The following is a 57,671-nucleotide window of genomic DNA, read 5'->3' on the forward strand; positions in this document are numbered from 1 at the left end:
GCAGAAGGGATGACTGGTTTGACTTTCTGAGCAAGTGGTAACCAAGGTGCGAAATGGGGTACGTCGTTGTTGATTTCTACATTTTCAATTCTAGTGAGTTTGAAGATGTTTCTTAACTTTTGAGTTGAAATGGACATAATTAAAGCCTGCGGTGAGGCTTAGGAGGGCAACTAAGGAGTGCCGAGATGCGAGTTCGGAAAAGAAAAGAAGTCCCCACTAAGCGGTAGGGATAACAACCAAGGTAACACACTCACCAGACTTTTGTTGGTTATTATTAATACGCTTTCTAAGTCTATCACTTTCAGGCTTCACCCATACTAACGTGACTGATTAGAGATCTAAGACTCATTGTTCAACGTCGCCGTAGCAACCTCTCAGCTTTAAGGTTTCAAGATACTTTTTCTAATATCAGTTAAGTGAATTAGAGTTTTGAGTTTAACGCGTTTTTGTCCAAGAATGAGTTACGATACCAACAAGTCGGCTTGTACGAGCTAGTCGTGACTAACCAGCGTGTGTGTAAGATCTAGTATGAGTTACTACAATTTGGGTCTTAGGTGCTAGAAATATACAATCTACAGATTTGAATTGACCTTGTTCGCACTTTACTCATCCAGAAACGTAATGATCGTGGCTTTATATTGGACTAAGTAAAATTCTAATTTTGAGGGATTAAAGTCATTAGATAGTTTTGATGGGTTATTTTACACCTTGCTTCGCTGGCGTGGAGGTATGGTCGAATGCTTTTGATGTCAGGAAAACAGAGGATTGTTTTACAACACTCCCCACTCTTCCCCATTAACTCCTTGGCAGTCGATATCAATAAATATTGAATTTACTGGACGTTTTATTGGTGAGCCTCTTATGGGTCTAAAGTTAAATGGCTATTTTTTATGTGATGAAAATCACAACGTTAATCATTCAACTTCATGAACCTGAAACCTCTGTTTTGGTTGGTTTTTATACTTCTAAATAGCTACTTATGAAGTTAAAGTATGTTCATGAACCAAACCTAACATGAGTTTCTCGTGTAAATCATTGAAAATAAGGGTTTATATTTCCCATTCGAGTTATGAACATAGCCTTAACCCAGAATAGTTAAATGGATTTTGATGTTTATAAGGCAGGTATCTTTGTGTGATGCCCTGCCTTTGTATTGTGCCGATATTCTCTAATTTATACTGTGTATTTAACCAAACTGGCTATTTACCATAAAATACCTAATAACCAGTGATAATAATCTTCGATTTTAACCCTGGTATTAGTTAGAGATTAACCGCCAGCAAATTTAACTTTGTAGCCTTTCTTTTCAAGGTGCGCTTTGATCTTGTCGCGCGCGTCACCTTGAATTTCGATGTTGCCATCTTTTACTGAGCCACCGCAGCCGCAAACTTTCTTGAGTTCTGCTGCCATTAGTTTTAATGGTGCGTCATCTAGGTCTAAGCCAGTTACGACAGAAACGCCTTTGCCTTTACGGCCTTTGGTTTCTTTTTGGATTCGAACGATACCATCGCCTTTAGGACGTTGGACTTTCTCTTCTTCAGGCTTAATGCGACCTGTTTCTGTTGAATATACTAGGCTCATAATTTACTTCTTTTGTTGCTCTGCTTTTTGTTTTGCGAGTAAGTAAGCTTCTATATGGCGTTGGATTGCAACCTTGCCGCCTTTGATTAAGCGACCGTTAAACATGCAATACCACGCATTAGGCTCACCGGTGTCATTCTTGATTTGGTAGCCGTTGAAGTTTTCAGTCGAGCCACCAGTTCCTCTCGACTTATTTAATGACATGAATTCTTTTGGATCAATAATAGATGCGGTATCAATCCACCAATCAATACTCTTTTTCACGGCAGCTAGGTTGCCCTGAATAACGTTGTTTTTTAACTTAGCACGCCAAACTGTGTTGTTAGCATCTATCGATTGAAGATGGACGCTTCGGTAAATTGAATTAGCCATATCTATTAATCATCTTTCTGTTTTCACTGCATTAATCATAAGTATACTAATAATGATATCAAGCATAATATGGTAAAAACACCTGTCGAGGTATGGTAATTTGAGAAAAAAAGTCCCTATTTTAACTGACTCTGTGATAATTAATTCATTTGTTGAAAAATTAAACAGCAACGCGACAATAGAAATTATAGATGAGTTGACAGGATTTCAATACTCTCGCAATTCACTGTTGGGCATTTACAGTGATTGGAATCGCTATCATGCGTTCTGTACCAAACATCGTATTAACACACTTCCCGCATCTATAACCGCTGTTCGTCGTTTTCTTGAAACGGAGTCTAACGATAGAAAATACGCATCGCTAAAACGTTACACTGCAACGCTTAGCATGTTACATACTGTGTTGAGCTTTGCTAACCCGATCAAGCACAGGCAAGTTCGCTTTACCCTACTCCACTTACAATCTCAAATGGCCGGTGACGCTAAACAAACCAATGCTATGACATCTGTGCATCTCACTGATTTGAATACGTTACTCTCCCATGAGAAAGCAAACCTGAAAGAGATCAGAGACATTGCTATTTATAACGTGATGTTCGAGTGTGCTTTAAAGCGCTCAGAGCTTAAGTTGTTATCGATGAGTGATGTTGAGTACGTTGAAGATCATTACCAAGTAACAGTCAAAGATTCGGCTTATCAGTTGTCACAAATAGCCAGTGTTGCACTTCAACGTTGGCTTTCGTTTACTGGTATACAAGATGACTTGCCAGTATTTCGTGCGATAGACAAGCATGAGAATATTGGTTTGCAGCCTTTAGATGATTCGTCCATCTATAGGATATTGAGAAGAGCTAGCGACTTACTTCAACTGCCAGAAAATCACCATTTCTCTGGAAATTCGATTCGTGTTGGTGCTGCACAAGAGTTGTCGAAACAAGGTCTTAAGGTGAGAGAGATTCAGGACTTTGGTCGTTGGCTTAGCCCGGCAATGCCAGCTCAATATGTCGGTTTCACGGGAACGGCTGATAGTGAGAAGATGAAGTTTAAGGCGTTAATACCTTGGCAATGACGGGTCGCAGATTACTTGGATATTACTATTTTGATATAAGTTATGGTTAAAACGATATTTGTAAAAACGGTTAGCGTTAAAAACAAAAAGCGCCTTGGCGAAAGCTCAAGGCACTTGTTGGTTCAGCTCTAAGTGAACGAAAACGAGTTAGAAACCTAAGAAAGGCTTGTTCTCACGCAGTTTTCTAAGAACTGGCTGAATTTGTGGCCGTCATGCTCAACCATTTTAGGGAACATGGAGATTGGCGTCATACCTGGGAAGGTGTTGACTTCGTTCAGGTAGATCTCGTTGTCTTGCGTTAAAAAGAAGTCGATACGAGACAAGTGACGAAGCTTCATCTGGGTGAAGACTTTTCGTGCGCTGTCTGCAATCAATTCACGCTGTTCGTCAGTTAAATTACTTGCTTCAACTTCAGTGATCGAGTGGCTGTCTGCACTGTACTTCTCTTCGTAAGAGTAAAATGCGCCATTCGGTGCAATCACCTCACCCGGCTTGCTGATGTGTAGCTCGCCATCGATTTCATAAGCAGCAATTTCTAGCTCTCTAGGCACCACTGATTTCTCAACCAATACTTGGTCCGAGAAAGTGAACGCCTTGTTGATAGCCTCGCTTAAATCTTCTACTTGGTTAACTTGGTAACAACCTACAGAAGAACCTTGACGAGCCGCTTTCACAAACACTTTACCCCACTTTTCAAATGCTTGAGTTGCTTGTGAGTGAGCTTGATCATTGTTGTCTGATAAGAACAGGTACGGCGTGTTTGGAATACCAAGTGCGTCGTACCAAAGCTTTGACGTGATTTTGTTAAAGCTGTTGTTGCTTGCTTCTGGACCACAACCTAGGTATGGAATTTTAGCCATTTCAAACAGTGATTGAATGTCACCTGTTTCACCTGGGAAACCGTGTATGCAAGGCACAATGAAATCGACTTTAGATGCTAAATTGTCACCGCGTAAGGTTTGGTCGTTAATATCAAGATAAACCAATTCACCTGAATCAAGACACCAGCCTTCGTTCTTAATTTCAACTCTTACAACGTTAAAATCTGCAACGCTATTAAGTTGTTCAAAAAGGTAATTGGCTGAAACTAAAGATACTTCATGCTCTGAAGATCCACCGCCGCAAAGTAGAAGGATGTTTGTGGTGTTCATGGGTAAATTCGGTCCTTGAAACTAGGAGTACTGACTTCAATGATAAACAAAAGTCGAGATAGGTACAGTGTTTTGATTGTTAAAATTGCGCTCGAAAGATCGAGCGATTAACTATTAAACAAAACAGCGAGTCTTAAAACAAAAGAAGGAGCATTTGCCCCTTCTTTATGAATCAAAACTTAGTTCAACTTGTTAAGCGTTGGGTATTCAGAGTTCTTGATGTCATCAATGCTCTTAACGAACGGCTTCAAGTTTTGGAAAGTGTTCGGCAGTGTTGAGATTGCCTTTTTAGCTTCTAAGCGTGTTGCGTAGTCACCATAAAGTACCGTGAACCACTTAGTGCCGTTAACCATTTTGTAGTTTTCCCAAACTGGTTGAGAAGTCGTAGGTAGCATTTTCACGAAAGAATCGACTTTACTTTGGCTGCCAACAGCAACAACTTGAACTGTGTAACCAAAACGTTGGTTCATGTCTTGTTGTTTCTTGGTTGGGCCTGTCACTACTGCAACTGGCTTAGCTTTAGTCGTTTGAGCGACTTTCTGTTCAACAGGTTCGGTTCTGATAACGTTGACAACATTTTCTTCAACAACGCTTGTTTGCTCAGATTGAGATACAACTGGAGCTTCAACTTTTGCCGTTTTGTACTCTTCTTGATAACTATCTGAAGTGACATTGGTAACGTAGTCGTCAGATACACACGCAGCCAAGAGCAGTGGCAAAGTCACAATTGCAAATTTTTTCATGGAAAGCTCTATATCCTTAATAATAATTACTATAAATCATGCCGATACGTCGGTTTAGAATCAAGTTAACTTTGGGATTATACACCATTAGTGGGTGACCTATTTCACAAACTTTATGCAGTGTTTGCTTATTCATCTGAATTCGGTGAATTTGCCATCAACCCGTGAGTGCAAAGTAAGTTACGATGAACTTACGTGCATTGCTAGGATATGTCTATGAATCATCTTGATCCCCTACTTAAACCCCGTTCAATCGCTGTTGTTGGTGCTTCTCAACGAGAAACACGCGCAGGATATATTGTTATGAACAATTTGTTGCATGGGGATTTTAAAGGTGCGGTGATGCCGGTTACGCCGAAATATGATTCAGTGGCCGGTGTGCTTTCTTACAAGAACATTTTGTCGTTACCGATTGTTCCTGACCTCGCAATCTTGTGTACCAATGCGACCCGTAATGTCGCTATTTTTGAAGAACTGGCTGAGAAAGGTATAGCCTCTGTCATTGTGCTTTCTTCAGACATGCAGCAAGAAAGCGATAATGGTGAGACGTATGATGAACGATGCCTAGCGATTGCCAAAAAGCACAACATTCGAGTGTTGGGTTCCAATAGTTTGGGGGTGATTGTCCCTTGGTTAAATTTGAACGCCTCATTCTCTCCAGTGACAGCATTACCCGGTAAGATCGCCTTTGTTTCTCAGTCGGCAGCTGTGTGTACCACTATTCTCGATTGGGCTAATGACAAAGAGATCGGTTTTTCGGCGTTTATCTCTATAGGCAATGGTAGCGATATCGAATTCTCGGAGTTATTGGATTATCTCAGTACCGACTCTCACACCGAAGCGATATTGCTTTATGTAGACAGCATTACTGATGCGAGGCGCTTTATTTCTGCAGCGCGTGCGGCTTCGCGTAACCGACGAATTTTGGTGTTGAAAGGCGGTCGAACGGCGAAAGGCAGAGCCGCAGCAATGGCTCACACTGGCGGTGCCGACACATTAGATATTATTTATGATTCCGCAATCCGACGCAGCGGCATGCTACGAGTTAAGAACTTACATGAACTGTTTGCTGCGGTAGAAACACTGACTCATTCAGTACCATTGCGAGGCGAGCGCTTGGCTATTGTTACTAATGGTGGCGGCCCTGCGATTATGGCTGTGGACACCCTATTTGACCGCGGTGGTAAGCTCGCAGAGTTTTCAGAAGAGACACTTGATAAGTTGAACAAGGTTTTGCCATCGAGTTGGTCTCATAGCAATCCTATCGATATTGTCGGCGACGCTGGTGATCAACGTTATATCGACACTATAAACATCTTACTCGATGGCGATGAAGCAGACGCGATTCTTATCATGCACAGCCCTTCAGCGGTCGCACATTCCGCTAAAACGGCAGAACGAATTATTGAAGCGATTAAGAAGCACCCTCGCCACAAGCGCTTTAACATCCTGACGAATTGGTCTGGTGAGCTAACAGCAAGGCCCGCACGAAAGCTGTTTACCGAAGCGGGTTTCCCAACTTATCGGACCCCTGAAAGCTCTGTGGTCGCATTCATGCACTTAGTCGAGTACAGACGTAACCAACGTCAGTTAATGGAAACGCCGACCACTGCAGAAAAAGTACACATTGAAGATCTAGCAGATGCGAAAGGTTGGATAGAAAGAAAACTACTGGATAAAGATACAGTTAGCCTTGATACTCACCAAAACAGTCAGTTTTTCAAGAGCTTCAACCTCGATGTGTTACCAACTTGGATCGCTTCTGACCCAAGTGAAGCGGTACACATCGCTGAAACGATCGGTTATCCCGTCGCAGTAAAATTACGTTCGCCGGATATTGCACATAAGTCAGACGTACAAGGCGTGATGCTCAATTTGCGAAACAGCAGTGAAGTTGCCAATGCGGCTCAGGCAATTCTCGATCGTTCTCAATTATCCTTCCCTACAGCAAACATCCACGGCTTGTTAATTCAAGGTATGGCTAAGCTCGCGGGCGGCCAAGAGTTGCGTATTAAGGTTACAACAGACGAAACCTTCGGCCCAATCATATTACTTGGACAAGGTGGTTCGGAGTGGGATGAGTCGATTGATGCCGCAGCTGCTTTTCCACCGCTCAACATGACACTGGCGCGTTACTTGATTATTCGAGCGATAAAAAGCGGCAAGATTCGTCTACAAAAACTCCCTAACCCCATCGATATAGAAGGTTTGTCTGAGTTATTGGTACGTATATCGCAAATGGTAGTGGATTGCCCTGAAATACATGATTTGGATATCCATCCAGTACTGGCCAATGGTGACAAGTTCACGATATTAGATGCCGATATCATCTTGAAAGCGTACGAAGGCGATCCACAGGAACGTCTTGCGATTCGCCCTTATCCGGTCGAGCTTGAAGAACGTATCCAGCTAAAAGATGGAACCGAAGTGTTGTTACGCCCTATTCTTCCCGAAGATGAACCGCTTCATGCTGACTTCATTAACCGTGTGTCTAAGGAAGATCTCTATAAGCGTTTCTTTAGTGATGTCGGTGAATTCAATCATGAGGCGTTGGCGAATTTCACTCAAATTGATTTCGATAGAGAAATCGCCTTTGTGGTCGTTCGCGAGGAACAAGGCGTTCCAGCGATCATCGGCGTGTCCCGTGCGCTGATTAACCCTGAGAACACAGACGCCGAATTCGCAATATTGATTCGTTCTGACCTTAAAGGTGTTGGTCTAGGTCGCATTCTTATGACCAAGGTTATCGATTACTGCCGTGCGAAGCAGACCAAGCAGATGTCGGGTATGACGATGCCAACGAACAGAGGCATGCTAACACTAGCTCAAAAGTTGGGGTTTGAGCTAGATATTAGTTTTGAAGACGGTACTGCGGATATGGTGTTGCCGTTACTTGAGTGACCATGTCTTTTTAAGGTGCTGAATACACCATGATTTGGCGTCGCCCATTTTATTGCGTCGCCAAGCCATGACGATATCAATAGCTTGGGGTTCCGTTCCTACAATTCGCTGAAGCACACCAGATTCAATCAGTGGTTCCGCGATAACACTCGGTAAAGTGCCTATGCCTAACCCTGTTGTTAGAGCTTCTACTTTTGCTGGGAAACTCGTTACGGTTAAGCGTGGTTGTTTTTCTAATATATTAATACTTAGTGCGGGTTGATCGCGTGCGGTGTCTGCAATGGCAATAACCCTGTAACTTTCTCTCGCCTTCTGATCGAATTCACCAGAACGCTTGTGAACATAGTGGCTTGATGCTGCCACCCAAACCATTTCTATTTTACCTATTACGTCACTTTTAATGTCGTTTGGAATCGTATCAAGCTTTGGGCACACAAGTAAGTCAGCTCGGCCATCGGCCAGAGATTCCCAACATCCAGCTAAGATTTCTTCTTGTAAACGAACGCGTGTTTTACTGATTTTACCTAGTTCATCAACCAGTGAGAAAAAATTACTAATCGGAATAATGCCATCAAAGGCGATAGTTAGATCTAGCTCCCAACCATTAGCAAGAATACTCGCATCGTTAACGAGTTGTTCAGTCGCACCAAGAATTATCCTGCCTTGTTCTAGTATTAACTGCCCCGCTTCCGTGAAATTTGCACGATGCCCAGACCGATCAAAAATCATGATGTCTAGATCTTGCTCCAACTTCTGAATTTGGTAACTCAATGATGATGGCGCTCGGTCCATTTCATTCGCTGCTGCGGCGAAACTTCCACGACGATCGATAGCATCTAGTATGTGTAATGCTTCAAGTGTTATTGGGCTATGCATAGCTTTCCTACTATAAATTGAGATTTACATCACAAAAACAGAAGCATTCACAAAATGAATGGAACTGAATAAGTCTTTTTAATACAAGTGATTAAGAGCATTAATTATGAATTAGTTGATAAAGTTGAAAATTAATTAAATGCAAATAATAGTAATTATCATTTAGATCCAATATCATCTTCGCAAATCAAGATAATACTATGGAACTAAGGTAACTATCAGATGTATAAGCAATCCCTACTCTCTGCTTCAATCGTTTTAGCGCTTTCATCAACGTCAGCCTTTGCTGAAGATTATGCCCTATTTGATGAGGTTGTTGTATCCTCGACGCGCACGAATCAAACACTTATCAATACAGCGGCTTCTGTTGCAGTCATCTCCGATGAGCAAATCGAAGAGAACATGGCAAAAAATGTTAACGAAATCTTCGAATACACTCCAGGTGTAACGATGAACTCGAGCTCTCGACAAGGTGCACAAACCATCAACATTCGTGGCATGGAAGGTAAGCGCGTAAAGATTTTAGTGGATGGCTCATCGCAACCAGGTTCATTTGATGGTGGCCCTTACGCATTTATTAACTCTAGCGGTATTTCAATCGATCCCGATATGCTGAAAAGTGTCGAAATTATCAAAGGTGCGGCTTCAAGTTTACACGGAAGCGACGCTATTGGTGGTGTTGTCGCCTTTGAAACTAAAGACCCTTCTGATTTCTTAAAAGATGGAGAAGACTTTGGCGGTCAAGCGAAACTGTCTTACTCTTCAGAAGATAACTCTTTCAGTGAGCACGTTGCATTAGCTAATCGATTCGATGACCTAGAAACATTGGTAGCCTACACTCGTCGAGATGGTGAAGAGTTGCAAAACTTCCGTAACCCTAACGACTTAGAGAACTACGCTGTAGAAGGTCAAGATACTTCAGCAGATAATCTTTTGGTTAAGTTGCAATATCAGTTAAACGAAAGTCATCGTATCGAGTTTTTAGCTGAGCTAATCAAAGATACTTCAGACTCTGACATCTACCACTCAAGCTACGATAGCTATACAGGTGCTGATGACACAACGCAAAATCGATTCGCTATTAAGCACATTTGGTTCGCTGATGGCACAATTGCCGATACTGTAACGAGTAAAGTATCGTACATTTCTAAAGAAGAGAATGGTGTAACTAAGCGCTTTAAACCTGCAGGCCCAGGTATGCCACCTTGGGTACCAGCTAACAACGACAACTTACAAACAAAAGACTACGAGTACACTGAAGATAAGCTTGAAATCGAGACTCAGCTAGATAAAGAAATTAACAACCATTACCTAGTGTATGGTGCAACTTATACACATAGTGACATCAGCAACACCAATATGGAGTATAACTCTGATCCTGCTACTGATAACCAACTTTATGTATATACTCCAGATGCTAAGGAGCAAAAATTTGGCTTGTTTATTCAAGACGAAATTAGCTTAGTGAATGACAAACTTATTGTTACCCCTGGTGTACGCTTTGACTATTTCTCAACTGATCCTGGTAACAACACCACTGAGACGTTGAGTGATTTCTCAGATTCTGCGGTAACTGGTCGTTTAGGTTCAACATACAAACTTACAGATACAGGCACTATTTTTGGCCAAATTAGCCAAGGCTTTAGAGCCCCTTCTTTTGATGAACTTTACTATACATATGATAACCCTGGACATGGGTACGTAAATGATCCAAATCCAGATCTTAAATCAGAAACCAGTATTTCATACGAGCTAGGCTATCGTCACAACACTCAAGCTTCATCATCTGAAATCGCGGCCTACTACAGTGACTACGATGACTTTATCGAGACAGTGGTTACGAAAAAGGTTGGTGGAACAACGCACTATTCTAACGTTAACTTGGATTCGGCAACGATAAAGGGGATTGAATTCTCGAACACGTTACTTTGGGATGTCTTGGTTGGTGCGCCTAAGGGTATTTCAACTCACTTCGTAGCTTCATACACAGAGGGTGAGGACGGAAACGGAAATGCACTAAATAGTGTTAACCCTTGGAATGCGGTGTTAGGTCTTAACTATGATGCGCCAAACCAAAATTGGGGTACTAGCGTTAAGTTAAACTACACAGCTGACAAATCTGGTTCAGACATCAACTTCGATGACGAAAGTGGCGGTAACGCAGGCCAGGCTGAGCTTCCAAGCGCAACAGTTGTTGATTTAACAGCTTACTACAAACCAATGAAGGATCTGACGATTCGTGGTGGTGTGTTCAACTTAACTAACGAAGAGTACTACCGTTGGAATGATATTCGCGGTGATGATGAACTTTACAAAGAGAACACTCAAGCGGAAAGAAACTACGGTATTTCAGCTAAATACGAATTCTAACTCGTTAGAAAACTTAACGACAGAATCTGATACAGCAGAAACTAAAAAGCCAGCTTAATTGCTGGCTTTTAATTTATTTCACTAAAAAATTGTATAAAAAAGGTAATAAGTGAAATTACTTCTCTGCCATCTCTTTTTTAACCATTACTGCAGCAGCAACGATGAAAGTGATGATTAGGCCTAGTTCCATGATTAACTCCAAAGAAAATTAACATTAAACATATAATTCGCGAGCATAATAACACAGCGGATACAGAATGATACTTTTTAACCACTAATTTACTTTTTATTCGATTAAGATCAAAAAAGATGCCCGAAAGCATCTTTTAATTTTTGAATCATTCACGAAACCACTAGGTTAACCAGGGAATCCATTCGGGTTTGTTGACTGCCAGCGCCATGTATCTTCGGTCATTTCAGCCAATGTGCGGCTTGCATTCCAGCCCAGTTCTTTCTGAGCTTTAGCTGGATCTGCCCAACACTCTGCGATGTCACCAGGACGGCGTTCAACAAGCTTATAAGGGATATCTTTACCGCTCGCTTTCTCAAACGCTTTAACCATGTCTAATACACTTGAACCGTTACCCGTACCAAGGTTGTAGATATGAAGACCGTCTTTGCACCCTACTTTCTCAAGCGCTGCGATGTGGCCATCAGACAGATCCATTACGTGGATGTAATCGCGAACGCCAGTCCCGTCTTTTGTTGGATAATCGCTACCAAATACAGATAGGAATTCACGGCGGCCCACTGCTACTTGAGAGACAAATGGCATTAGGTTATTTGGGATACCTTGCGGGTCTTCACCTAGCTCACCACTTGGATGTGAACCTACAGGGTTAAAGTAACGCAGCAGTGTAATGCTCCAATCAGGATTGGCTTTTTGGAAATCGGTTAAACACTCTTCAACCATTAGTTTACTACGACCATATGGGTTGGTAGCGCTTGTTGGGAAGTCTTCAGTAATTGGCACACTTGCAGGATCACCGTATACCGTTGCTGAAGAGCTAAATACCAAGGTTTTTACACCCGCATCACGCATTGCATCAACAAGAACTAAAGTGCCGTTTACGTTGTTGTCGTAGTATTCAAGAGGCTTTTCCACAGACTCTCCGACGGCTTTCAGACCAGCAAAATGGATAACCGCTTCGATGTTGTGTTGCTTCATAGTTTCAGTCAAAAGCGCTTTATCACGAACGTCACCTTCAATGAAGTTGGGACGAACGCCCGAGACTTTTTCGATGCGCTCTAGAACGCTTGGTTTGCTGTTGTACAAGCTATCAAAAAGTACAGGTGTCATACCTGCGTTGATCATCTGGATACTTGTATGGCTACCAATGTAACCCATGCCACCTGTAACTAAAACATTCATGCTTAGCAGACCTTTTAATTAAAAATATTCAACCTATCACTTATGATACAACAACTTAGGGTGAGCTCACAAACACCGGTGCCTATTTACCCTCACGAGCGAACACAAACTGACCTTTTCCTTTGCGTTTCGCTTGGTACATAGCCTCATCAGCAACCTTTAGAATCACGTCAATATCACGCTCTGAGCCATCAACTAAATTGATACCTAAGCTCGCCCCAACATGAAGTGAACGCTGTTTATAATTCACTTCTTGCCCGATCAGATCCAACAATCGCTCGGCTAACTTCGCTAATAAGACTTTGTTTGTCTGTTTAATAATAAGAACAAATTCATCACCCGACAAACGTGCAACCAAATCCCCCGCTCTTACCTGAGATAATAACCGGTTTGACACTTCTTTAAGGATTTCGTCACCCGCATCGTGACCATAATTGTCATTCACTTCTTTGAAGCCATCCAAATCCAAGTAAATAACCGCAAAATGCTGATTTGAATAGTGGCTCGACGTGACAACATCATCCATAACCTTATACAGCTGCGCTCTATTCGCTAACCCGGTTAATGCATCGTGATGAGCCAAGTGTTCGAGTCTTTCCATCTCTTTAACGTTGGATAAATCAGACAGCGTTAATACCATATCAAACTCGTCTTTCTCGTTGTCTGAGGCAATTCGATTCACTTTGACAAACATTGGAACTAACGTGCCGGACGCGCTTTTCTCCCACACTTCGCCTTGCCATTGACCATAGTTGTCTAACGAACTGCGAATTGTCGGCATCAATGATGAAAATTGCTGCCACGAAAATACTTCAAATGGTGTTTTGCCCACCAGCAGATCAGAGTGATAACCGAGAAGTTGTGTGATCGCCGGGTTAACCATGGTTATCACATTGGATGAGTTGAGCACGATCAAGCCGTCTTTACTGTTTTCGAAAACACCCGCAGCAATACGTTGGCGACTCATGGCCGTTTCTATGTCGGTGACATCTTGGATTGCATAAAGAATACGACCATGTTTTGTCAAAGAACGACTGCTCACACGAAGCCAGCGTTTTGATTGAAAGAGATCGGTGGTTTCCAGCAATTCGTCATTAAGTTCAATATTGGCATCAATAACATCTTGTAAGTAACCCGTTTGCTTGGTCGCGATCAACTCTTGGATCAACAAATTCTCAAGAAAGGCTTCCGAGCATTTAAAAATATCCCGAGTAGCTGCGTTCGCATGAAGAATGAGCCCTTTTTCATCCACCACCAACAAAGAGTGCTGAACGGTTTCAATGACCTCATTTGCGAATGATTTTTCTTCTTGTAACTTGTCTAACGTAAAATTGATTTGGTTATCGCGATGTTGAAGCCTTTCTAACATGGTATTGAAAGCTCGAACCAGATCGCCGATTTCATCGCGGTTCGTTACGACTAATTTAGGCTGCTTCGAACGACGCTCAACAAAGGCTTGCATCGCCTCATTGAGGTCAAACATCGGTTCGATAATCAAGCGTTGCACCAATTTGACCACTACTCCGCCTAACATCACCAGAAACAACAGGTAGACGACCGCAACCTTGAAAATATTCGTTAAGATCGAATTAAACGTCTCTTTCGATATTGTTACTCTCAAGTTCGCGATCACTGCGCCATCCAGTGTCACTGGAACGAGCAAGAAGATGAAATGCTCAGAGATGGCAAATTGATGATCGGCGATATCGTCTAATTCTTCTGCGTTTGGCCTTGGAACCAGAGTGTTGCTCACCTGATAGCTGGCAAAAAGCTGTTCGTTGATGTCATAGAGCTTCACTCTAACAATATCTTTATCTGCGATGAAAGCTGACAATATTTCCTGAGCCGATGACTTGTCTTCAAATAAAATCGCGGCTTGCAGGTTATAAGCAACACCTTGTGCAAGCACTTTAACACGCTGGAGAAGACTCTCTTTTTCCCTTTCAAAAGTGACAGTGTAATTTACTGATTGAATCGTGACAAAAGTGACTGCGATAAAGATGATAATGGGTAATATCAGCTTGTTTTTAATCGATATCTTATTAATGAAAGACAACATTATTGGCCCTCCACTATAGCGATTCGTAACAGGCTTGAGCCAATGGCGTAGTCACCGCGCCTTGCGTTCTCTAGGTTGATCTTAGGTTTGAGCTTATTATCGATGTGCGTGAGTTCAATGATTCCACCTAAGTCCGTAAAGTTAGGCATATCACTGATTGTCACAGTATGTGGCGAGTGCTCTTGACTAAGAAATTGGTCATTTTTACGGTCAGACAAATACGTAATATCGCACTTAGAAGTAATCGACTGTTGGACTTGGATATCGAGTGAACGAATAGATTTCCCCTCGGTAATTGACGTCAGCACTTGGCTTACCTTTTCATCGCCAATCACACAAAAGTTCACAGCGTTCATTGAGCTTTCATCATTCCAACGTATAAAATTCGCAATTCTAAAAAGGTACACCGCTTTCACTTCATAAGGTTTGAAGCTAGCAGCTGAGGTGTTCAACGGCACAATAAGCATCGTTAAAGCCGCTAAGCCTAGTTTAGATAAGCCGAGCTTAATGCGGTGCTTAAGCCATTTAGAATTCATGAGAGATCCTCACATATACAGACTCTTGGTTGACACAAATCTCGGTAAGTTTTTGTGTCACTTTCGAAGCCGTTTCCATTTCGACATCTAACATAGACAACTCTTCAAGGCTCATCGACATGAGCTGGTCTAGAGAGTTTTCTTGAGCAGAGACAAAAACAGGTATCGTTAATGCTAGTCCTAAGCAAACCTGGCGGGATATCATGTGCTCACCTAATATACAGATAGATATTAATCCTTTAATCAATAGTTCAACTATATATGAAATGCCATACTGGTAAATCTACGGTGTCGAAAGTTTGAGTTAGGTCACTGTTTATTTATGGTATTTATAAGACCGTCATTACTTACCTCAACGTAAAGGATTAGCACCACGTGACAACGAAGATTTTGCTTAATTGCGACATGGGAGAAAGTTTCGGCAATTGGAAGATGGGCGATGACGAGTCGGTCATGGAATGGGTCGATATGGCAAACATCGCTTGTGGCTTCCACGCGTCTGATCCGCACGTTATGTCCAAGACGATAAAACTGGCGCAGCACTATCACACCCAAATTGGTGCTCATCCCGGTTATCAAGATCTCGTTGGTTTTGGTCGCCGTTCTATTCCACACACCATGGACGAAATCAGTGAGCTGGTTTGTTATCAAGTCGGTGCATTACAAGCCCTTTGCCGCTATCACCATACCACTGTTGGCTATGTGAAACCTCATGGCGCTCTTTATAACGATATGATGGCAAACATTGATGTGTTCAATGCGGTAGCCCAAGCCGTCGCTGAGTTTAACATCCCGTTGATGATTCTCTCTTCATCAGACAATCAACAGTATTTGGATATTGCTGACGACCATGACTTGCCTCTCTTGTTTGAAGCGTTTGCCGACCGTGCTTATTTAAATAACGGACAATTAGCGCCACGTACTCAAAAAGGCTCGGTTTACGTCAATCAAGACGATATCTATAACCAAGTTATGCAAATCATTAACTATGGCTCGGTTACGACTTTAGAGGGCGAAAGACTGCCTATTGAAGCTGATACTATCTGTGTTCATGGTGATAACCCTCAATCCATCGCATTAATTAGAAAAATCAGACAAGACCTCAACGCTTTTAATTAGTATGAAGCGTGTGATTGGTATGACGCATGGTCTAATCGCTCGTGAGATCTAATTGATTTGTATTGGCTTGGACACGGAAGTGAGACACGCCAAGTAAGCTAAAAAAGGCAAGATAACAAACGTATGGAAACGAAATGACGACGAATCAGATTGAATTCAATATAGCGCCAGTCGCGGAATGCAGCGTTTTGGTGACCTTGACGCTATCGCCTTCAAATAATCAATCTAGCGCCGAATATGCGCAATACATAGCTCACTTTTCCAATGCCATTCGCCAAAACTTAGCATCGGTGTTGATGAATGTGACACCGGCTTACCAAACAATATTGGTCGATTACCTCCCTTATCGAATATCAGAACAGCAGCTCATTGAACAGCTCAATAATTTGTTGAGTCATGCTCTGTCGTCCTTTTCTAGTGTTAGTAAAACTCGCGATACGATTGAGCTTCCTGCCTATTACTCACCAGAAACGGCGCTCGATTTAGACCGATATCAAAACAAAGGCCTGTCGCTCGACCAGATAATTCAACATCACACCTCACAGACATACAGCGTCAGTGCGATTGGGTTTACGCCTGGCTTTGCCTTTATGTCGGATGTGGTTAATGAGCTTGCTTTGCCCCGCCACTCGACACCACGCTTAAATGTGCCCAAAGGCAGCATCGCGATCGCGGATACTAAAACAGCTGTGTACCCTTCGGATTCACCGGGCGGTTGGAATATTATTGGCAATTGCCCACTTCCGTTGTTCGATCATAGCCAGTTGAAGAATGCCGATATCACGCAAAGACCACTGTCTCTGCTTAATGTTGGTGATACCGTCCGTTTCATAGCGATTTCAAAAAAAGAATTTGTAGAGTTAGGTGGAGGCATCGTAAATGGCTAAGACAAAAACTAAACCAACACTGACAGTGATTAAGCCCGGCCCGTTGAGTTTGATTCAAGACTTTGGGCGATTTGGTGTTGCTCATCTTGGATTAACGCAAGGTGGACCGGTTGATGACTACTCTTATAGCTGGGCCAACCATCTATTGGGCAACCCAGTCAACCAAGCGGCGTTGGAAATCACGCTTGGGCAATGTGCGTTACGAATCGATTTTGATTGTGAGATGGCACTATGCGGGGGTGATTTACAAGCGAAACTCGATGGTAAACCACAGGCTAACTGGAACACTTTTCAAGCTTTTAAGGGGCAAGTTCTCTCATTTGGTTTGCCTAAAAATGGTCTAAGGGCGTATTTAGCCATTAAGGGCGGTTTCGATGTTCCATCAACTCTTGATAGCTGCTCTACAGTCACTCGTGAAAAGATTGGTGGATTAACGCAAGATGGCGAGCCATGCCAGCAAGGGCAACAAATCGCTTTTACCCAACACCAACTCTCTCATCCATTTAAAGCGTTGAGTGTTACCTTCCGATACACGCCTGATTACAATCTACCCGTGAACCTACGAGTGATTGAAGGCTATCAAAGCGAGCTATTCTCCGAGTCAGCAAAAGAGACTTTGTATAACGCGCAGTATCACGTTGACCAAAACTCAAATCGGATGGGTTATCGACTCAGTGGCGAACCCGTCGACTCGCCTGACATTTCGCTATTGTCAGAAGGCATTGCCCTAGGTGCGATTCAAATTCCACAAGATGGACAGCCTATCGTGCTGCTTAATGATAGACAGACCATAGGTGGTTATCCGAAGATAGGATGTGTCGCCAGAATCGATTTACCACGCTTGGCGCAAGCAAAACCTGGACATGCGATATCGTTCAGCAAGGGCGATCGCTTGGGCTTACAAGATGTTTGGTGCCAATGGGCTCAGTTTTTCGGCTATTAGTTTTTGCGATGTGTTATGTGCTAAATGCTATGTAGCTGAGAATAATCAACTAGGAAGATGTCATTTAGATGAGGTTCGGTATCTAAGCAGATGTTGAAATGAAGATTCGGCTTACCTATTACAGTAAGCCGAATTGAAGAAATTAAACGCAGTCGATGATGATAGACTAATTATAGGCTATTAAGCGTGATCTTGACCTGACACCTTGGCAAGCGCTTCTGGGTATCCACGTTCTTGTGTCAAATCTATCGCTCTGTTTTCAATATCATTTAGATTAAGTGACATTGTCACTGAGTGTGTGTCTTCAATAGATGCCGCCTCTGATACATCAAACCATTGCTCAGCGACCTTTTGTGCCGCTTCTAATGTTGAAGAAGCTTTTACTACTTCAAGTCGAGCATAGCGATCCCCACAGAATGAAACGTCTGAAGCTCTTAAGCTTGGATCGGTTCCCGGAATCTGTTGTGCACCAAACAAAGGTTTACCACCGACCAATGCAGAACTGAAACTTGGGATGAACTGAGACATATGCGTTATTGCCGCGCGAGTTCTTAATTCAAGCTGATCTTCACTCCAACCCGATACGATTTTCTTAAGCAGCTTCGAAGGCAACTGTGGCTGTGACGAGTCTGTTGACGATGAAACAAGCCCACCCTCAAACAGAGTAATCCCTTCTGTCATGCCGTGAAGTTGGAACACACCATCAGCATACGGCGTTAATTGCGCCATGCCTTGCGGTGTGCCTCTCGGGCCATGGAAGATAACTTCTGGCCACTCTTCCTTACATTCTTGCGAATATGGCCACTCTGTAACGTATGCAGCTTTAAACTCAACAAGTCTTTGTTGCTTAGAGCCAACAAAGTCATCTACGATACCCGTTTCAAACCCACTCGCATTAATCAAGTAATCGGTCGTTAGTTGGCAGCTTTGGTTTTCGGCATCGGTATAAGTCAAAGACCAACCTTGACCTGTCGACTCAACAGATTGTAATCGGCTGTTGGTTAACACAGTACAGTTAGCTTGTTGCCCCAAAGAGAGTTGAGCGGTCGCAGAAAGTCGGAATACGCTCCAGCCATACTCTTGGACCATCGCAACAGGATACTTTAGGGTCTCTAAATCCGTATGCTTGGCGAAAGGAATACACCAATCATCAAGCGATGTTGGTTTCAGAGGCTGTGTTTTCGCAGAAAGTGCTAATAAATCTTCTTTGCTGTACAGCTTATAATACTCTTCCGGATCACCGAGCACTTGGTTGCTTTTATCTTGTTTAACAAGATCGGCATAAGCGCTTTTGATTATCTTGAGACGAGGAAGCAGATCCAACGGCTCTCCACCATCACTGTGCGGAACGGCGATGATTGTCGGACGAATATTGATCGTATGAGGAAATAAGCGGACGGTATCAATTGACTGTGTGAGCAATTGAAGACACTGCTCTACAGAAATATCTCGATACAAATTGCCGCCAGCGTGCAGGTGGCAAATTGGTGGACCATTAACCAAACTCGGCCCTTTTTCTAAGATAGTGACCTTAAAACCCAACTCACTAAAGTGAATCGCGCTCGTTGTTCCGGCAATACCACCACCAACAATGGCAATAGAAGGTTGATTTGTATCCGTTTTGTTGTGGTTCATCGTGTTCTGTAGAATAAGATTAACTGCCTCTATTCTACTTTTGTTCTGCGATGAATTAAAACACATTTTTATCAAGGTCTTAGATAGGCGGGATTTAATATCTATGTAAAAAACATAAATAATCTCTTGACTCAATAACTCCAGATAGGGTTTTAAAGGTTATTCTAACAGTCAAATTTGTCCTAAGTGACGCCACATAAAGGCTGCCTCAGTACTCTTAAAACATAGCGGTTAACTTATCCCTAAAGTTATCCACCGTTTTTGTGGATAACTGTTGATAACGTTCTTGCTAAGTTGCGCAAACCCTTTGTTTACAGGGACTAACCGCTGTTCATTAAATCGGCATTATTGGGTAATTAGTTTTAAAAAATGCTAAAAACAGTGGAATCTAAGGTGCGATATTTTTTACTTATGCTACCGGTTGGTTAAATAAAAAACGGTCTAAAGCGACGTATTATAAATAGTGCATGACTAAGTATAAATAATCTCACTTTTAGACCGTTTTAAGCGCTTGGCTAGATCTCGCTAACGACTAGCCAAAATCCTTGTTTACTGGTGCCAACAAACGTTTGATTAAGCTATTCACTACCGCGGCTAATGTGATGAACGTTAGCACCGGTAGCGCTATCCACAACATCGGGTGAAGTGAAGGTTGTAACTCAAAGCCAAAATTCATAACGCCTGCCACACTGAGCTCAGAACCGAGCGCTGCAATTGAGCCTGCGACTAACGCCATTAACCCGTACTCACACCAAATAGTATTGAGAATTCGCTTCCTACTTGCGCCTAATGTTCGATACAAGCGTATCTCTTGTTGTCTTTGAGATAAGCTCAATCGCAATAGAGTGAAGATAAGCAACAGCCCCGCCACCACACCTAACGCCGCAAGTACCGTTATCGACCAAACAATCTGTTTGAGCAGCTCTTGGATCTTGCTACCCATCTTGCGAATATCCATCAAACTCACGGTTGGATGATTTCGAGAGAGTTCGTTGAGCATCTGATTGTGTTGTTCTTCTAATCTGAAGCTCACGAGCCAAGTAGAAGGGATTGAACTCAAGACATCTGGAGTAAAAATGAAGTAGAAGTTCGGCTTCATTTCTCGCCACTCGACTTTGCGGATGCTATTCACCTTGGCAGAAACATTCTGGCTGTTGATTGTGAATGACAGCTCATCGCCAATCTTTAGATCCAGTTGCTCCGCGACATCCGATTCCACAGATACGCCATGCTCTTGTGTCCAGCTGCCTTCTAATACTTCATTGTACTTAGGTAAGCTATCTCCCCAAGTGAAGTTGATCTCACGGCTTAGTGCGTCTGTTTCTCCAGAGGTATCACTGTATTCCGATGCTTCGACACCGTTTATCGTCGTCAGTCGTCCTCGGATAATTGGAAACGCTTGAGTACGCTCTACTTCGTTTGCATCAATCGTCTCGAGATAACTGTCTTTTTCATAGCTTGCAATGTTAAGTGCAAACGCATTTGGTGCGTTCTCGGGTAAGGTTTGCTGCCAATCTGACAGTAAATCACTTCTTACCAACCAGATGATAGACAGCAACATCAGTGAAAGTGCTAAAGAGCCAAATTGAATCCCCGTTGCTAAAGGTGTGCGATTAATTCTGCTCAATGCTAAACGCATAGACGTAGATGTCGGTAACTTGCCAACCAAACGCAGAACAAGCGTACTGACGACCGCAAGCACTAAGAACAGGCAAGCGATACCCGCTAAAACTATCCATACCAATAGATTGTCGCCATACATCAGCATCATTGGAATAATCGGTACCAGTAACAACAAATATTTCTTGTAGCTTTCATTGGACTGGTGACTTGATTGGATAACGCTGATTGCCGAGGTGTTGACCAAGCCAATTAACGGGATACCAAGAGCAGGAACACCAATTAGGATGCTTGATAAAATCGCCAAGATTGCAGGTTCAATACCATAGCTAGGAAGTGGCGTTGGTAATAAGTCGCCCAGAGGTATACGAAGCAAAAACTCCAAGCCGATACCGATGGTTATTCCCAGTACTGCACCGATAACCACTAACAAAGATACCTGTACAGACAACCATTTAACGATCCACTGCTTGCTTGCACCTAAACTCTTAAGCATCGCGATGGTTTTACGACGACTCGCAACATAATGTTGGCAAGTGAGTACCAAAGTGGTCGCAGCCATGATCACTACGATAGCTACCGTTAGTGATAAGTATTGAGTGGTGCTTTCGAACATGTCGTTGGTACGACTGGCTGAGTCTTGTGTACGCCAGCGGTCACTTGGTGTCAGTTCGATACTGTCTTGTGCGGCTTTGAGTTTCGATTCATCACCATTTAAAAACAATCTAAAGCTAACGCGACTGCCCGGTTGAATCGCTCCCGTGGCATCGATATCACTTGTATGAATCAGCACAGCTGGCATTTGTTGGAATGGGTTAAAGCTTAAGCCTGGTTCTTGAGTGATTCGTCCAGTTATCGCTAAATCGGCATCACCAATAGTGACATTGTCACCAATTTCAACCTCTAACTGTGCAAATATACGCTCGTCTAGCCAAAGTTCACCCGACTCAACATGGTTACTTGATGCTTTATCAGCGCCCTCTAAGATCATTTCACCGCGTAATGGGTAATTACTTTCAACTGCTTTTACCGTCACTAACTGCATTGAGTTATCACTGAATGCCATGGTTGAAAAACGAGTCAACTGAGATCTTTCTAATTGTTCAACTTGAGTGAGGTCTAACAAGGATTGCGGAATTGGGTTTGCTGAGATAAACACGCTATCAGCAGTAAGCGCATCTTTGCCCTGTTTAACAATTACCTGCTCCATACGTTCGGCCAACGCCGACAATGCAAATACACAAGCAATAATAAGCGTTAAAGCGATTGAAACTGGCCACAACTGGCCGTGTCGAATCTCTTCGATACTCCATGAAAACAGGCGTTTATTCAGTCCGTTTGATGAATTCAATTTAGACTTCCTCTATCTGACCGACATGCATCTTGAGTGTTCTTTGGCAACGTTGTGCAAGCTTAGGATCGTGTGTCACCAAAACTAAAGTTGTGCCGTGGGATGAGTTCAATTCAAACAACAACTCAACAATTTTGGCTGCCGTTTGTTGGTCTAGGTTGCCTGTGGGTTCATCGGCAAAAAGAATTTTTGGCTTAATCATAAATGCGCGCGCCAACGCGACCCTTTGTTGTTCACCACCAGATAGCTGCGACGGTAAGTGATCAAGCCTGTCTTTCAAGCCTACTGATTCAAGCAGAGCAGTCGCGCGTTCGATGTCTTCGTCTTCTCCCTTTAACAAACAAGGTAACGTGACATTTTGCAGCGCAGAAAGACTTGGAATTAACAAGAAGCTTTGAAATACAAACCCAACCGATTCACTGCGAATCTTAGCCCTTGCCTCATCATCAAGCTGTGAAAGTGGCTGTCCTAATAAACTGATTTCGCCTTTCGTTGGTACATCAAGACCAGCAAGCAGCGTCATTAGGGTCGATTTACCCGCACCAGACGTGCCTACGATCGCGACCGTTTCGCCTTCACGAATATCGATATCAACGTGCTCTAGGATTGTTAAATGTTCTTGATTAGTAGACACTGTCTTGGAAACAGCTTCTGCTTTAATGATGGATGTATGCATGACTCGACTAATTTCCTTTTTATTTTTTATTTTATTTTCAACCGCTTCTTTAGCTCAAGGCTCTGCGTCAGCTCAAGATTCAAAGTTATTGGTACTTGGCGATAGTTTGAGTGCTGGTTACAACATGGATATCAAACAGAGTTGGCCAAGTTTGTTGCCAGACGCGCTAGCAAAACATGATAAAGCGGTTACCGTGGTTAACGGGAGTATTTCTGGTGATACAACGGGCAATGGTTTAGCCCGCCTACCACAATTGCTTGAAGAACATGCTCCAGACACCGTTCTTATCGAACTTGGTGCGAATGATGGACTTCGTGGTTTCCCACCTAAGCTGATGTCTGCAAATCTTGAGCAGATCATTGAGCAGATAAAAGCTGCGGGCGCCAAACCTATAATGATGCAGATTAAAATCCCACCAAATTACGGAAAGCGTTACAACCAGCAGTTTGAATACGTTTTTGCAGCGCTTGCTGATCAACAAAACGTGCCACTTTTGCCGTTTTTCCTAGAGCATATCATCCTCAAACCTGAGTGGATGATGAACGATGGACTGCATCCAAAACCAGAAGCTCAACCTTGGATTGCTGAATTCGTCGCCGAAGAATTATATCAGTATCTTTAAGTTTTAATGGTCTAGCTCAATAAATTTTACACAGCTTTACGTTAGCCTGAGTGCATATCACCGTTAACTGTAAGGTTATTTATGCTGATCGAACCTGTTATCAAGGGTGTGGTAGCCAAAAGCGCTCACCCTCTTGGCTGTCAAGAAGCCGTAAAGCAACAAATCAAGTTTGTTAAGAGTGCGCCGCAAATCAAAGATGGCCCTAAACGAGTACTGATTATCGGCGCTTCCTCAGGCTTTGGCCTTGCCGCTCGTATTGCCCTTACCTTTGGCGGCGCAAAAGCTGACACTATCGGCGTCTCATTCGAGCGCGGTCCAAACGAAAAATCCCTAGGTAGTGCTGGTTGGTACAACAACATCTACTTCAAAAAAGAAGCCGAACGAGAGCAACGCACTGCTATCAACATCGTTGGCGACGCATTTTCGCAAGAAACACGCTCACAAGTTGTCGAAGCCATTGAAACCTACTTCGAAGGTGAAGTGGATCTGATTATCTATAGCTTAGCTGCAGGCGTTCGTCCTAAACCAGATTCCGATGAGTTTTGGCGCTCTGCCATCAAACCTATTGGTGAAAGCGTAACTGGCGCAACCATTTCTCTGGAACACGACAACTGGGTGACCAACACGCTCGACGCTGCAACAGAAGAAGAAGCTGAAAGTACACTCAAAGTGATGGGTGGTGAAGATTGGGAAAACTGGATAGACGAACTGATCAACGCTGAGTCTATTGCTCCGGGTTGTAAGACGATCGCCTTCTCCTATGTTGGCCCTGAAGTGACGCACCCTATCTACTTAGACGGTACTTTAGGTCGCGCTAAGATCGACCTTCACCAAACCAGCCACGCTCTTAATCTAGAATTAGCTAACTTTGATGGCAACGCTTACGCGGCGGTATGTAAAGCCCTAGTCACTAAAGCGAGCGTTTTCATCCCTGGATTAAGCCCTTACTTACTTGCTTTGTATAAGGTGATGAAAGAGAAAGAGACCCACGAAGGTTGTATCCAACAAATGCAGCGTCTGTTTGGCAGTAAACTTTATGGTCAATCCAAAGTACCACTTGATGGTGAGCGATTGATCCGTATGGATGATTGGGAATTAGACCCAGAAACCCAAGCGCACGTAACTGAACTGCTAGAAAAGATGGACGAAAATAACTTCCAAACCTTAGGGGATTACCAAGGGTTTAAAGAAGAATTTCTACAATTAAATGGGTTTGCTCAACCATCGGTAGATTATAGCCAGAAACTTAATACAGAAGATTTTATAAAGTTAAAGCCTTAATCTAAAATTATCTCATTACTGAGACCCGGATTCACATTTGAAAACCTCTGCATAATTGCGGAGGTTTTTTCGTGCAACATTTCTTATACTTAGTTAACGTAAGATTCACAGTTTTCTTTGGTTCATCATAATTAACACAGGATGTGTTGATGCATTTAGCATAATTGACTCGGAGTCATATGAAGAAAATAAAAACTCTCGATTTAGATATCCCAGACGATATGGAGCACGGTTGGCAGAATATTGTCGACCTCTTAGCTCAAATTACTCAAGTGCCCGCAGCACTAATCATGCGTGTTCACGCCAATTACATTGAAGTTTTTTCAACCAGTCGTAGCGAGAACAACCCATACAACAAAGGTGATTCTGAAACGCTGGGGAATGGGCTGTACTGCGAAACAGTGATGGAAACTCAACGACAGCTTCTTGTGCCTAACGCGCTTGCCGATCCTAAGTGGGACAACAACCCAGACATCAAACTCGGCTTAGTCTCCTATTGTGGTATTCCATTACTTTGGCCTAACGGTGAACTGTTTGGCACCATTTGTATCTTGGACTCGAAAGAGAATCACTACACCCCTACTTATATCAAACTGTTAGAGAGCTTTCGGACTTCGATTGAATCTCAGCTTAAAACCCTATTCCAACACGCCAAGCTTACCCAAATGAATCGCGACCTAAAAAACCGCGTTTACAATCGCACTAAAGATCTCGCGAGCCTTAATTACTCGTTGAATCAAGAAATTGATAAACGAAAAGCGGCTGAACAGAAGATTAACTTCCAAAAGAATCACGACCTCGGCACCGGCTTTTTAAACCGAAACGCATTTGAATCTCGCTTAAACCACAAGCTACTGTCACAGAGAAGGCTGGCAGACAGCTCATTTGCAGTCGTTCATATTGGTTTTACCAACGGTAGACGCATACAAGCACGCTACGGCTATAACGCGTTAGACCAAGTGCTTGTTGAGTACCGAAAACGCATCGACTGTATTTCTGATATCGATGTATTAACTGCACGCCCTACTTCGGTTGACCTCGTATTGGCGTTTAGCGTTAAAGATTTACACCATCGCCTTGAAGAACTTTGCCAGACGCTCGTTAAAGTTGGTCATTCAGAATTCGACATCGAAAGTGACAAAGTGCATTTGCACGCGTTTATTGGGATTGCAATTACGAACGACGAAGATGACGCGGAAAGCATTCTGCAGAAATCTTCTGAAGCGATGTTAGCCTGCAAAGATTCAGGACAAAAGTTCGCTTACTACTCTCAATCCCATACCGAAGAACAAACTCACATTAATAAGATCGAAGGCTATTTGCTTCAAGCCGTTCGTAATGATGACCTTATGCTCTACTTTCAACCCAAAGTTAGCCCGTTGACGCATCGCTGGGTCGGTGCTGAAGCTTTGCTTCGTTGGCGACATCCTGTTTTGGGTGATATCTCTAACGAAACCCTGATCCACATGGCTGAACAAAACGGTTTGATTTTCGAAGTGGGCAGCTTTGTTTTACGCAATGCGATTGAAAAAGCCAAAGAGTGGTCCGAATACGTTGAAGATTTCAAGATGGCTGTGAATGTGTCTGCAATTCAACTCAAGAACGTACACTTTGCGGAACAAGTGGTTCACCTACTCGAAACCTATCATTTAGAGCCTCGTTTCTTAGAACTTGAAGTTACGGAGAGTGGACTGATAGCAGATGAAGTGGTTGCCAAGAATACCTTGGGATCTTTGCACGATATTGGCGTTACATTGTCACTAGATGACTTCGGTACGGGCTACGCCTCCTTCAGTTATCTGAAGAAGTTCCCATTCGACACCATTAAGATTGATAAGAGCTTTATCGACCAAATGCTCAACTCACACGAAGACTCGGAAATTGTTCGTTCTATTGTCCAAATTGCCAAAAAGCTCGACTTAAAAGTGACGATTGAAGGCATAGAAACGGAGGTTCAGGAGCAATTTATTATTAACGAAGGCTGCGATGTGGGCCAAGGTTACCTTTACGGAAGACCAATGCCGAGCCAAGAATTCGAACACAGCTTAATCAATCAAAACTATTTGGGGACAACTCGTTACGCTTAAAGCGAAAAAGAGCAGTTAGTTTTGGATTTAGGCCTACTTTCTCTTTACTCTAAAGGTGGTGATTTTTATAATCGCCGCCTTTCTGTTTTTATCTTTCCCCTTATATAGGCATTCCTCGTTATGGATCAGTTGACTGCAAAGCTTAAAAAGCTCGAAAAACAAAACTACCGTGCATATCAACAAATTAAAGGTCAATACGACTTTGCTGATTTTGAATTACACATCGACCACATCCAAGGTGACCCATACGCGTCAGCTTCTCGTTTTCGTGCAACGCGCGCGTGGTCTTTGACCGGGTTAGATTGGCTGAAAGAAAAATCTTACGAATACCAAGTAGCCGCTCGTGACTTTATCGCACGTAGCTTCTCTGAGTTCGCGAAACAAGAGTCGACCGTTTCTATCGCGCTGACGGGTCAAACCGTATTAGACAACACAGCTGTTGTATTCACAGACCACGGCATCGAAATTCGTTTCCGTATTAATTTACCAGCTGATGGTCGTAGCATTCTTGCTAAGAAAGCGAACAACATCATCACTTTCTACTTACCGAAGTTTATTCGTCGCGCGACGCTTGAGCGTGAGTTAAACATCGATGCAATGATCAAACATTGTGAAACGATTGAAGACCAAGAAGCGCTGCGTGCTCAATTGGATGAAAACAACCTAGCCGCTTTCGTTGCAAACGGCAGTGTGTTACCTCGTATCGCGGGTAACTGCGACCTTCCAATGAAAGACGCGGTACCTTTCGCGGCTCCAGAATCATTGAGTGTTACGTTAAATACTCCAAACCAAGGTGACGTGACCGGACTAGGCATTCCAAAAGGCATTACGCTGATCGTTGGTGGTGGTTTCCATGGTAAATCGACACTGTTGAACGCCGTTGAACGTTCTATCTACAACCATATTCCTGGTGACGGTCGCGAAGGCATTGTAACTGCGATTGATACGATGAAGATCCGCGCTGAAGATGGTCGATGTGTGCACAGCTTGAACCTGTCAAACTACATCAACCATTTACCAATGCAGAAAGACACATCTGACTTCAGCACACAAGATGCGTCAGGTTCTACGTCTCAAGCGGCTTGGTTACAAGAATCGATTGAAGCCGGCGTTCAAACTCTACTTATCGATGAAGATACGTCAGCGACTAACTTCATGATTCGTGACGAGCGTATGCAAGCGCTAGTGTCAAAAGGCGATGAGCCAATCACACCACTTGTCGACCGCATTGGTCAGCTTCGTGAAGAGATGGATATCTCTACCATTGTTGTAATGGGTGGCTCTGGTGATTACCTAGATGTCGCGAACACTGTGATTCAAATGCACGACTACCAAGCGGTAGATGTGACTGAAAAAGCAAAAGACGTGATTGCTCAGCACCCTACTCAGCGTACTAACGAATGTGAAACTGCTTTAGAAACGTTTGTACCGCGTTCATTGAACCGTGCTTCACTGATGAACATTCTGACTGACGGTAAATTCCGTGTTAATGCTAAAGGCAAAGAGTCACTGCGTTTTGGTAAAGAGTTTGCAGACCTTTCTGCGCTTGAGCAATTAGAATCACCGTCTGAAGTGAATGCGATCGGTTGGGCTTGGTTCCAATTCGCACAAACTCCAGGTTGGTCAAACAACCCTGCTAAAGAGTTTAACGCTATTTTAGAAAACGAATGGCACGCTAACATGCCTAACTACGGTGACCTAGCGAAACCAAGAACGTTAGATGTGATGGCTGCTCTGAACCGTATGCGTAAATCTCAGTTCAAGCCTTCGAACTGATTTCGTTAAATATCGGATTTATTGTGCTTCTAGGTTTTTGAAGTTTTAATCTTCTAATTTACTAAAGCTTCTAAGCCACTAAATAAGCAAATTAACCTTCTACGGCTCTCATTCTGAGGGCCGTAAATTTATCTAACCTCTTTTAACCTAACCTCTAGTGTCGTCAAAACTCTTGAACTTTATAAATTCATAAAACCAATCTTTACAACAATTACTTATCATCTTTTGTAATGAGAAAATTAAAGGCACTGTTTACCGCCATCTAATGCTGTCGATCCCTCAAAACATGACACAGCTTTTACAAAACCCTAGTGATATTCAGATAAAGTCCCGATTCGACAAGTGTAACCAAATGTAACAGACCCTTGAGGCTTCAATGAATCATAAACGCGTTAAGATGCGTGACCATAAAATCGAAGTGAACCTATTCAAAAACCGCGTCATCGTCGCGTTTTGTGGGATCTTGATGTTCACTCTTGTCTTAGTCGGCAATCTATACCGACTTCAAGTTGAAAATTTTAAAAGCTATCAAACTCGTGCCGATGGCAACAGAATCAAAGTATTACCTATCGCCCCTACTCGTGGACTTATTTACGACCGTAACGGCGTGTTGCTTGCAGAGAACAAGCTTGTCTTTGATCTAACCATGATTCCTGAGCAAACCGATGATGTCGATGCAATGCTCACCAAGCTAGACAAATATGTCCCCCGTGATGCAGAGCAGATCGCTCGTTTCAAAAAACGCTATCACAACACCCGCCGTTTTAAATCTGTGACTATTCTAGAGAACTTAACGGAGGAAGAGATCGCCAAGTTCTCCGTGCACCAGTACCAGTTCCCCGGCTTATCTATCGATACCAGCTTAAAGCGTTTTTACCCGAATGGTGAGGTGCTTACCCATGTTCTTGGTTACGTGGCGCACATCAATGATAGCGATCTCAGAAAGCTTGAAGAACAAGGGATAGAAGCGAATTATCAAGCTACAACAATCATAGGAAAACTGGGTGTTGAACGTTATTACGAAGATATTCTGCACGGCACCAAAGGTTATCAAGAAGTCGAAGTAAACAGCCGTGGGCGAATAGTCCGAACCATTGAGTACGTGCCGCCAGTAGCCGGCAAAGATATCGTGTTAAATATTGACCTTGAGCTGCAAAAATACGTCTTTGAGCAACTTGATCACCGAACTGGAAGCGCGGTTATTCTCGATCCGAAAGACAACAGCGTGTTGGCGATGGCATCAAGCCCGAGTTACGACCCTAACCTATTTGTCGACGGCATTTCGAGTAAGAACTACCAACGTTTATTGAATGATCCGGCTCACCCGTTGGTTAACCGCACCACTCTAGGCGTTTATCCTCCTGCCTCAACCGTTAAACCATTTATGGCTGTGGCAGGACTGCAAGAACATGTCATCTCTGAAGATACCATCCGTAACGACCATGGCGTTTGGAGAATTCCTGGCTCTAAACGAAACTCTAAATCGTGGCGTGACTGGAAACGTTGGGGTCACGGACCTGTCGATGTCACTCAAGCCATTGAAGAGTCGGTAGATTCATTCTTCTATCAAACCGCTTTCGATTTGGGTATTGACCGAATTTCAAGTTGGATGAACCGATTTGGATTTGGTGAACCGACAGGCATTGATATCTTTGAAGAAAGTACCGCCAACATGCCGACTCGAGAATGGAAGATGATGCGTTATCGCACCCCTTGGTATCAGGGTGACACAGTTCCGATTGGTATTGGCCAAGGTTATTGGACATCGACACCTATGCAACTTGCTAAAGCAACGTCAGTATTGGTTAATCATGGTAAGGTGATGCCACCTCATATCTTAAGAGCCACCTTAGATCATGGGGAAGATTTCAGTACACAACAACTTGTCGAACCGGAGCCAATGCCCTCAATCACCGAAGTACCGGATAGAATTTGGGATGTGCCAATCAATGCGATGCGACTCGTAAACCACGGTAATCGAGGCAGCGGCAGACGTGCATTTAAGGGAACTGAATACACGAGCGGCGGTAAATCAGGAACTGCACAAGTCTTTGATCTTGCGAAAGACCAGGTCTACAACTCGAAGAAACTCGCTAGACACTTGCTTGACCATGCGCTTTACACGGCTTTCGCACCGTATGAACACCCTGAATATGTCGCAACTGTGGTTATTGAACACGGTAACGGTGGCTCAAAAGTTGGTGCGCCTTATATCCGTAAAGTACTCGACTATGCCTTTGAACATAAAAGTGGTGAGAGCAAAGATCACTCCTAACACCAATAACTTAAGTCGCTACAGCACATAACGTAGTTACCCAAAACATAACGTAATGACGACAAAGCCCCACTTGTATCACTCACAATGTGGGGCTTTCCGTTTTAGGGTTCTGAGCAATTAGACAGCTAGAAATGCCTCTCGATTATGAGCTTCTTAATACATGCCATGCTTCACAGAGCGTCTGAAATTTTGCGGTGTTGCCTTCGTCTCTGTCCGGATGCCATCTCAATGCCAGTTGTCGCCAACGTTTTCTAATTTCATGGTGTGTCGCGCCTAAAGGTAACTCAAACAGGTTCAATGCTCGACTTCGATCCATATCGAGTTCATCACCACCCACATACTTTCTATACCGAGTCCAAAATTCGTTCAACAGCCTTTTGACTTCACCTTCATCCGCTTCATAGTTAACCCAATTAATGTAGTATTCTCGAAGTGGGTCTTGATGATCGATGCTGTGACTGCTTCCGTGATAACGACCATTCATCAATTCGATGTCCATCGCTTGGACTTGGAGCCAACCATCTGGGTGTAAGGTTTCTTGAAGCTGATAAAGCGCATTCATGATAAGGAAGTTCTTTTTAAACAACTCTTTCTCAGGCACAGCATCCAACACTGGCACAAACCCAAGATCGTTCAGATGAGCTGCCAATGTGTGTACTTTCCATCCGCTTGGCTTTTGCTTAAGCACTTCCATTATCGGCCAAAGCAATGGGTTTTCCATATGGCAATGAAAGTTTGCTCTCACATCTTGATAATTCGACATAGTTGACTCAGTTAGCTTCTCTGAATTAATGGATTTCTAGAACTGTGGATACTATAAGTAACCTGTTTCGCATCCGTTGCGTATCTTCTTTAATTGAAAGCGATTTTCTAAGATTTGTCGAGCTTAAGGACAAACAACTTTCTAACGTTTGGCTTAAAGGCACCTTTTATCGTCAAAACTGAGTACCATTTCGTTGAATACAACCATTAGGGCGTGTTGACCTTTCGCGGTTAAATTTTGTTCGAGATAAAAGCGTTTTAATCGCGGCGAGGGAGAAGTAGCCTAGTCATTCTAAGCAAATCTCCCTCAACAAAGAGTAAAACGCTTTTAGCCGAACCCTTCGGGCAGCGTTTGCTGGTCATTTCTACTACGTTATCGGCTTCTCATGTAGGCTAGCTACACATCGATGCCTCTGCCTTGTATAAATACCCAGCAACTCGCTGCAAAAATCAGCTCGAAAGATCAACACGCCCTAGTAATAAAGCCGCAATTCTTTGGTACGGATACAAAAAAGGTCAGCGACTTAGCTGACCTTTCACATCTATCCCAATTTTAGGGACGAAGCATTGAACTGACTAGATAACGCCAAGCTCTCTTAGACGTTCCATTAGGTATTCGTTTGCTGTGTACTTTTCAGATAGCACTACTTCTGGTTTCGGGTGAAGGAATAGAGGCAAAGAGATACGAGACTTCTCTTGGCGTTCACCTGATGGGTTGATTACACGGTGAGTTGTCGATGGGAAGTAACCACCAGATGCTTCTTGAAGCATGTCACCGATGTTGATGATCATGTTACCGAAGTCACATGGAACATCTAGCCACTCGTCATTTTGAGCTTTAACTTGAAGGCCCGGCTCGCTTGCAGCAGGAAGAACCGTCAGTAAGTTGATGTCTTCGTGTGCCGCAGCGCGGATTGCACCTGGCTCTTCATCACCTTGCATTGGTGGGTAGTGAAGAACACGAAGCAGAGTCTGTTCACTGCCGTTGATCATTTCTGATAACGCAATAGAGAATTTCTCTTGTACTTCTTTAGGAGCATGAGCTTCAACCCAACCTAGCAGCTCTTGAGCAAAAGCATTCGCACGTTGGTAGTAATCTAGAATCTGTTCTTTCAGCTGTTCAGGGATTTGGCCCCAAGGGTATACGTGAAAGTACTCTTTGATGTCTTTTACAGTGTGGCCTTTAGCAACTTCAGACACTGAAGGTGGAAAATATCCATCTTGTGTTTCAACATTAAAGTGGAAGTTCTCTTTCTCTTCAGAGATGAAGAATTGGTACCAGTTTTCGTAAATTGACTCAACAAGCTCTTTCGGGATTGGGTGGTTCTTAAGAACACCAAAACCAGTTTCACGTAGAGAGCGAACAAATTGTTCTGCTGCGTCGTCAGCAAGGTAATCGACAGTTTCCAGTTTCATGACTTTCTTTCTTGTTATGTAGTAATAGAGCGATTTTAAGGATCGCTTTGTTGTAAATCAAACTTTTGTGAAACTCTAGCAACCGTTTGTCTAGATACTGGGCGATAACACCACTTTTCAACAAATCTGGTGATTAAGACCCAATTGAACACTGTTCATTATTGTGTAACACTATTAAAAACTTCGACGAGAGATCTTGATATGACAATCACGCCACTTGCTCAAAATCGACCATTGCTGTCATTGACGACGCTGTATCTGACTGTGTTTCTATTTTCAGCGTTCGCTCCCTCTTCAAGAGCAGTATGGATTGCCGAAATTATCCCGGCTCTAGCGATATTAGTGGGTATCTGGTGGCTATCAACCAAGCTCACCTTTACTAAGACTGCCTATATTTTGATGTTTATCTGGCTGATGTTACATACGATTGGCGCGAAATATACCTTCGCAGAAGTGCCATTTGAATGGTTTAACAACATGATTGGCTCTGAACGTAATAATTTTGACCGTGTCGCGCATTTCTCTATTGGCCTTTACGCCTACCCACTCGCTGAGTATTTGATTCGTAAGAAACTGGCTCAACCGGTACTGGCATGTTTCTTTGCCCTATTTGCGATCATGAGTGTTGCAGCAGGTTATGAGATTATTGAGTGGTGGTACGCGGAAATTGCAGGTGGTGATGAAGGTATCGCGTTCCTTGGCTCACAAGGTGATATTTGGGATGCGCAGAAAGATATGCTGTGTGATACAACGGGTGCTATTGTCTCGCTATTACTTCTGAAACTTCAAGGGCGCGTTAGAGCTTAAAGCTTTATTCTGAGTATCAAAAGTAACGTTGAAATGCCAAACACAAACTGTGCTGTGGCATTTTTTGTTTCACCGTGACGGGTTATTTCATCGTTACCTTGCCACCAACAAACTTGTAGGCTGGCGTACCTCGAACCAAGGTATCCCGCGCAAATTCAATCCCGCATTCAGGGCATACACATGGCTCTTTAGTGAAGTCTTCAACAATACGTTCCTTAAAACACTTCACGAGTGCACCTTTGCCACCTTTCCGATACTTAAAAAGTTGCGCTTTGCATTTCGCACAGAAAATCTGAACCGTTTTGGTCGGTTGTTTCTTGTTTGGTTTAGCCATAGAAGTTAATGATTGAACTCTCTATTTCTTAAGTTTAGGTGCGACAAGAACCAAGCTTATCCCGAGTAAAATAACGGTCGATGAGATAATGAATTGCATGGTGACCGGCTCGGAGAGTAACAAGACGCCACCGAGTGTCGCGATAACCGGCACAGAAAGCTGTGCGATGGATGCGACCACTGTATTCAGTTTTTTCACCACGTAATACCACAAACTATAACCCACACCAGAAGCCACCGAGCCCGATATAACCGCGTAAATCAAACCTTGCTCAGTGATAGAGACTTGAGGCATTGCATTAGGTATTACAACTAGAAGGCTTAAACCTGCAAGGATAACTAGCGAGCTAAATCCAAAGTTAGCGGTCGTTGATTGCAGTGCGTCTAAAGATTTCTTTCCTGCCAATGTGTAAATACCCCACCCAACTCCGGCCAGAGACATCAAGACGATAGAAACTAAGTCTGGTGCCTGTGTCGATTCAGTTGGCATTAACAAGTAAACAAGCCCTGCCACCGATAACAAACATCCGCCCCACTCAAGTAATGACATTCTGTTTCCAGAGAACAAGTGCGCGGCAATCATCGTAAATTGTACTGCGACAAACAACACCAGCGCACCAAGACCTGCGCCAAGCTTTAAGTAAGCGAATGAGAAGCCAAACATATACACAAGCAGTGACAATATTGATGTGAATTGAAACTGTGACTTTAGCTTTGTATATACCGATGTGCTGTTGTTTGCTAGCTCCTGTTTATGCTTAGGTTGGGAAGATAAAGTGAATAAAATCAGAAGTGTAAGCGCACCAGACAAGATGCGCACGATCGAAAAGCTCAAAGGATCAATCGTTTGATCCATCAAAGCCCAGCGACACAAAACTGAATTAGCAGCAAAGGCCACCAGCGTAATAAATGTAACCATCACAGTTTGCATCGTTTTGTCCTAATTGAGTTGTTTGGTCCTAATAAGTGTTCTTGGGTTTCAATCAACGTTAGATTTCAATCAACGTCAGGCTTCACCCAAACTTGACTAAAGTCGAACCAACCTAATGCATTACATTTTGCGTTCTGCAACGTACCACATTGATCTTTGTTAACGCCCAACCAACAGTGGAACATCGGAATTAACTGATTGCTTTGCACCAGTTGTTTACCTAACTGTCGTGCTGGGAATTGCTCGAATTCGCCTGAACGCCAACGATCAATCATGTGACACCATTGGTCGAAATCTTCAGCTGGGCTAGATTCATCAAGAAAACTGTAGTCCATTAACCAGCCAGCCAATGCATCGTCTCTGTTGTTAGCGATACCCATAGGATTAATCCAAATATCAACATTATCGGCGTGTGGAGGATCGGTTTCGTAACCGATAAGCTCAACATCGACATTATATTGCTTCAACACGGTGACAATCGCTTTGGCAAGTGTTGGGAACATCGGGTGTTGGCATTGGTACGCCAATCTAATGGTTGGTTTCGCATTTGCTGGTGGACAGACCGGCGTGTTTAACTTTATGTCATACCAACCAGGTTTTATCCCATAGGCGTGTAGAACGCCCAAATCGATGACGGTCTCTTTTGGGATATGAACAAACAGATCAGCTGCATTCAATGCGTTAGACAAAAAATCCGCCCATGCGGGATCTTGTGCGATGCCCTTCTTTCTATTCAACAGTAAATACGTACAGCCGGGATCAAGCTCTACTTCATCACTATCACCACGGTCGGCCATTACCGGTTTCGAAAGACTTGGGTAAACCATAGAAGAATACGCCTCATCAACCACCCAAACCTCAACGCGATCAATCAACGGCCTGAAACCAAAGTATCCGTTGAAAGCCGTTAGTACAAGTTGCTTCTCATCGTTCTTCTCAATGCGATACGGCCCCGTACCAATTGGTCGAACATCGTAGTCTTCGCCACGTAAAATCATCGGCAAAGTGACCTTAGCGACCGACTCCGTAAGCGCGAGTGGGAAATACTTGTCTGGGCGCGTTAAGAAGACATCGACCACGCAATTTGCGGGTGAAGAGACATCTTTAATATGCGAGAACAAGTTGAGTGGTTCGAGCGCAAGAAGCGTGTCGACAACATGATTCGTTAATAGAGGCTCCCCGTTATGAAAACGGACACCCGGTCTTAAGAAGAATCGCCATTGATAGTCACTGATTTTTTGCCATGAATGAGCAAGATCGGGTTGTAACTGATCATTTTCATCCAATCGCGTTAACCCACTGAAGACTTGGCAGGCAATATGCTGCTCTGAACGTCGCATCGATTTTGTCGGGTTAAGCATTGAGAGCGGTCGGTAATAAGGCAGACGAATGACCTGCTCACCTTCTTGATATTGCACACCCAAATAGTTTTGAATAACCTGAGTAAGCTTGGCAGCATTGTGGTCAAGCACTGACAGCGCCTGACCAATTTTACCTTCCTGTAAGTACCGCCTCGCTAAGTTTTCACTGACATCGCAACGATTCTGCTTAAAGATAAGTTGAGATAACTTACCTCGGCCTGCCGCCGGTAACCATTCTACCCAGCCTTGTTCTTCAAGTTTGTTGAGTACCATTCTTGCATTACGACGCGTACAACAGAGTACATCTGTTATGTCATCGAGCTGAACATCAGAATCTTTACCATCGAAGTATTCAAACAGGGTTTCAAATTGAACGCGAAGTCTTGGGCTGCTCATAAAGAGGAAAACTTATTCAAAGGACATTGAATTCAGTTTCCCTATTTTAAGACGTAAAATCAATCTTACTGACGTGTTTTTATTGCGAATTATTGGGTATGACGTCCCAAGATGTTATTCAAACAGAATGGCTAAGTACTTTTGCAGCATACGGTTACATCACATCGCAGCCGATTTCATTGGCGATGTCACGAAGCTGTTGTTCATTATCTAATTTAATTGACCACTTGCACTCAGAGCCATTCGCCGAAATGACATTTGCCCCTTTTCCAATTAATTGAATCGCATCAACTTGCGCTTGCAGCGTGACTCTATGTTCACCATCTAAACGAACAACCAGCTCATGTGCGGTTGCGATAACTTTTCCACTTTTAAACGTTATGACCATCGGTTTCTCTAGCTACTTCTTTGAAATACAAATTACTATTTTCTAAATAGAACAAAGTTAACTGCTGCCTACTCTATTATCGCTTATGTTTCTTCACGGCAATCGTTAATCGACTCGTACAAACTAAGCGTTGACGCTCGTCAGTGATATTGATTTGCCATACTTGGGTAGAGACACCAAGGTGAATAGGTTCAGCAGTACCAATAACATGGCCTTCACGCATTGATCTTACGTGATTCGCGTTGATATCTAATCCAACGCAATAGTAGCCTTCTGGTACGCAGAAATTAGCCGCCAATGAGCCAAGCGTTTCAGCTAGCACAACCGATGCTCCGCCATGAAGCATGCCTAGTGGTTGGTGCGTAAAATGACAAACCGGCATGGTTGCCACTAAGGAATTGTCGTTTACTTCTGTGTAAACAATGTTGAGGTGCTCAATTAAGGTATTTTTTGAGGTCGCGTTGAAGGTGTCTAGGTCAACGGGCTTTTTCCAAATACTCATATGGGTTCCTTAATTATTGATCTTGTTATCGCGTGCATAGCTTTTTCTATATTACTGGCTGTTAGTTATCTTTCAGCCCTTAGTTATTACGAAAGTTGATGTTAACATGCATAAAAACTGAATACACAGAGGATATTGTATGACGTCATGGATGAAGTTTGCCTCGCTTCTCACACTAGCAGGCCTAACCGCGTGTAGCGCTTCTCCGACAGGCAGAAACCAATTACTGCTTTTTTCTGATCAAGACATGTCTCAACTTGGGGCGCAATCTTTTGAACAAATGAAGAAAGAACAGCCAATAAGTAAAGACGCGAAAACAAACGCTTATGTACAGTGCGTTGCAAATAGCATTACTCAACATATTCCAAAACAAGGCTTTAGTGAATGGGAAGTTGTTGTTTTTGATAGCGACCAAGTGAATGCCTTTGCTTTGCCGGGTGGCAAAATTGGCGTATACACAGGGTTACTTAAGGTCGCGGTCAATCAAGACCAACTCGCAACGGTTATCGGACATGAAGTGGCGCACGTTCTCGCTGACCACAGTAATGAGCGTCTATCTCAGTCTCAAATCGCTAATACTGGCTTATCTATTACTAGTGTCGCGTTAGGCGCATCAGAATACAAACAGTACCAAGGAATGACAATGGCAGCCCTAGGTTTAGGTGTTCAATACGGGGTTATTCTACCGTATGGCCGAACTCAGGAATCAGAAGCCGATGTTGTTGGTTTAGAATATATGGCTCAGGCAGGGTTCGATCCTAAACAGAGCGTCGACTTGTGGCAAAACATGGCGAAAGCATCAGGTGGTAGCCAACCGCCAGAATTGCTGTCTACGCACCCTTCCCACAGTACGCGAATCAAAGATCTACAGGCGACGATAAAAACGTTACCTCAATCGGGTTCACCAAGACCAAATTGCAAAGCGTAATTTTACATTTGTTTAGACGCTAAACTTCGAATACAAAAATGCCCTATCCATATTGTTTAGGGCATTTTTTTGTTTTTGATTCTTGTTAAGTACCAAGAATTTGCAATGGTAGGCTTAATAGCTGATCACCAGTAGATGCAAAATACCAGATAACACCGATCAAACTGCTCACTAGACCCACATACCAAACAAACGACACGACTTGACCGTATTTGTCTAATGGCAACAAGTGACTGTGGTGACGCCCTTTCCATTCGAATAGTATTTCCACACTGCCCATAATCAATAAGAAGCCAAACAGGGTCAAATTCAACTGATAACTCAGTACCACGCCAGCAATAGCGGCCGCAACACACAGGACAATACCAAGTACACTGTTCATCGAGAAACTGATACTTTTTAGTACATGTCCGCCATCGAGAGGCAAAATCGGTAATAGATTAAATAAGTTTAATAACGCGTTAAATACCGCAAGCCCCGCGAAGAACATTTCACCAGTCGCCCAGTACAACACCATAAATATCAACGACAATATCAAGCCAAACAATGGTCCCATGATCGAGATAACCACATCTTGCCAGCGCGTATTGATCTTTTCGTCGGATAACGCCAAGCCACCAAGGAACGGTATTAAATAGATGCCTTTGGTCTTCATTCCAAAGTATTTCATTGCTCTGATGTGGCCATATTCATGGAACATTAAACAAGCGATCAAGGCTAAAGCGAACTGAATTGAAAATAGCCATGAGTAAGCGGCTAAACTCGCAGAGGCAAGCACCACCTTGATTAACTTGGCACTCTTGAGGGCTTTCATTCCCAGCGAAACTAACCCGATTAAGCTAAAACGCTTCTCTGGTTTTGGTGCGACAACCGGGGTTTGTTGCTCGATATCTTTGGTGTTTCTATTGCCTTCGGTAACGGTTTGGCCATTCACGGTCGCTTTATAGGTCATCTCAAACGGTTGCCACTGAACGGTAGCTTCAACGTTACACTGTAACTCTTCTTCACCTGCGCGCAGAGTAAATGCATGGGTTCGAGCGTCATCTTGATCTGTGGTTGCGTCTAATTGGGACACCAAAGTATTGTCCCAATACAACTGTTGCCACCCTGCCATTGACCCCTCTAAACGAAGTGGTTTTCCAAGAAACTCTATCGCGAGTAATTCCAAACTTTAATTCCAATTTAATGACTATCAATATGAATCGATATTATGCCGATTTAGCGATTAACGGTAAACATAAACAAAGTTGTTACATATTGAGCAGTTGAACACTATTTATACCAGTACCTGACATAAACATTCTGGTCACACCTCCAACCACCCATAAATCATTGATTGTAGTTATATTATTAGTGTTAGAGTGCCGCCCCTTAAAAATATTACTTCACAAAATGATAACTCATTCTTTGACTTTATATTAAACATGAATTTAACATGCCATTTACATTGGAGCTTAAACACCAACAACGCTCAGTGTGTTTTCAACAATAAGAATGAGATTTGATGCCCTAGGAGGGTCAAGGATGAAAACAATACAACGCTCTCTCGTTTCACTTTCTGTGCTATTTGCATGTAATTCACTTGCGGCTGGTTTCCAAGTTGCTGAGCACTCTGCCTCAGGTCTTGGTCGCGCATTTTCAGGTGAAGGTGCTGTAGCTGATAACGCGAGTGTACTAGCGAGAAACCCCGCCGCAATGACCCTATTTGATACAGCCCAATTTTCAGGCGCGGTTTCTATCGTTGATCCAGAAGTGGATATTACTCAAAACAATGTTCCAGGTTCTGGCGGACAAAGCCAAGTATCTAAAGACGTAGCGCCATTGCAAGTCGTCCCTGCCGCATACTACATCAGCCCTATTAACGATAAATGGGCTTGGGGCATTGGTATGTTTTCTAACTACGGCGTTGCTACCGATTACCCAGACGATATTTATGCGGGTGATCTTGCAGGTGATACTTCACTAGTGTCAGTGAACTTAAACCCCAATGTGGCGTATCGAGTTAACGACCAGTTTAGTGTTGGTGCGGGTGCGAACCTTGTTTACGCCGAGGCTGAACTAAATCGTCATCAAGGCTCTATTTCGAACATCACTGGAGATCCTGCCTCAACAAAACTGATCAGTATGACAGGTGAAACATTTGCATTTGGTTGGAACGTGGGCGCGTTATATGAACTGAATGAAAACAACCGATTCTCTATCGCTTATCGTTCAGAGGTAGACCTCGACTTTGATGACGGTGACTTTACTGATTACACGGGCAGCATCGTGGAAGGCAGTGCTACGACAACAACAGGACGTCTAAAAATCACGTTGCCTTCGATTATTGAAATTTCAGCTTTCCACCAATTGACCGACCAATGGGCAATTCACTACGGGTGGCAACAAACTGGGTGGAGTAGCTTCAAAGAGCTTAAAGCGACAAGTTCAGATTGTGTAAGTGGCGAGTGTTTTAAAAAGACCGAAGACTACGACGACAATAACCGTTACTCACTGGGTGCAACTTATCAGTTAAACCAAGAATGGACCTTAAGAGCTGGTTTAGCTTATGACGAGCAAGCTGGTGAAGCGACGTTGAGTATTCCTGATAGCGACCGTTTCTGGTACAGCGCAGGTTTAACTTACCAGTACAGCCCTAACCTTTCCTTCGATGCTGGTTTTGCCCTTGTACAAAGTAAAGATGGTGACTTCAAAGAAACCAATGAACTAGGGCAAGAACTTGAATTCTCTGGTGATGCAGTCGCTTACCTATCTGCAATTCAAATGAACTACACCTTCAACTAAACGGAATTAAAACATGAAAAAGTTATTTAATGTTTCGCTGCTCGCTTCAGCAATGTTTCTTGCTGGTTGTGGTGATGACTCTTCGAGTTCAGGTGCGTCAACAGCGATTCAATATGAGCAATACATTCAAGATTCACTCGGACAAGCGACGAGCATCAAGTTTCAATTAACGGGTGCTGATATTGCAGTTCCTCTTCCTAGTTTCGCGTTGATGGATGCTAGCGACGGTACACTTGGCTTGCCGACTGGCGGTGATGACTCATTAACCAACCCTATCGCAGCAATGAATACAATGGATGGCTGGTCAACTTCAATGCCAATTATCATGGACTTTGAAGGTACTGGCTTAGCTGACGGTGTAGCTACTGGTGGGGTTTACCTATTAAAACTTAGCGGCTCACTCACATCTGAAACTGCACCTAGTGTCGCTGGAATATTGACTTTAGGCGTTGATTTCAACGTTCTATCTAGTGCCTCAACTGACACCTTCACAATTGTGTTCAATGATTCCTTAGATGCTTCAAGTGAATACGTGTTGGCGCTGTCAAATGAACTCACGGATATTAATGGTGATCCTGTTGGCATGTCGGCAAGTTATGCTGCACTGAAATCTAGTGCGGTAACGTACACCGAAGGTAGCCTAGCTCAAGCACAACAAGTCACTCAAGGTGTTGAAAAGATCTTTGCTGGAGCGACGGCTGCAGGTGCTATTAACCTTGATACTGAAAACATCATTTATTCGACGTGGTTTACGACTGAGTCTATAGGTGATTCCCTTTTCGCTACCAAAGCGGCAACAGCTACAGGGTTGGCTGCAGCAAACCTCAATAGCGTTTGGGCAGGTAGCGCAAACCCTAACTCTGTTGACTTGTCGACAGCTTATGCGATGCAGTTTGGAACGTCAGAACCTTTCAAAGATGCACTTAGCGGTGACACTGATTTTGATAAGTATATTGGTGGTGGCGACGCGACTAAGATTACAAAAGCAAAAGTAGCCATCGAGACGATGTATGATGCTTCAGGTGCTAACGTCAATGTTAGCCAAGGGTTCGTTCAACTTCCTCATTACTTAGAGAAAGGCAGTAATGAATGGAACTCTCAACCTTTTGAATCGGGCATGCCGAGCCTTGCCAAAGTTTCAAATGCTTTAAGCGATAGCGCAGAACAAGCCAATATGGCTGCTCAATTAGTTGCTGCTGGTATCGACACCAGTGTCTTAGCGACAAGCCAAACAGAACAACTTAAACTGGTAGGTTTGAACCTTACACTAGCTGATGGCTCTTCGCTTGATAGCGAAAGAGTTATTACGAAATACTCTCCTGTTCCTCAAGTTAAGTCATTAGAAAATGTAGAGTTCTTGTTATTTACTAAGAATGGGGCAACACCAAAAAACGTTGTTATCTATCAACATGGTATTACCTCTGCTAAAGAGAATGCTTATGCGTTTGCTTATAACTTAGTGGGCGATTATACAGCGGTTCTAGCAATAGATTTACCAATCCACGGTACACGTAGTCTAGATGATACACGCTCAGCAAATGCAAACGTCTTAGCTTATTTAAACCTAACTAACTTGCCAGTAGCGCGCGATAACGTTCGACAAAGTGCGTTAGATGTAATGGGCTTGAGAGCTTCGTTAACCGCTTCTTTGCAAGTTGGTTTACTTGCTAGTTCACCTTTGAGTGCATTTAATCTAAATACAGGTTCACAGGTTAAATTTTTAGGTCACTCTTTGGGCGGTATTGTTGGAACGACAGCTGTTGCTGCCTCTAACCGTACGTTAGGTAGTCCAACGGCTGATGCTCTGTATTCGTTTAGTTCGGCAGCTTTTGAAAACTCTGGCGGTCAAATATCTAACCTTCTACTCGGTTCTACGGAGTTTGGTCCTCAGGTTAAACACAATGTTGCGTTGAGCGCTTCAACGGAATACGCGACTTTCGCAAGTGCGACCTGTTCCAATCTATCAGACAAAATCTGCTATGAAACGTTTGAAAGCAATGCAACCACAGCACAATTAGCAGTGATGACGGCAGCATTTCAGCAATTCGCGTATGCAGCTCAAACCGTGTTAGATACCATAGACCCGTTCACTAACGCTGTCCACCTGTTAAGCTCTGGTTCACCTGTACTACCTATTTATATTGGGCAAGTTCAAGGCGATGATACAGTACCTAACTCTGTAGCAAGCGCTCCATTCGCGGGAACAACACCGTTGGCAACCAAGCTTAACCTAACTGTTGTTGATTCAAGTAGTGCGACACCTAGCAGTGCCGGAACTAACGAATTTGTGAAATTTAACAATGTTGCAGCGCACAGTACCTTTGTTATCCCACAAGACGATACAACACCATTACCTTTAGATTCCGCTCACCATGCAGAAATGCAGGCACAAGCAAAAGATTTCTTGGTAAACAACAAATTGAGTACAGTGTCCAACGCAGCCTCTGTATTGGAATAATAACGAGCTCTAAATGAAACCAAATGCCAGCCTAACCGCTGGCATTTTTGTCTCTGTCGTTCGAACAAGTCCCCTAGTTAACCGTTTGCATAAAACTTTAAAACACAAATGGTTGATCTCAGCTAAAATTAATCAAGACAGAATACCGTACGACCTCTTTCTTTATTGTAAATAAAGTGGATAATAGCCCCGTAATTTAATACCTAATAAATGTGAGTCCATTATGTCTTCTGAAGCTACTATGCTAGAACGCTGCCAATCTAAATGTGAACTATGTGGTTCTGATTCTTCTCTTACTGCATACGCAGTGCCGCCACACAGCCACGTAACAGTGGATCACGGCATCATGGTATGTGACAAATGTCTTGGTGAGATTGACGATCCTAAAGATATCAACCACTGGCGTTGTCTGACTGACAGCATGTGGAGCCAGGAAGCGCCAGTTCAAGTAACGGCATGGCGTCAACTTACTCGTCTGAACACAGAAAGCTGGGCTCAGGACGCGCTAGACATGATGTACCTTGAAGAAGAAACATCAGTTTGGGCACAAATCGGCATGTCTGCTGATGACAAGCCTCTTGATGTGAATGGCGTTGAACTTAAGAAAGGTGACGACGTAACAGTAATCAAAGACCTGCCAATCAAAGGTACTAACCAAGTGATTAAGCAAGGTACTGTTATTCGTGGTATCAGCGTTGGTGACGATCCTAAGCTTGTTTCTGGTAAAACAAACGGCGGTCAATCAATGTACGTAATCGCTGAGTTCTGCCGTAAGAAGTAATCTTACTGTAAGAAAGTGATAGAAAACGAAAAGGCGCTAATTAGCGCCTTTTTTCTTGGAAAAATTCAACCTATTCCGTTGTTCTAGAAACCACTGCCTACGTTAAAGTAGATAGCGCGTTCTTCATGGCTTTGCGCATAATCCATCCCAAGGTGCAAACCGTAACGTCTCGCGATTTGGTATCGAAAGCCGACACCTCCGGCATTGACGGTACTGTCGTGGCTTATGCCGTTATCTTGCTTTGCAACCCCTGAACCGTAAAACCCAGACACCTTCCAACGATGAGTGATGCTATACGTCAATTGGCCTTGAATTGTTTCAATCTCATCTCCTTGGTACCGATAAGATGACACCCCGCGTAACGACACGTACGGTTTCGCTGTGGGTGATACAAACAGGTCTTGCTGTTCGAAGCTTTGATAATTTGCAGCCAAGCCTAACGTCCATTTATTGGTAATTGGGATATAGGCTTCGCCATCTATGTTCAAATTTCGGTAATTGTAATCACTGCCAATCGCATCGTCGTACACCATGTAATCTGCAGACAATTTGTAACCTTTGGTTGGATAAAATAAATTATCTCTTGTGTCATATTCAGCCTCCAACCCTAAACCAGAAGTAACCGATTCGTTACCCAAAATTCGGTCTAAAACCATGTTATCAAATTCAATCTCAGACTTAGCTAATAACTGCTTTATTCCCAACATCCAAGGCGTATGCCCAATCCGGAACTGCACCTTTTGTGAAAGTACGGCTACCGAAGTTGACGTGCCTATTCTAAGGTCATGATCTATGGGGCCCCAGTTGATTGATGTGTACAAATCCAAATTCGCAACACCAAAGCCGCCGCCTCCTGTGTAACGAATGGAATCATTCATCCAAGATCGTCTATGGCCACCAAATACAAACCAAGTTTCGTTCTCTGTCCCTACTGCGCCCACTACTGACATTGCTGAGGGTACTAACTGCGCACCACCATCTATGGCAGAAAGAGCAGCTTGCTTTCTTTGTCGCTTTTCCTCATCCGTCTCATGTAAAAACAAACCAGCCACACCGCCGCCGTACCCCACCGCAGGCTCGGTAACCAAAATTGGGATAGGCAAAAAGCCATGTGCGTTTTCCGCAAGGTGATACCCCATATCAAATTGACCATCAACAGGATCATAAAACGATGCGAAAGAAGATGTTGTAAATAAAAAGCAGGAAAGAAGAACAATGCCGCCGCAGCGAGTCATAAAATTTGCCTCATAAAAAAGACCGGGTGACGAAACCCGGCCGAAAGTTTGCTTCCTTGCAATAAACATAGAAATTAAACACTTATTGCCAATAAAGGGGTCCTTAATCGACAAGGTTAGAATAGGTCAAACTGTGGTATTGCCCTACTCTCATATGGAGGATCTAGCCCTACAAAATCAAATCATTCTAAAGATGACAAATACGAAAAAGGCTCATATAAATGAGCCTCTGTGAACAAGTAAACTGTGTTATTGGTTCATTAATCTCGCTTTAGCAATCGCTCTACGTTTTCTTTGATAACTGATAATACTGATGACTTAACTTCGCTAATTTGTTTAGAATGAGGGCACCATAGTGCAAAGCCAAATTTAAATCCTTGTTCCATTTCAGACGATTGTATAGGTTCGATGTCGTAATGCGAAAATTCAGAATGAGCGAACGTTTTTGGTAGAAGTGCCCATCCTAGACCTGCTTCAACCATTTTGATAACTAGCGCTAATTGGTCGACTTCTTCATTGTCAGAACTAACGGTTATTTTTTCGGACATTCCTTCTTCAATGAAGGATTTTAAGACAAACTGCTTCGCATTTCTTAGCGCTAAAAGTACATCTTCTTTTGCCAAAGATGAAAACTCACCATTTTTTTGAACGAAAGGAAAAAATTCTATATGGCCTAAAAAGGTGGCATCAAAACTGTGTATTCCACGACTGTCATGCACGTTGACCAATCCAAAATGATACTCACCGCTCTGAAGGCCTTGCTTAATGTCTTTTTTATTTCGTACAAGAAAATTCACTCGCATCATCGGGAAATCACGACGCAACTTCTTTCGAATATCCACAAGGATTTGATGAGGTATCACACTTGAATAAGCAAAAGTAATGTTTTCCAAACCGCCATAAGACAAGCTCAAGGCTACCTTGTCGAAAGTGCGTGCCTGTTCAATCGTTTGCTTAGCGTAGTGGTAAAGAAGATGACCATCTTCTGTCGGCTTTACAGAGCGTCCAACCCTTTCAAATAGGCTTACCGCGAGTTGGTCTTCAAGGTTAGTTATAACCTGCCCGATTGTCGTTCTGTGCTTGTTAAGCTTGACTGCTGCCTTGCTGAAAGAGAGTTGGTCATAAACGGTAACGAACGCGAGAAGTTGTTCAATGCTGAAATTCATGTTGTTGTGCTTACTTTTAATCGTTATGTATTTAAATTATCACAGGTTGGCGAAATATCTACTTTGTCAGAATAATATTAGTGAAAATAATTCGTCAATTTGAAACAAAAAAACCTACTTAAGCTAGTAGGTTTTATCGTTGATGTCAAACGAATAACTTAAATGTATTCGATAACTCGAGCTAGATAGTTAAAGTCCCCAGAATCACCGTGGTAATTACGGTAAACATCGACACTGAAATATCTAGGTTGGTCCACTTGAATATGCTCAGCAATTCGCTGCTCGATGGATTCTAGAGTTTCACCTGTTTGCGAGTAAATGTATTTCTTGGTGGTCTTTTGAAGCTGGCGTTCTTTAGCTTCTTTGTGTGTGACGTAATTGTTCACGTCAACCCACTGACCAATGTAGTCAATCTCCACGTAGTCTGAATTTTCTTCAACCATGAACAACGCCGCTTCTTGTTGAACGTCGGCCAGTTGTAGCATGTCGTTATCGACTTTTTGCTGTTCCATTGAGGTCACATTTTGTGCCATGGCAGCGCTAGACGTTGCCATGATAAGTAGCGCTAAAGCTGTTTTATTCATTTTACGATATCCCTAAATTAAGGTAATTCTGTTACCCAAGGTTTGCCCTGAGTTGCTTTGTGATAACCATATTCGTATATGGTTAATAAATAGTGTTCATCAAACATGTCTTTGGTTCGTTTGGCGTAACCAAAGTCGTGCTCGATGTAAGTAAATTGCATATCAATGTTGTTGATTTCACAGATGTATTTCATTCGATATAAATCACCACGTGTTTGAGCAAGAGTCAGGCTTGATACGCTCTTTGCTACTAAATCTAGACCCTTATCTCTCAGCGAGTGGTACGGCGCTTTCAGTGCTCCATTTCGAATAACATCGAGCTGTGGTGGTTTTTCTAACCCAAGAGCATCTGAGATCTGCTGATAGTCGAAGTTAGATGGATTGAAAAATACTTGAGCGGCTAAACCACCATCGACGTGAAGTTCTTCATAACTTTTACCTTCGTACTTCACATTGATAAACTGCGGTGGGAAGACTCCAGGAATAGAAGCACTTGCTGCTAAAACCTTATATATAAGTTCAGACTTATCTGGCATGTCACTATTTGCAATTGCGCCCACATTCCAAATGACAAGCTCTCCAGAATCAAAGTGTGTGCTACCAATAAACAAACGCTTACCGTTGCGGTGTCGCGCAGCAATTTGCTCGATCATCGGTTCAGGGAACGCCTGAGCGATAAATTGATTCAAGTTTTTACCGTCAGTAAAAGCATCTTTAAACAGGGTGTTTAAAAAGTTCTTTTTGCCGAGCACTGATTTGTCATTGATGTTTAACATCACCTCCTTCATCTTCGGAAATGCATCTCCGCCGATGAATACAAATGGTGCCATTAGCGCTCCTGCACTGATGCCAGTAACTATTGAGTAGTCTTTCAATTGGCCAGATTCTTCCAGCCCTATCAAAATACCGGCTCCAAAGGCTCCGTTCGCGCCGCCTCCTGACAAAGCTAAGATATTTAGTTGCTCACCTGACACTTTAATTGGCGTTGTTTGATCGATTGGAGAGTATAAGAAGTCTGGGTTCTCACTCGCCCACATACGCAATGGCTCTTTTACTGATATCGCTTCTTCTACAACCACTTCTTTGTAATTGTCTTTGTGTACGCGTACATCCAACGTGTGGGGTGAGCTACATGCCACTACAAGTAATGACAAAGCAACGGTAAAACCCGAGGAAATTAGACGGTTCATAATTAGGCTCATTTAATGTTCTCTAAAATGATTCAGAAACTCTGTTTAATCAAAAGAACAGCTATAAACAGAGAAGTTAATAAATAGGGATAAAGTGAAGTCCGTCTCTTTCTGGGAGTAATATAGCTAGGTTTAGTCTTAGCTCGTAATCTCGTTTGTAGGATGCGACCCATCGAATAGGTACACCCTCCACCACTATCGGAGTTAAACGCTCTACCCGATTTTGACCACGTTGAAATCGTGGGTAGGCTCTACAAATTCATATTGTGCATTGATTGTTTGTAGCTCCCAAGTGCCATAGCTTTTAGTTAGCTCCAACACACCATAGACCGCGTTATTTGCATGTCGGAATGCAGCTACGGGAGACATTCTCTTTATTAACCCTGCGGTAAACAGGCCAGAGATAAGGTCACCGACACCAACCGGTTGTTGAGCAAATTCAATGTTCGGTCGTTGGGCTAAATAACATGCCTTTTTCGTTGCTAAAATCATACTGAACGCGTCATCGGGTAATGAGTGAAGATGCTTCACGAGCACCATCTTTGGACCAAGCTCCAATGCTTTCTTACATGCTGTAACCGCGTCATAAAGGGAGAGGATTTTAATGCCGGTCAATTCACTTAGTTCAAATTGGTTTGGCACTATAACATCGGCAATAGGAAGCAAGTGTTTAGTAATGGCGGTTCTAACGCCATCCTCAACGATACAACCTTTATCTGGGTCACCCATTACAGGGTCACAAACATAGAGTGCACTGTGGTTCTTTTCTTTAACTAAATTAACCGACTCGGCAACCGCTTTACATTGGTCTGCGCTTCCCTGATAACCCGATAGGATCGCACCACAGTCTTTCAGTACGTTGATGTTGTCTAAGCCTCGAATCAAGTTTCGAATATCATCTGAGCCGAATGTTTGCCCGGTCCAACCTTGTTGATATTGAGTGTGATTAGAGAACTGAACAGTGTGGATTGGCCACACATCGAGTCCCATTCTTTGGATTGGAAAAACCGCAGAACTGTTTCCTGCATGCCCGTAAACCACGTGAGATTGAATAGAAATAATGCTTTTCATGCGTCGCTCTTTCAGTTTGAAATGGATTTGAATACTTGGATAAGACGACTAAATAAACACAACGGAACATCAAGATAGGAAGTTTTATCGATCTAACCACTGTGCTTATTTGGTCGGAATAGCCTCGACATCGCCGAGGCTTATTCTTAATGAGTTGGACGTCATCGGCTTTAAATCATGTATTTGATTCTAAGCCAGACTTGAACTTATGCGTCTTGAAACTCAGCGAAGTGCTCGTCCAATACCTTGCGAGTTGCGCGGCCAATCAGTTCGTACTCATGGTGAGTCAGGTTAGCCAGAGATACGCGAACCGACGCATGTACAGTATCGAAGCCATTTCCTGGTAGTAAAATAACACCAGTTTCGTGAGCTAGACGGAATAAGAAATCTTTACCTTTACCGCTTGCTTTGAACCATTCAACGAACTCTTGACCGTATAGTTTGCCACCTAGAGTGTCTAACTCTAGTAGTGTGTAGTAGTCCACACGATCTTTGTTCTCTTCAACTTCTAGCCCCATGTTGGTGTATAGAGTTGTATAGCGCTCACGAATGATGCGCTTGCATGCTGCTTTGTAGCTACCTTCAGAATCCATTAGGCAAGTTAGAGCAAACATCGCCATTTGCACTTGTTGCGGTAGAGATAGACCGGCAGTGTGATTCAAGGCTACGCTACGGCTATCCGCAACGATGCGGTCGATGAACTTAATGTCACGTGGCTCTGGAGTCAGTGTTTTGTAACGGTCATCAAGTTGACACTGTTTTTCTTCGCTGAAAGAACTTAGTGCGTCATCAAATACGTTTTTGTGTTGGATACCAATGGTACCTAAACGCCAGCCTGTTGCGCCAAAGTACTTAGAGAACGAGTAAACACAAAGTGTGTTGTATGGTAGTTTTGCAAATAGAGAAACGAAGTCATCGGCAAATGTACCGTATACGTCATCAGTGATGATGAATAGGTCACTGCGTTGCTCATTCACAAAGTTTGTTAGGTTCTCTAGAGTCTCGTCAGAGAATTTCACTGATGCTGGATTAGCAGGGTTAACGACGCAAAGTAGTTTGATGTCTGTATCTGCCAGTTTCTCGATTTCAGACATTGGTAGCTGCCAAGTGGTCTCATCAAGACGCAGTTCAACGATCTCTAGTTCGTACTCAGAAAGCTCTGGGATTTCTAGGTAAGGGGTAAAGATTGGCGTAATTAGCGCCACTTTATCGCCTTTTTTCAATAGACCATTGTTGAACATCGTTTGGAATGTGTAGGTCATTGATGCCGTACCACCTTCCGTTGCGAACAAGTCAAAGTCCGTGGTCATTGGAACTGGGCCATACATCTCTTCTGCAATGTACTGCTTCACCACTTTCTCAATGTTAGTCAACATACGTGGTGGTACTGGGTAGTTACACGCTAGGTAAGCAAGAACGAGTTCGTTTAGGAACGCTTGTTTTTGGATGCCTAGACGATCTTTTGCGTAGCTTAGTGCGCGCTCGATGAACTGAACACCTTTGTCGTTTGAGTATTCTTTAGTAAACGTATCGAAACGCTCAACGATACCCACGCCATCAGGGATACCACCGAAATCACCACCGAGGTAAGCGTAGTTACGTTCCGCTTCCATTACTGCAAATTCACCCAAGCGAATAAATGCTTTACGTGGCAATGTTGCTAGGAAGTTTGGATTACCACGACCTGCGTCTAGTAAAGCACGATCTGGCACTGCTTGAGCAACTTCAATTAATTTGTCTTTTAATTCAAATGGGCTTAAATCAGCGAATTTTGAAAAGTCGATAGTTGTATTTTGTGTAGTCATAATATTTACCTAATAATTTAATATTAAACACTTGTAATTAAATAAAGTGTTTTACTTAAGCGTGATTATTCAGGCCTACCCTATTTTTGATTGGGTAGGTCTGTTAATAAGTTGATGATTTTTTAAATCTATAATGAGTTGTAGGTTTTAATTACATACCCGCATTAACGGTAATAATGCCGACGATAATTGGTCCCCATAGAGTCAGTAACACGTTGGCTACGGCGTAAGTCACAGTGAAAGAGAATACTGGCGTTGCGTTGCCTGTTTTTTCCATCAATGCAGCGAACGCTGGGTTTGCACTTCGACCACCAGTCACACAACCTAACGCTTCTACTGGGTTCTTTATCTTCAATACAAAGTACGAGAAAAAGAATGAAATAATCTGTGGAATGATGGTGACCGCCATACCCAAGAACAGAAGCGACATACCATGTTCTTTTATGGTATCAACTGCTTGAGGGCCCGCTTGGAGGCCAACGATGCCAACAAATGCTGCTAAACCAAAGTCACGAATAAAGTTTGCTGCACCCGCAGGGAACTGGGCCACATGTGGGTTTCGGCTACGTAACCAACCAACAAGCAAACCAGAGATCAAACAACCTGCACCAGATCCAATCGTTACTGGAATACCTGCAATCTTGAAACTGATTAAGCCGATAAGAAGGCCCAACACCATACCAAAACCCAGTACGATGAAATCAGTCATGGTTGCTGAGCCCATACGCTTACCGATGTGTTTTTCAACTCGGTTGATGTCTTGTGCGGTGCCTGTTAATTGAATAACGTCGTTTTTCTGAACAATCAGATCATCAGTAATGGCGACTGAAGCACCAGCACGCATGTAGTCTGTAACATACACACCACGGAACGAACGTTGATTTGAGCTATCTTTGATCTCTCTTAGCGAACGACCAATCAGTTTGCGATTGTCAGCGATAAGTTGACGATTTTCTTCAATAACTTCATAGCTTTCCGGTAATGCGACTTCATTACTTTGCGCCTTGCTCTGTAGCTCATGAACCGCATTTCTACGGCCGGTAACCACAACAAGGTCGCCCGCTTTAAGTGCTGTGAACTTGTCTGCACTCAGCTCTTTTCCGTCGCGTTCAATAAGTTCGATACACGCAGCAAGTGATGATTGATTCAATTGCGCGAGTGTTTTTCCAACCAGTTTATCGTCGTGAGTGACTTTAAAAGCACGTGTCACTAGAGCTGTGACTGCGTTAAATTCGCCATCTGCCAAATCACGTTTACCGTTAGAATTTTTCTCCTCTAACGCAATTGCTTCAGAGCGAATGTCCCACTTCATCAACGTTGGGAATACCCAAGTCACCATCAAGATTGGACCTAATGAACCAAAGATGTATGTTACAGCGTAACCTACAGCAACGTTAGTTTGCATCAGATGTTTGGCTTCTTCAGGCACACCACCCAAACGGGCGATCGCATCGCCTGCAGTACCAATGATCGCAGACTGAGTTAAACCACCGGCAGCTAGGCCCGCAGCAGTACCTCTATCTAAGTCAAACAACCACGCAGCGGCAAGTACACACAATAAGCCTGAAACCGTCATAACAACCGCAGACAACAGAATGTTGATGGTTCTAAAGTTAAGCGCTTTAAAGAATTGTGCGCCGCCTTGATAACCCACAGCATAAATAAAGAGCGCAAAGAAAATACTTTTTACGCCGGGATCAATCTGAACACCAAATTGCCCAATAATTACGCCCATTAATAATGTTCCGGCCACACCGCCTAAAACAAATCGGCCGATAGTAATTTTACCAACCATATAACCCAATGAGAGTGTAATAAATAGCGCGACAAATGGTGCCATGTCAAACAGATTAGAAATAATGTCCATGACAAATTTACTCTTGTTACTAAATATAAGGAGTAAATAATCTAACTAATAACTTAATAATGATATTTGTTGGATTATTCAAAATAAATAAAGCATCTCGTTGCTTCGAACCGAATATTAAGAACAAAAGGTTTTATTATGTAATCCCATTTGATGGATCAAATCATCACTTTAACTGTTCGCATAGTTTTTGAAGTGCAATTTACACCTTAAGTGATTGGTTTAAATAGATTTATATTAAATCGGCAAAAGTAGATGATTTTCGAAATCAATTTCAATTAAGTGTTTCCACTTCAAGAACGACAACCTACCTACCGTTGTTTTACTGGCTTACGGCTCTCAACAAAGAGGCAGTTGGCATAATCACCGAATAAAGTTGGATTTTGATGGGTACGATCCTCTATAAGCGATTATCACAATAAATCGAACTCCGTTATCGTTGCATTCATCAAACAAATAGAGAACAGAACCATGAATACCATGCCGCATGAGCTTGTGTGGGATGAAGTCTACTTCCCACCGCTGTTATTGGTTATCGCACTGGCTTACATACTGACAATGCTAACAGGGTCAATCGCGACACGGTTTGGCCTTCATAAGTACGTCGCCTTTCCTGCAATAGCAGAACTGAGCTTGATCGTGATTTTTACTGGCGCTATCGGCCATTTTATTACCATTTTTTGAGGCACTTACTGTGATCAAACGTTATCTCATCACACTTTTATTATTGGCTGCTGCGGGAACTGTGGTTTATAGCTATTACCAGTCGTACTCAAGTAACCCATGGACCAGAGACGGACAAGTCAGCGCTTATATCGTCTCGATTACACCTCGAGTCACGGGTCAAGTCATTGAAGTGCATGTCGAAGACAACTCGAAGGTAAAAAAAGGCGATCTTCTTTTTGAGATCGATCCGAGTATTTACAAGGCGACCTACAGAAAAGCACTTGCGACTCAAAAACAAGCATTTGCCCTACTCGCCAAAGCCAAAAACGAAGAGCAACGCGCGTTGAATTTAGAGAAAAGAACGCCCGGTGCCGTGCCCGTGCTGACACTAAACAACTTGAACAACGCGGTAGAAACCAGCGCCGCAAATGTCGAACTGGCAAAAGCGAACGTAGAAGAAGCACATCTCAACCTTGAGTACACCAAGGTATATGCGCCTACTAACGGCTATATCACCAATCTGAACCTACGTGTTGGCTCTCAAGTTGTCGCGAATTCACCTGTGGTTGCGCTAATTGATGAAGATAGCTTCTGGATTGAAGGTTATTTCAAAGAGACTGATTTAGTCGGTGTCGATGCTCAGGACACTGCTTATGTGACCTTAATGATGCACAACAATGTTCAGCTAGAAGGACATATCAAAAGTATTGGTTTTGGTATCGCGAAGCAAGACGGCAGCACAGGTAATGATTTATTGCCAAACGTGAATCCAAACTTCCAATGGATACGCCTAGCTCAACGCATCCCTATCAAAGTGAAGTTAGACAAAATACCAGAAGACGTACAACTGCGTGTTGGTATGACTGCCTCGATCAAAATAATCAAAAATAGCTAGGTGATTCTTATGTTCACTGCATCGACTAAAGACGCGATTAAAGTCGCACTCTCTATCGTTATCGCAATCTGCCTAGCGTTGTGGTTTGGTTGGGAAAAACCGTATTGGGCTGCGATAGCCGTCGCAGTGATGGCATTGAACGAGAGCTTCGCCCATTCAATAAACAAAGGCCATAACCGGTTAATGGGAACCTTGTTAGGGACCGGTTATGCCTTTTTCCTCATTGCGATGTTTTCACAAGATCGATTTTTGTTTCTAACATTTCTTACCGTGTTCTTAGGCACTTGTATTTTCATGTCTAGTGACGAGAAATACGGCTACATCTTTTCAATAGGATTTACCGTGTGTTCGATTGTTGCTTGTATGGGCGGGTTTGATAACCAAACCACCTTTCACTTTGCTGTACTTAGACTTCAAGAAACACTATTAGGTGTTGTTGTGTTCTCTATTGTGTATCGCATCGTGTGGCCTGTGAATACTGAACTCAACTTTGTACAACGTTTCGAAACCAGTAAACAAGCGTTGTTAGATGCGATGGAAAAAACAGACAACATCGACATTGCCGCACTTGAAAGCAACACCGCGAATATTGATAAGCTGTATCAACTTTTAGATCTGCCACTGACCGGAAGCTACCACCTTAAAGAGAACATCCAAACATGGCGCTTGCGTATCGATGAAATGGCACATATCCAAGATACATTACTCAAACAAAGTAACAGCGAATCAGACTTAGATATCCAATGGGCAGTTCTTACTCACAACTTGAAGACGTTCGATGTATTAACACCAGAACAATCTCTTGTTGAGGGTGAACTCAATGTCACAGGTGATCATAAAGACGTGTCTTGGCATCATGCACATCGCACGTTTGTTGAACATTTGAATGAAGATGGGCGCAAAGTGCTGCAAGGCGTGTCGATGTTTATCACATCGCTGTTGATTTGGATTTATCTTCCAGTTCCAGGTGGTTTCATATTTCCTATGTTAGCCGGTGTATTCTCTTCTATGGTGCCGACCATGCCACCAAGCGTTATTAAGGACGCTTTTTATGGTGTGTTGGGTACAGGGTCGGTGGTTCTGTTGCAATACATCTTTGTTATGCCATTAATGACAGAACTATGGGAGCTGGGACTATTCTACTTCCTTAACATTATGGTGATATGGAAAGTGTTCGCGACACCTAAGCTCATGGTACACCGAATATTGGGTATTAACTTATTAGTTGTTCTCACATCTGGTGCGCTCAACCTCACACCTGTTTATGGAATTGAAACGCCACTTTTGATGCTCGTAAACATTTTGATTATTCTGATGATAGCGAAGTTGTTTACTGATCTATTTAGAGTGAGGGTAACTGCTTAGAACTAAATGCGCTTAACAACTCACAACAAAACGGTCTGCCAAGTATTTTTACTTCACAGGCCGTTTTTTTATCTATTTAAAATCATTATAAATCAATTGATTAACGCTAATTATTACTAAGTGAGGATAGCGTCCATCAAAAGCGATTAACGCGATCTGCCACCTCCTCTTAAAATCCTCTCATTGATTGACGCAATGCATTTTTAGTCGCGACATTCACACTAGCAATCCTAACGGATAAATACATAACAACTGAACACGACGTTCAGTATTACATCGACTGTTTGAGTCTCGAAGGTTTGAGGCCACTCAGCGTGGAAACCGTCATGAGTTTTTTTGAAATACGCACCAGCGCCTGTAAGACCCATACTCTTTCTGTGTTAGCGAGCGCCCTATTACTTACCACCCCCAATTTTGCGTCTGCGGCAGAAACCAAGACTTACAGCGAAGTTATGGAAAAAGGTCGAGCACTATTTGACAAATATGGCATCAGTCATGATTTACCAAAGCTAGCAATCAGTTCGCTCGTACAGGGCGAACACCTAGTTGAACACGCACATCGAACCATACAAATTGGCGATGAGGTTCGTGACTCAAGCGTCTATCTGATAAAAAACACAGACAGCAAAGGCAACATCGACCTGCGCGTCAAATATAACCCGCAAGAGCTGGATG

General features: G+C 43.1%; 47 protein-coding genes and 1 pseudogene (1 of these 48 running past the window's edge). 20 read left to right on the top strand and 28 right to left on the bottom strand.

Annotated features, from left to right (window positions below):
• The 3 genes and pseudogenes from AB4249_RS06365 to AB4249_RS06375 all read right to left on the bottom strand — a co-directional run.
• Positions 1 to 137: pseudogene (locus AB4249_RS06365) on the bottom strand (DUF1611 domain-containing protein); the annotation flags it as partial.
• A gap of 1,132 nt (positions 138 to 1,269) precedes the next feature.
• Positions 1,270 to 1,581, bottom strand: a complete 312-nt coding sequence (yciH, locus tag AB4249_RS06370) for a stress response translation initiation inhibitor YciH (protein ID WP_008221404.1) — start codon at positions 1,579 to 1,581, stop codon at positions 1,270 to 1,272.
• A 3-nt stretch (positions 1,582 to 1,584) separates the two neighbouring features.
• Positions 1,585 to 1,953, bottom strand: coding sequence for a DUF3319 domain-containing protein (locus tag AB4249_RS06375; protein ID WP_017060095.1), 369 nt, complete (start codon positions 1,951 to 1,953; stop codon positions 1,585 to 1,587).
• A 100-nt stretch (positions 1,954 to 2,053) separates the two neighbouring features.
• On the opposite strand from AB4249_RS06375, the gene AB4249_RS06380 reads away from it, so the two are divergent.
• On the top strand, positions 2,054 to 3,022 hold the full coding sequence (locus AB4249_RS06380; protein ID WP_017060094.1) for a tyrosine-type recombinase/integrase: 969 nt from the start codon (positions 2,054 to 2,056) through the stop codon (positions 3,020 to 3,022).
• Positions 3,023 to 3,177: 155 nt separating this feature from the next.
• On the opposite strand, the gene AB4249_RS06385 is transcribed toward AB4249_RS06380, so the two are convergent.
• Together AB4249_RS06385 and AB4249_RS06390 are read right to left on the bottom strand one after the other, a co-directional pair.
• A complete protein-coding gene (locus AB4249_RS06385; protein ID WP_017064584.1) occupies positions 3,178 to 4,173 on the bottom strand; it encodes a D-alanine--D-alanine ligase in 996 nt (331 codons plus the stop codon).
• 179 nt (positions 4,174 to 4,352) lie between these two features.
• A complete protein-coding gene (locus AB4249_RS06390; RefSeq protein ID WP_017060092.1) occupies positions 4,353 to 4,916 on the bottom strand; it encodes an SPOR domain-containing protein in 564 nt (187 codons plus the stop codon).
• 216 nt (positions 4,917 to 5,132) lie between these two features.
• Between AB4249_RS06390 and AB4249_RS06395 the strand changes: the two genes are divergently transcribed.
• Positions 5,133 to 7,817 carry a GNAT family N-acetyltransferase gene (locus AB4249_RS06395; RefSeq protein WP_372102564.1) on the top strand — a complete coding sequence of 895 codons (2,685 nt, stop codon included), beginning with the start codon at positions 5,133 to 5,135 and terminating at the stop codon, positions 7,815 to 7,817.
• Here AB4249_RS06395 and AB4249_RS06400 read toward each other — a convergent pair.
• Positions 7,806 to 8,693, bottom strand: coding sequence for a LysR family transcriptional regulator (locus AB4249_RS06400; RefSeq protein WP_372102566.1), 888 nt, complete (start codon positions 8,691 to 8,693; stop codon positions 7,806 to 7,808). The two genes, AB4249_RS06395 and AB4249_RS06400, sit on opposite strands and share 12 nt — an antisense overlap.
• 222 nt (positions 8,694 to 8,915) lie before the next feature.
• Here AB4249_RS06400 and AB4249_RS06405 point away from each other — a divergent pair, with 222 nt between their 5' ends.
• Positions 8,916 to 11,063 (top strand): TonB-dependent hemoglobin/transferrin/lactoferrin family receptor, encoded by a 2,148-nt coding sequence (locus AB4249_RS06405; protein ID WP_010429656.1) that lies wholly within the window; start codon positions 8,916 to 8,918, stop codon positions 11,061 to 11,063.
• Between the two features lie 358 nt (positions 11,064 to 11,421).
• Here the strand turns inward: AB4249_RS06405 and galE are convergent, their stop codons facing one another.
• From galE to AB4249_RS06425, 4 genes are all read right to left on the bottom strand, one after another.
• Entirely contained in the window at positions 11,422 to 12,435 is a 1,014-nt protein-coding gene (gene galE, locus AB4249_RS06410; protein WP_017070527.1) for a UDP-glucose 4-epimerase GalE, read from the bottom strand.
• A gap of 82 nt (positions 12,436 to 12,517) precedes the next feature.
• Positions 12,518 to 14,494, bottom strand: coding sequence for a diguanylate cyclase domain-containing protein (locus AB4249_RS06415; RefSeq protein ID WP_372102568.1), 1,977 nt, complete (start codon positions 14,492 to 14,494; stop codon positions 12,518 to 12,520).
• Positions 14,494 to 15,030: a YfiR family protein gene (locus AB4249_RS06420; protein WP_102333622.1), complete on the bottom strand. Its 537-nt coding sequence runs from the start codon at positions 15,028 to 15,030 to the stop codon at positions 14,494 to 14,496. Before AB4249_RS06420 ends, AB4249_RS06415 begins: the two co-directional genes overlap by 1 nt.
• Entirely contained in the window at positions 15,020 to 15,235 is a 216-nt protein-coding gene (locus AB4249_RS06425) for a hypothetical protein (RefSeq protein ID WP_102394477.1), read from the bottom strand. The genes AB4249_RS06420 and AB4249_RS06425 overlap by 11 nt, the downstream gene beginning before the upstream one ends.
• Positions 15,236 to 15,405: 170 nt before the next feature.
• Here AB4249_RS06425 and AB4249_RS06430 point away from each other — a divergent pair, with 170 nt between their 5' ends.
• The 3 genes from AB4249_RS06430 (at position 15,406) to AB4249_RS06440 (ending at position 17,979) form a co-directional block, all read left to right on the top strand.
• Positions 15,406 to 16,149 carry a 5-oxoprolinase subunit PxpA gene (locus AB4249_RS06430; protein WP_017060084.1) on the top strand — a complete coding sequence of 248 codons (744 nt, stop codon included), beginning with the start codon at positions 15,406 to 15,408 and terminating at the stop codon, positions 16,147 to 16,149.
• Positions 16,150 to 16,283: 134 nt separating this feature from the next.
• A complete protein-coding gene (locus tag AB4249_RS06435; protein WP_372102570.1) occupies positions 16,284 to 17,036 on the top strand; it encodes an allophanate hydrolase subunit 1 in 753 nt (250 codons plus the stop codon).
• Positions 17,029 to 17,979, top strand: coding sequence for a biotin-dependent carboxyltransferase family protein (locus tag AB4249_RS06440; protein ID WP_372102572.1), 951 nt, complete (start codon positions 17,029 to 17,031; stop codon positions 17,977 to 17,979). The genes AB4249_RS06435 and AB4249_RS06440 overlap by 8 nt, the downstream gene beginning before the upstream one ends.
• A 180-nt stretch (positions 17,980 to 18,159) precedes the next feature.
• Here AB4249_RS06440 and AB4249_RS06445 read toward each other — a convergent pair whose 3' ends face one another.
• The 3 genes from AB4249_RS06445 to AB4249_RS06455 all read right to left on the bottom strand — a co-directional run bounded on the left by AB4249_RS06445 (position 18,160) and on the right by AB4249_RS06455 (position 23,261).
• Positions 18,160 to 19,614, bottom strand: coding sequence for an FAD-dependent oxidoreductase (locus AB4249_RS06445; protein ID WP_017060081.1), 1,455 nt, complete (start codon positions 19,612 to 19,614; stop codon positions 18,160 to 18,162).
• A 532-nt stretch (positions 19,615 to 20,146) separates the two neighbouring features.
• Positions 20,147 to 22,585, bottom strand: a complete 2,439-nt coding sequence (locus tag AB4249_RS06450; protein ID WP_372102574.1) for an ABC transporter permease — start codon at positions 22,583 to 22,585, stop codon at positions 20,147 to 20,149.
• Position 22,586: 1 nt separating this feature from the next.
• On the bottom strand, positions 22,587 to 23,261 hold the full coding sequence (locus tag AB4249_RS06455; protein WP_004730959.1) for an ABC transporter ATP-binding protein: 675 nt from the start codon (positions 23,259 to 23,261) through the stop codon (positions 22,587 to 22,589).
• On the opposite strand from AB4249_RS06455, the gene AB4249_RS06460 reads away from it, so the two are divergent.
• The 5 genes from AB4249_RS06460 to mrdA all read left to right on the top strand — a co-directional run bounded on the left by AB4249_RS06460 (position 23,260) and on the right by mrdA (position 31,302).
• Positions 23,260 to 23,883, top strand: a complete 624-nt coding sequence (locus tag AB4249_RS06460; RefSeq protein WP_017069908.1) for an arylesterase — start codon at positions 23,260 to 23,262, stop codon at positions 23,881 to 23,883. The genes AB4249_RS06455 and AB4249_RS06460 overlap by 2 nt on opposite strands.
• A gap of 81 nt (positions 23,884 to 23,964) precedes the next feature.
• Complete coding sequence (gene fabV / locus AB4249_RS06465) at positions 23,965 to 25,164, top strand: enoyl-ACP reductase FabV (protein ID WP_372102576.1); 1,200 nt, start codon at positions 23,965 to 23,967, stop codon at positions 25,162 to 25,164.
• A 179-nt stretch (positions 25,165 to 25,343) separates the two neighbouring features.
• A complete protein-coding gene (locus tag AB4249_RS06470) occupies positions 25,344 to 27,251 on the top strand; it encodes an EAL domain-containing protein (RefSeq protein WP_372102578.1) in 1,908 nt (635 codons plus the stop codon).
• 120 nt (positions 27,252 to 27,371) lie between these two features.
• Positions 27,372 to 29,027 (top strand): ABC-ATPase domain-containing protein, encoded by a 1,656-nt coding sequence (locus tag AB4249_RS06475; protein WP_017060076.1) that lies wholly within the window; start codon positions 27,372 to 27,374, stop codon positions 29,025 to 29,027.
• 376 nt (positions 29,028 to 29,403) lie between these two features.
• A complete protein-coding gene (gene mrdA, locus AB4249_RS06480; protein WP_372102580.1) occupies positions 29,404 to 31,302 on the top strand; it encodes a penicillin-binding protein 2 in 1,899 nt (632 codons plus the stop codon).
• A gap of 145 nt (positions 31,303 to 31,447) precedes the next feature.
• Here mrdA and AB4249_RS06485 read toward each other — a convergent pair whose 3' ends face one another.
• The gene (locus AB4249_RS06485; protein ID WP_029235236.1) at positions 31,448 to 32,068 is read right to left on the bottom strand and encodes a DNA-J related domain-containing protein; all 621 of its coding nucleotides are present in this window, start codon (positions 32,066 to 32,068) and stop codon (positions 31,448 to 31,450) included.
• Positions 32,069 to 32,643: 575 nt separating this feature from the next.
• A complete protein-coding gene (locus tag AB4249_RS06490; RefSeq protein WP_017060073.1) occupies positions 32,644 to 33,483 on the bottom strand; it encodes an isopenicillin N synthase family oxygenase in 840 nt (279 codons plus the stop codon).
• Between the two features lie 201 nt (positions 33,484 to 33,684).
• On the opposite strand from AB4249_RS06490, the gene AB4249_RS06495 reads away from it, so the two are divergent.
• Positions 33,685 to 34,290 (top strand): DUF2238 domain-containing protein, encoded by a 606-nt coding sequence (locus AB4249_RS06495; protein WP_372102582.1) that lies wholly within the window; start codon positions 33,685 to 33,687, stop codon positions 34,288 to 34,290.
• An 82-nt stretch (positions 34,291 to 34,372) separates the two neighbouring features.
• Here AB4249_RS06495 and AB4249_RS06500 read toward each other — a convergent pair whose 3' ends face one another.
• The 5 genes from AB4249_RS06500 to AB4249_RS06520 form a co-directional block, all read right to left on the bottom strand.
• Positions 34,373 to 34,624 (bottom strand): hypothetical protein, encoded by a 252-nt coding sequence (locus tag AB4249_RS06500; protein ID WP_004730943.1) that lies wholly within the window; start codon positions 34,622 to 34,624, stop codon positions 34,373 to 34,375.
• Positions 34,625 to 34,645: 21 nt separating this feature from the next.
• A complete protein-coding gene (locus AB4249_RS06505) occupies positions 34,646 to 35,554 on the bottom strand; it encodes a DMT family transporter (protein WP_372102585.1) in 909 nt (302 codons plus the stop codon).
• A gap of 65 nt (positions 35,555 to 35,619) precedes the next feature.
• On the bottom strand, positions 35,620 to 37,311 hold the full coding sequence (locus AB4249_RS06510) for an SgrR family transcriptional regulator (protein WP_108149695.1): 1,692 nt from the start codon (positions 37,309 to 37,311) through the stop codon (positions 35,620 to 35,622).
• 154 nt (positions 37,312 to 37,465) lie between these two features.
• Entirely contained in the window at positions 37,466 to 37,699 is a 234-nt protein-coding gene (locus tag AB4249_RS06515) for a DUF3389 domain-containing protein (RefSeq protein ID WP_004730938.1), read from the bottom strand.
• A gap of 76 nt (positions 37,700 to 37,775) precedes the next feature.
• Positions 37,776 to 38,201, bottom strand: a complete 426-nt coding sequence (locus AB4249_RS06520; protein WP_004730936.1) for a hotdog fold thioesterase — start codon at positions 38,199 to 38,201, stop codon at positions 37,776 to 37,778.
• Between the two features lie 139 nt (positions 38,202 to 38,340).
• Here AB4249_RS06520 and AB4249_RS06525 point away from each other — a divergent pair, with 139 nt between their 5' ends.
• A complete protein-coding gene (locus AB4249_RS06525; RefSeq protein WP_004730934.1) occupies positions 38,341 to 39,129 on the top strand; it encodes a M48 family metallopeptidase in 789 nt (262 codons plus the stop codon).
• An 85-nt stretch (positions 39,130 to 39,214) separates the two neighbouring features.
• On the opposite strand, the gene AB4249_RS06530 is transcribed toward AB4249_RS06525, so the two are convergent.
• The gene (locus AB4249_RS06530) at positions 39,215 to 40,297 is read right to left on the bottom strand and encodes a site-2 protease family protein (protein WP_372102588.1); all 1,083 of its coding nucleotides are present in this window, start codon (positions 40,295 to 40,297) and stop codon (positions 39,215 to 39,217) included.
• A gap of 356 nt (positions 40,298 to 40,653) precedes the next feature.
• On the opposite strand from AB4249_RS06530, the gene AB4249_RS06535 reads away from it, so the two are divergent.
• From AB4249_RS06535 to AB4249_RS06545, 3 genes are all read left to right on the top strand, one after another.
• Entirely contained in the window at positions 40,654 to 41,913 is a 1,260-nt protein-coding gene (locus tag AB4249_RS06535; RefSeq protein ID WP_017064607.1) for an outer membrane protein transport protein, read from the top strand.
• Positions 41,914 to 41,926: 13 nt separating this feature from the next.
• On the top strand, positions 41,927 to 44,371 hold the full coding sequence (locus AB4249_RS06540) for a VolA/Pla-1 family phospholipase (protein ID WP_372102590.1): 2,445 nt from the start codon (positions 41,927 to 41,929) through the stop codon (positions 44,369 to 44,371).
• Between the two features lie 223 nt (positions 44,372 to 44,594).
• The gene (locus AB4249_RS06545) at positions 44,595 to 45,152 is read left to right on the top strand and encodes a PhnA domain-containing protein (protein ID WP_017060062.1); all 558 of its coding nucleotides are present in this window, start codon (positions 44,595 to 44,597) and stop codon (positions 45,150 to 45,152) included.
• Positions 45,153 to 45,235: 83 nt separating this feature from the next.
• Here the strand turns inward: AB4249_RS06545 and AB4249_RS06550 are convergent, their stop codons facing one another.
• The 7 genes from AB4249_RS06550 to aspT all read right to left on the bottom strand — a co-directional run bounded on the left by AB4249_RS06550 (position 45,236) and on the right by aspT (position 54,070).
• Positions 45,236 to 46,387: a BamA/TamA family outer membrane protein gene (locus AB4249_RS06550; protein ID WP_372102592.1), complete on the bottom strand. Its 1,152-nt coding sequence runs from the start codon at positions 46,385 to 46,387 to the stop codon at positions 45,236 to 45,238.
• Positions 46,388 to 46,647: 260 nt separating this feature from the next.
• Entirely contained in the window at positions 46,648 to 47,553 is a 906-nt protein-coding gene (locus AB4249_RS06555) for a LysR family transcriptional regulator (RefSeq protein ID WP_372058309.1), read from the bottom strand.
• A gap of 158 nt (positions 47,554 to 47,711) precedes the next feature.
• On the bottom strand, positions 47,712 to 48,137 hold the full coding sequence (locus tag AB4249_RS06560) for a hypothetical protein (protein WP_017060059.1): 426 nt from the start codon (positions 48,135 to 48,137) through the stop codon (positions 47,712 to 47,714).
• A 17-nt stretch (positions 48,138 to 48,154) separates the two neighbouring features.
• Positions 48,155 to 49,327 carry a patatin-like phospholipase family protein gene (locus AB4249_RS06565; RefSeq protein WP_372102664.1) on the bottom strand — a complete coding sequence of 391 codons (1,173 nt, stop codon included), beginning with the start codon at positions 49,325 to 49,327 and terminating at the stop codon, positions 48,155 to 48,157.
• 213 nt (positions 49,328 to 49,540) lie between these two features.
• Positions 49,541 to 50,398 carry a pyridoxal kinase PdxY gene (gene pdxY / locus AB4249_RS06570; protein WP_017060057.1) on the bottom strand — a complete coding sequence of 286 codons (858 nt, stop codon included), beginning with the start codon at positions 50,396 to 50,398 and terminating at the stop codon, positions 49,541 to 49,543.
• Positions 50,399 to 50,604: 206 nt separating this feature from the next.
• A complete protein-coding gene (locus AB4249_RS06575; protein WP_102333638.1) occupies positions 50,605 to 52,203 on the bottom strand; it encodes a bifunctional aspartate transaminase/aspartate 4-decarboxylase in 1,599 nt (532 codons plus the stop codon).
• A 151-nt stretch (positions 52,204 to 52,354) separates the two neighbouring features.
• Complete coding sequence (aspT, locus tag AB4249_RS06580) at positions 52,355 to 54,070, bottom strand: aspartate-alanine antiporter (RefSeq protein WP_372102593.1); 1,716 nt, start codon at positions 54,068 to 54,070, stop codon at positions 52,355 to 52,357.
• Between the two features lie 471 nt (positions 54,071 to 54,541).
• Between aspT and AB4249_RS06585 the strand changes: the two genes are divergently transcribed.
• The 4 genes from AB4249_RS06585 to AB4249_RS06600 all read left to right on the top strand — a co-directional run.
• Positions 54,542 to 54,754: a DUF1656 domain-containing protein gene (locus AB4249_RS06585; RefSeq protein WP_017059802.1), complete on the top strand. Its 213-nt coding sequence runs from the start codon at positions 54,542 to 54,544 to the stop codon at positions 54,752 to 54,754.
• Between the two features lie 10 nt (positions 54,755 to 54,764).
• Positions 54,765 to 55,631, top strand: coding sequence for an HlyD family secretion protein (locus tag AB4249_RS06590; protein WP_017059803.1), 867 nt, complete (start codon positions 54,765 to 54,767; stop codon positions 55,629 to 55,631).
• Positions 55,632 to 55,640: 9 nt separating this feature from the next.
• Positions 55,641 to 56,996: an FUSC family protein gene (locus tag AB4249_RS06595; RefSeq protein ID WP_372102595.1), complete on the top strand. Its 1,356-nt coding sequence runs from the start codon at positions 55,641 to 55,643 to the stop codon at positions 56,994 to 56,996.
• 326 nt (positions 56,997 to 57,322) lie between these two features.
• Positions 57,323 to 57,671, top strand: partial view of a hypothetical protein gene (locus AB4249_RS06600; RefSeq protein WP_372102597.1) — the start only. 1,310 nt of this gene lie beyond the right edge of the window; only the first 349 of its 1,659 coding nucleotides appear in the window; the start codon lies at positions 57,323 to 57,325; its stop codon lies beyond the right edge, outside the window.

The organism is Vibrio sp. 10N.261.55.F4 (assembly GCF_041470465.1).
Classification (GTDB): domain Bacteria; phylum Pseudomonadota; class Gammaproteobacteria; order Enterobacterales; family Vibrionaceae; genus Vibrio; species Vibrio crassostreae_C.

Bases quoted from the DNA above. Each gene is read 5' to 3' on its own strand.
- AB4249_RS06495 (WP_372102582.1), top strand. From the start codon at position 33,685: ATGACAATCACGCCACTTGCTCAAAATCGACCATTGCTGTCATTGACG.
- AB4249_RS06455 (WP_004730959.1), bottom strand. From the start codon at position 23,261: ATGCATACATCCATCATTAAAGCAGAAGCTGTTTCCAAGACAGTGTCT.
- AB4249_RS06560 (WP_017060059.1), bottom strand. From the start codon at position 48,137: ATGAATAAAACAGCTTTAGCGCTACTTATCATGGCAACGTCTAGCGCT.
- AB4249_RS06460 (WP_017069908.1), top strand. From the start codon at position 23,260: ATGACTCGACTAATTTCCTTTTTATTTTTTATTTTATTTTCAACCGCT.
- AB4249_RS06375 (WP_017060095.1), bottom strand. From the start codon at position 1,953: ATGGCTAATTCAATTTACCGAAGCGTCCATCTTCAATCGATAGATGCT.
- AB4249_RS06385 (WP_017064584.1), bottom strand. From the start codon at position 4,173: ATGAACACCACAAACATCCTTCTACTTTGCGGCGGTGGATCTTCAGAG.
- AB4249_RS06500 (WP_004730943.1), bottom strand. From the start codon at position 34,624: ATGGCTAAACCAAACAAGAAACAACCGACCAAAACGGTTCAGATTTTC.
- AB4249_RS06485 (WP_029235236.1), bottom strand. From the start codon at position 32,068: ATGTCGAATTATCAAGATGTGAGAGCAAACTTTCATTGCCATATGGAA.
- aspT (WP_372102593.1), bottom strand. From the start codon at position 54,070: ATGGACATTATTTCTAATCTGTTTGACATGGCACCATTTGTCGCGCTA.
- AB4249_RS06595 (WP_372102595.1), top strand. From the start codon at position 55,641: ATGTTCACTGCATCGACTAAAGACGCGATTAAAGTCGCACTCTCTATC.
- pdxY (WP_017060057.1), bottom strand. From the start codon at position 50,398: ATGAAAAGCATTATTTCTATTCAATCTCACGTGGTTTACGGGCATGCA.
- AB4249_RS06390 (WP_017060092.1), bottom strand. From the start codon at position 4,916: ATGAAAAAATTTGCAATTGTGACTTTGCCACTGCTCTTGGCTGCGTGT.
- AB4249_RS06405 (WP_010429656.1), top strand. From the start codon at position 8,916: ATGTATAAGCAATCCCTACTCTCTGCTTCAATCGTTTTAGCGCTTTCA.
- fabV (WP_372102576.1), top strand. From the start codon at position 23,965: ATGCTGATCGAACCTGTTATCAAGGGTGTGGTAGCCAAAAGCGCTCAC.
- AB4249_RS06565 (WP_372102664.1), bottom strand. From the start codon at position 49,327: ATGAACCGTCTAATTTCCTCGGGTTTTACCGTTGCTTTGTCATTACTT.
- AB4249_RS06535 (WP_017064607.1), top strand. From the start codon at position 40,654: ATGAAAACAATACAACGCTCTCTCGTTTCACTTTCTGTGCTATTTGCA.
- AB4249_RS06425 (WP_102394477.1), bottom strand. From the start codon at position 15,235: ATGATATCCCGCCAGGTTTGCTTAGGACTAGCATTAACGATACCTGTT.
- AB4249_RS06400 (WP_372102566.1), bottom strand. From the start codon at position 8,693: ATGCATAGCCCAATAACACTTGAAGCATTACACATACTAGATGCTATC.
- AB4249_RS06520 (WP_004730936.1), bottom strand. From the start codon at position 38,201: ATGAGTATTTGGAAAAAGCCCGTTGACCTAGACACCTTCAACGCGACC.
- AB4249_RS06415 (WP_372102568.1), bottom strand. From the start codon at position 14,494: ATGTTGTCTTTCATTAATAAGATATCGATTAAAAACAAGCTGATATTA.
- AB4249_RS06445 (WP_017060081.1), bottom strand. From the start codon at position 19,614: ATGAACCACAACAAAACGGATACAAATCAACCTTCTATTGCCATTGTT.
- AB4249_RS06585 (WP_017059802.1), top strand. From the start codon at position 54,542: ATGAATACCATGCCGCATGAGCTTGTGTGGGATGAAGTCTACTTCCCA.
- AB4249_RS06525 (WP_004730934.1), top strand. From the start codon at position 38,341: ATGACGTCATGGATGAAGTTTGCCTCGCTTCTCACACTAGCAGGCCTA.
- AB4249_RS06490 (WP_017060073.1), bottom strand. From the start codon at position 33,483: ATGAAACTGGAAACTGTCGATTACCTTGCTGACGACGCAGCAGAACAA.
- AB4249_RS06545 (WP_017060062.1), top strand. From the start codon at position 44,595: ATGTCTTCTGAAGCTACTATGCTAGAACGCTGCCAATCTAAATGTGAA.
- AB4249_RS06540 (WP_372102590.1), top strand. From the start codon at position 41,927: ATGAAAAAGTTATTTAATGTTTCGCTGCTCGCTTCAGCAATGTTTCTT.
- AB4249_RS06550 (WP_372102592.1), bottom strand. From the start codon at position 46,387: ATGACTCGCTGCGGCGGCATTGTTCTTCTTTCCTGCTTTTTATTTACA.
- AB4249_RS06435 (WP_372102570.1), top strand. From the start codon at position 16,284: ATGACGACGAATCAGATTGAATTCAATATAGCGCCAGTCGCGGAATGC.
- AB4249_RS06470 (WP_372102578.1), top strand. From the start codon at position 25,344: ATGAAGAAAATAAAAACTCTCGATTTAGATATCCCAGACGATATGGAG.
- galE (WP_017070527.1), bottom strand. From the start codon at position 12,435: ATGAATGTTTTAGTTACAGGTGGCATGGGTTACATTGGTAGCCATACA.
- mrdA (WP_372102580.1), top strand. From the start codon at position 29,404: ATGAATCATAAACGCGTTAAGATGCGTGACCATAAAATCGAAGTGAAC.
- AB4249_RS06575 (WP_102333638.1), bottom strand. From the start codon at position 52,203: ATGACTACACAAAATACAACTATCGACTTTTCAAAATTCGCTGATTTA.
- AB4249_RS06555 (WP_372058309.1), bottom strand. From the start codon at position 47,553: ATGAATTTCAGCATTGAACAACTTCTCGCGTTCGTTACCGTTTATGAC.
- AB4249_RS06475 (WP_017060076.1), top strand. From the start codon at position 27,372: ATGGATCAGTTGACTGCAAAGCTTAAAAAGCTCGAAAAACAAAACTAC.
- AB4249_RS06510 (WP_108149695.1), bottom strand. From the start codon at position 37,311: ATGAGCAGCCCAAGACTTCGCGTTCAATTTGAAACCCTGTTTGAATAC.
- AB4249_RS06440 (WP_372102572.1), top strand. From the start codon at position 17,029: ATGGCTAAGACAAAAACTAAACCAACACTGACAGTGATTAAGCCCGGC.
- AB4249_RS06395 (WP_372102564.1), top strand. From the start codon at position 5,133: ATGAATCATCTTGATCCCCTACTTAAACCCCGTTCAATCGCTGTTGTT.
- AB4249_RS06515 (WP_004730938.1), bottom strand. From the start codon at position 37,699: ATGGTCATAACGTTTAAAAGTGGAAAAGTTATCGCAACCGCACATGAG.
- AB4249_RS06505 (WP_372102585.1), bottom strand. From the start codon at position 35,554: ATGCAAACTGTGATGGTTACATTTATTACGCTGGTGGCCTTTGCTGCT.
- AB4249_RS06420 (WP_102333622.1), bottom strand. From the start codon at position 15,030: ATGAATTCTAAATGGCTTAAGCACCGCATTAAGCTCGGCTTATCTAAA.
- yciH (WP_008221404.1), bottom strand. From the start codon at position 1,581: ATGAGCCTAGTATATTCAACAGAAACAGGTCGCATTAAGCCTGAAGAA.